Source organism: Nitrosospira sp. Nsp14 (genome assembly GCF_900113575.1).
GTDB lineage: Bacteria > Pseudomonadota > Gammaproteobacteria > Burkholderiales > Nitrosomonadaceae > Nitrosospira.
In genome coordinates this window covers 115,343-172,211 of the sequence record NZ_FOPV01000001.1, presented here as the reverse complement: position 1 = coordinate 172,211, position 56,869 = coordinate 115,343, and the positions used below count along the sequence as shown (strand labels likewise).

The 56,869-nt window shown below is 54.8% G+C and carries 57 protein-coding genes and 1 riboswitch (1 of these 58 only partly in view); of the genes, 31 read left to right on the top strand and 26 right to left on the bottom strand.

The genetic code is table 11. From position 1 onward, the window contains the following. Positions 1–67: 67 nt before the first annotated feature. A complete protein-coding gene (locus BM022_RS00745; protein WP_091135797.1) occupies positions 68–724 on the bottom strand; it encodes a hypothetical protein in 657 nt (218 codons plus the stop codon). 349 nt (positions 725–1,073) lie between these two features. Between BM022_RS00745 and BM022_RS00740 the strand changes: the two genes are divergently transcribed. The 9 genes from BM022_RS00740 to BM022_RS00700 all read left to right on the top strand — a co-directional run bounded on the left by BM022_RS00740 (position 1,074) and on the right by BM022_RS00700 (position 11,766). After that, on the top strand, positions 1,074–2,252 hold the full coding sequence (locus BM022_RS00740) for an NAD(P)/FAD-dependent oxidoreductase (RefSeq protein WP_091136099.1): 1,179 nt from the start codon (positions 1,074–1,076) through the stop codon (positions 2,250–2,252). A gap of 213 nt (positions 2,253–2,465) precedes the next feature. Next, positions 2,466–3,500: a dihydroorotase gene (pyrC, locus tag BM022_RS00735; RefSeq protein WP_091135794.1), complete on the top strand. Its 1,035-nt coding sequence runs from the start codon at positions 2,466–2,468 to the stop codon at positions 3,498–3,500. 713 nt (positions 3,501–4,213) lie between these two features. Continuing rightward, the gene (locus BM022_RS00730; protein ID WP_091135793.1) at positions 4,214–6,145 is read left to right on the top strand and encodes a glycosyltransferase; all 1,932 of its coding nucleotides are present in this window, start codon (positions 4,214–4,216) and stop codon (positions 6,143–6,145) included. A 1-nt stretch (position 6,146) separates the two neighbouring features. Beyond that, positions 6,147–6,878, top strand: a complete 732-nt coding sequence (locus BM022_RS00725; protein WP_091135790.1) for an SDR family oxidoreductase — start codon at positions 6,147–6,149, stop codon at positions 6,876–6,878. Then, positions 6,869–7,495 carry a D-glycero-alpha-D-manno-heptose-1,7-bisphosphate 7-phosphatase gene (locus tag BM022_RS00720; protein WP_091135788.1) on the top strand — a complete coding sequence of 209 codons (627 nt, stop codon included), beginning with the start codon at positions 6,869–6,871 and terminating at the stop codon, positions 7,493–7,495. The genes BM022_RS00725 and BM022_RS00720 overlap by 10 nt, the downstream gene beginning before the upstream one ends. Positions 7,496–7,647: 152 nt before the next feature. Then, the gene (rfaE2, locus tag BM022_RS00715) at positions 7,648–9,123 is read left to right on the top strand and encodes a D-glycero-beta-D-manno-heptose 1-phosphate adenylyltransferase (RefSeq protein ID WP_091135786.1); all 1,476 of its coding nucleotides are present in this window, start codon (positions 7,648–7,650) and stop codon (positions 9,121–9,123) included. Between the two features lie 14 nt (positions 9,124–9,137). Beyond that, a complete protein-coding gene (locus tag BM022_RS00710; protein ID WP_091135783.1) occupies positions 9,138–10,232 on the top strand; it encodes a glycosyltransferase family 9 protein in 1,095 nt (364 codons plus the stop codon). Next, positions 10,208–10,609, top strand: a complete 402-nt coding sequence (locus BM022_RS15660; RefSeq protein ID WP_218146805.1) for a glycosyltransferase family A protein — start codon at positions 10,208–10,210, stop codon at positions 10,607–10,609. Before BM022_RS00710 ends, BM022_RS15660 begins: the two co-directional genes overlap by 25 nt. A gap of 335 nt (positions 10,610–10,944) precedes the next feature. Then, a complete protein-coding gene (locus tag BM022_RS00700; RefSeq protein WP_091135782.1) occupies positions 10,945–11,766 on the top strand; it encodes an inositol monophosphatase family protein in 822 nt (273 codons plus the stop codon). Between the two features lie 9 nt (positions 11,767–11,775). Here the strand turns inward: BM022_RS00700 and BM022_RS00695 are convergent, their stop codons facing one another. Next, entirely contained in the window at positions 11,776–12,234 is a 459-nt protein-coding gene (locus BM022_RS00695) for a YbhB/YbcL family Raf kinase inhibitor-like protein (RefSeq protein WP_091136096.1), read from the bottom strand. On the opposite strand from BM022_RS00695, the gene BM022_RS00690 reads away from it, so the two are divergent. Both BM022_RS00690 and BM022_RS00685 read left to right on the top strand, forming a co-directional pair. Then, positions 12,233–13,378, top strand: coding sequence for a glycosyltransferase family 9 protein (locus BM022_RS00690; RefSeq protein ID WP_177191586.1), 1,146 nt, complete (start codon positions 12,233–12,235; stop codon positions 13,376–13,378). The two genes, BM022_RS00695 and BM022_RS00690, sit on opposite strands and share 2 nt — an antisense overlap. 188 nt (positions 13,379–13,566) lie before the next feature. Then, entirely contained in the window at positions 13,567–14,325 is a 759-nt protein-coding gene (locus BM022_RS00685; protein ID WP_256208778.1) for a glycosyltransferase family 4 protein, read from the top strand. Here BM022_RS00685 and BM022_RS00680 read toward each other — a convergent pair. The 9 genes from BM022_RS00680 to lgt form a co-directional block, all read right to left on the bottom strand. Next, complete coding sequence (locus BM022_RS00680; protein ID WP_091135775.1) at positions 14,297–15,481, bottom strand: glycosyltransferase family 9 protein; 1,185 nt, start codon at positions 15,479–15,481, stop codon at positions 14,297–14,299. The genes BM022_RS00685 and BM022_RS00680 overlap by 29 nt on opposite strands. Positions 15,482–15,534: 53 nt before the next feature. Next, positions 15,535–15,729, bottom strand: coding sequence for a DUF2795 domain-containing protein (locus BM022_RS00675; protein ID WP_091135773.1), 195 nt, complete (start codon positions 15,727–15,729; stop codon positions 15,535–15,537). 205 nt (positions 15,730–15,934) lie between these two features. Further along, positions 15,935–16,303 carry a thiol-disulfide oxidoreductase DCC family protein gene (locus tag BM022_RS00670; RefSeq protein ID WP_091135771.1) on the bottom strand — a complete coding sequence of 123 codons (369 nt, stop codon included), beginning with the start codon at positions 16,301–16,303 and terminating at the stop codon, positions 15,935–15,937. Positions 16,304–16,354: 51 nt separating this feature from the next. After that, positions 16,355–16,705 (bottom strand): DUF4156 domain-containing protein, encoded by a 351-nt coding sequence (locus BM022_RS00665; protein ID WP_091135769.1) that lies wholly within the window; start codon positions 16,703–16,705, stop codon positions 16,355–16,357. A gap of 121 nt (positions 16,706–16,826) precedes the next feature. Further along, positions 16,827–17,159: a YnfA family protein gene (locus BM022_RS00660; protein WP_091135767.1), complete on the bottom strand. Its 333-nt coding sequence runs from the start codon at positions 17,157–17,159 to the stop codon at positions 16,827–16,829. Between the two features lie 28 nt (positions 17,160–17,187). Next, positions 17,188–17,505: a putative quinol monooxygenase gene (locus BM022_RS00655; protein ID WP_256208803.1), complete on the bottom strand. Its 318-nt coding sequence runs from the start codon at positions 17,503–17,505 to the stop codon at positions 17,188–17,190. 107 nt (positions 17,506–17,612) lie between these two features. Further along, positions 17,613–18,281, bottom strand: coding sequence for an SRPBCC family protein (locus BM022_RS00650; protein WP_091135764.1), 669 nt, complete (start codon positions 18,279–18,281; stop codon positions 17,613–17,615). A 3-nt stretch (positions 18,282–18,284) separates the two neighbouring features. Then, on the bottom strand, positions 18,285–18,884 hold the full coding sequence (locus tag BM022_RS00645) for a class I SAM-dependent methyltransferase (protein WP_091135762.1): 600 nt from the start codon (positions 18,882–18,884) through the stop codon (positions 18,285–18,287). 18 nt (positions 18,885–18,902) lie between these two features. Further along, positions 18,903–19,757 (bottom strand): prolipoprotein diacylglyceryl transferase, encoded by an 855-nt coding sequence (gene lgt / locus BM022_RS00640; protein ID WP_091135759.1) that lies wholly within the window; start codon positions 19,755–19,757, stop codon positions 18,903–18,905. Between the two features lie 317 nt (positions 19,758–20,074). On the opposite strand from lgt, the gene ilvD reads away from it, so the two are divergent. The 5 genes from ilvD to BM022_RS00615 all read left to right on the top strand — a co-directional run bounded on the left by ilvD (position 20,075) and on the right by BM022_RS00615 (position 25,763). Next, the gene (gene ilvD, locus BM022_RS00635; protein WP_091135756.1) at positions 20,075–21,748 is read left to right on the top strand and encodes a dihydroxy-acid dehydratase; all 1,674 of its coding nucleotides are present in this window, start codon (positions 20,075–20,077) and stop codon (positions 21,746–21,748) included. 35 nt (positions 21,749–21,783) lie between these two features. Next, the gene (locus BM022_RS00630; protein WP_091135754.1) at positions 21,784–23,877 is read left to right on the top strand and encodes a thioredoxin domain-containing protein; all 2,094 of its coding nucleotides are present in this window, start codon (positions 21,784–21,786) and stop codon (positions 23,875–23,877) included. A gap of 17 nt (positions 23,878–23,894) precedes the next feature. Next, positions 23,895–24,206 (top strand): c-type cytochrome, encoded by a 312-nt coding sequence (locus BM022_RS00625; protein WP_091135751.1) that lies wholly within the window; start codon positions 23,895–23,897, stop codon positions 24,204–24,206. 136 nt (positions 24,207–24,342) lie between these two features. Then, positions 24,343–25,089, top strand: a complete 747-nt coding sequence (locus BM022_RS00620) for a YdcF family protein (RefSeq protein ID WP_091135749.1) — start codon at positions 24,343–24,345, stop codon at positions 25,087–25,089. A gap of 257 nt (positions 25,090–25,346) precedes the next feature. Further along, positions 25,347–25,763, top strand: coding sequence for an OsmC family protein (locus BM022_RS00615; protein WP_091136091.1), 417 nt, complete (start codon positions 25,347–25,349; stop codon positions 25,761–25,763). Positions 25,764–25,816: 53 nt separating this feature from the next. Here BM022_RS00615 and coq7 read toward each other — a convergent pair whose 3' ends face one another. Together coq7 and BM022_RS00605 are read right to left on the bottom strand one after the other, a co-directional pair. Beyond that, positions 25,817–26,443 carry a 2-polyprenyl-3-methyl-6-methoxy-1,4-benzoquinone monooxygenase gene (gene coq7, locus BM022_RS00610; protein ID WP_091135747.1) on the bottom strand — a complete coding sequence of 209 codons (627 nt, stop codon included), beginning with the start codon at positions 26,441–26,443 and terminating at the stop codon, positions 25,817–25,819. Between the two features lie 43 nt (positions 26,444–26,486). Continuing rightward, positions 26,487–27,905, bottom strand: coding sequence for a (Fe-S)-binding protein (locus tag BM022_RS00605; RefSeq protein WP_091136089.1), 1,419 nt, complete (start codon positions 27,903–27,905; stop codon positions 26,487–26,489). Positions 27,906–28,219: 314 nt separating this feature from the next. Here BM022_RS00605 and BM022_RS00600 point away from each other — a divergent pair, with 314 nt between their 5' ends. After that, a complete protein-coding gene (locus tag BM022_RS00600; protein ID WP_218146808.1) occupies positions 28,220–28,789 on the top strand; it encodes a TMEM165/GDT1 family protein in 570 nt (189 codons plus the stop codon). 61 nt (positions 28,790–28,850) lie between these two features. On the opposite strand, the gene BM022_RS00595 is transcribed toward BM022_RS00600, so the two are convergent. After that, the gene (locus tag BM022_RS00595) at positions 28,851–29,294 is read right to left on the bottom strand and encodes a CBS domain-containing protein (RefSeq protein WP_091135745.1); all 444 of its coding nucleotides are present in this window, start codon (positions 29,292–29,294) and stop codon (positions 28,851–28,853) included. A 159-nt stretch (positions 29,295–29,453) separates the two neighbouring features. Continuing rightward, positions 29,454–30,677, bottom strand: a complete 1,224-nt coding sequence (locus tag BM022_RS00590) for a class I SAM-dependent methyltransferase (RefSeq protein ID WP_091135742.1) — start codon at positions 30,675–30,677, stop codon at positions 29,454–29,456. Positions 30,678–30,784: 107 nt separating this feature from the next. On the opposite strand from BM022_RS00590, the gene BM022_RS00585 reads away from it, so the two are divergent. Next, positions 30,785–31,525, top strand: coding sequence for a pteridine reductase (locus tag BM022_RS00585; RefSeq protein ID WP_091135739.1), 741 nt, complete (start codon positions 30,785–30,787; stop codon positions 31,523–31,525). A gap of 56 nt (positions 31,526–31,581) precedes the next feature. Here the strand turns inward: BM022_RS00585 and gatB are convergent, their stop codons facing one another. The 3 genes from gatB to gatC form a co-directional block, all read right to left on the bottom strand. Next, the gene (gatB, locus tag BM022_RS00580; RefSeq protein WP_091135737.1) at positions 31,582–33,060 is read right to left on the bottom strand and encodes an Asp-tRNA(Asn)/Glu-tRNA(Gln) amidotransferase subunit GatB; all 1,479 of its coding nucleotides are present in this window, start codon (positions 33,058–33,060) and stop codon (positions 31,582–31,584) included. Positions 33,061–33,169: 109 nt separating this feature from the next. After that, a complete protein-coding gene (gene gatA / locus BM022_RS00575) occupies positions 33,170–34,618 on the bottom strand; it encodes an Asp-tRNA(Asn)/Glu-tRNA(Gln) amidotransferase subunit GatA (RefSeq protein WP_091135735.1) in 1,449 nt (482 codons plus the stop codon). An 83-nt stretch (positions 34,619–34,701) separates the two neighbouring features. Beyond that, complete coding sequence (gene gatC / locus BM022_RS00570; protein WP_091135733.1) at positions 34,702–34,989, bottom strand: Asp-tRNA(Asn)/Glu-tRNA(Gln) amidotransferase subunit GatC; 288 nt, start codon at positions 34,987–34,989, stop codon at positions 34,702–34,704. A 124-nt stretch (positions 34,990–35,113) separates the two neighbouring features. Here gatC and BM022_RS00565 point away from each other — a divergent pair, with 124 nt between their 5' ends. From BM022_RS00565 to BM022_RS00535, 7 genes are all read left to right on the top strand, one after another. Continuing rightward, positions 35,114–36,172 (top strand): rod shape-determining protein, encoded by a 1,059-nt coding sequence (locus tag BM022_RS00565; RefSeq protein WP_091135730.1) that lies wholly within the window; start codon positions 35,114–35,116, stop codon positions 36,170–36,172. Between the two features lie 66 nt (positions 36,173–36,238). Next, positions 36,239–37,141, top strand: a complete 903-nt coding sequence (gene mreC, locus BM022_RS00560; protein ID WP_091135727.1) for a rod shape-determining protein MreC — start codon at positions 36,239–36,241, stop codon at positions 37,139–37,141. Then, on the top strand, positions 37,128–37,649 hold the full coding sequence (gene mreD, locus BM022_RS00555) for a rod shape-determining protein MreD (RefSeq protein WP_091135726.1): 522 nt from the start codon (positions 37,128–37,130) through the stop codon (positions 37,647–37,649). The genes mreC and mreD overlap by 14 nt, the downstream gene beginning before the upstream one ends. Further along, positions 37,646–39,556, top strand: coding sequence for a penicillin-binding protein 2 (mrdA, locus tag BM022_RS00550; protein WP_091135723.1), 1,911 nt, complete (start codon positions 37,646–37,648; stop codon positions 39,554–39,556). The genes mreD and mrdA overlap by 4 nt, the downstream gene beginning before the upstream one ends. Beyond that, positions 39,549–40,649 carry a rod shape-determining protein RodA gene (rodA, locus tag BM022_RS00545; protein ID WP_091135721.1) on the top strand — a complete coding sequence of 367 codons (1,101 nt, stop codon included), beginning with the start codon at positions 39,549–39,551 and terminating at the stop codon, positions 40,647–40,649. Before mrdA ends, rodA begins: the two co-directional genes overlap by 8 nt. A 38-nt stretch (positions 40,650–40,687) precedes the next feature. Then, a complete protein-coding gene (locus BM022_RS00540; protein ID WP_091135718.1) occupies positions 40,688–41,782 on the top strand; it encodes a septal ring lytic transglycosylase RlpA family protein in 1,095 nt (364 codons plus the stop codon). A 156-nt stretch (positions 41,783–41,938) separates the two neighbouring features. Next, a complete protein-coding gene (locus tag BM022_RS00535; RefSeq protein ID WP_091135715.1) occupies positions 41,939–43,186 on the top strand; it encodes a pyridoxal-phosphate-dependent aminotransferase family protein in 1,248 nt (415 codons plus the stop codon). Positions 43,187–43,303: 117 nt separating this feature from the next. Here BM022_RS00535 and metF read toward each other — a convergent pair whose 3' ends face one another. The 3 genes from metF to metK form a co-directional block, all read right to left on the bottom strand. Next, on the bottom strand, positions 43,304–44,149 hold the full coding sequence (gene metF, locus BM022_RS00530) for a methylenetetrahydrofolate reductase [NAD(P)H] (protein ID WP_091135713.1): 846 nt from the start codon (positions 44,147–44,149) through the stop codon (positions 43,304–43,306). 76 nt (positions 44,150–44,225) lie between these two features. Then, complete coding sequence (gene ahcY / locus BM022_RS00525; protein ID WP_091135710.1) at positions 44,226–45,674, bottom strand: adenosylhomocysteinase; 1,449 nt, start codon at positions 45,672–45,674, stop codon at positions 44,226–44,228. Between the two features lie 16 nt (positions 45,675–45,690). Then, a riboswitch (S-adenosyl-L-homocysteine riboswitch) is annotated at positions 45,691–45,768 on the bottom strand. A gap of 24 nt (positions 45,769–45,792) precedes the next feature. Further along, complete coding sequence (gene metK, locus BM022_RS00520) at positions 45,793–46,998, bottom strand: methionine adenosyltransferase (protein WP_091135707.1); 1,206 nt, start codon at positions 46,996–46,998, stop codon at positions 45,793–45,795. 182 nt (positions 46,999–47,180) lie between these two features. On the opposite strand from metK, the gene dapF reads away from it, so the two are divergent. The 5 genes from dapF to hslU all read left to right on the top strand — a co-directional run bounded on the left by dapF (position 47,181) and on the right by hslU (position 51,896). Next, the gene (dapF, locus tag BM022_RS00515; RefSeq protein ID WP_091135704.1) at positions 47,181–48,008 is read left to right on the top strand and encodes a diaminopimelate epimerase; all 828 of its coding nucleotides are present in this window, start codon (positions 47,181–47,183) and stop codon (positions 48,006–48,008) included. A gap of 155 nt (positions 48,009–48,163) precedes the next feature. After that, positions 48,164–48,877 (top strand): DUF484 family protein, encoded by a 714-nt coding sequence (locus tag BM022_RS00510; protein ID WP_256208770.1) that lies wholly within the window; start codon positions 48,164–48,166, stop codon positions 48,875–48,877. Next, a complete protein-coding gene (xerC, locus tag BM022_RS00505) occupies positions 48,864–49,769 on the top strand; it encodes a tyrosine recombinase XerC (protein WP_091135702.1) in 906 nt (301 codons plus the stop codon). Before BM022_RS00510 ends, xerC begins: the two co-directional genes overlap by 14 nt. A gap of 126 nt (positions 49,770–49,895) precedes the next feature. Next, positions 49,896–50,417: an ATP-dependent protease subunit HslV gene (gene hslV, locus BM022_RS00500; RefSeq protein ID WP_091135700.1), complete on the top strand. Its 522-nt coding sequence runs from the start codon at positions 49,896–49,898 to the stop codon at positions 50,415–50,417. Between the two features lie 147 nt (positions 50,418–50,564). Next, positions 50,565–51,896, top strand: a complete 1,332-nt coding sequence (gene hslU, locus BM022_RS00495) for an ATP-dependent protease ATPase subunit HslU (protein ID WP_091135699.1) — start codon at positions 50,565–50,567, stop codon at positions 51,894–51,896. A 129-nt stretch (positions 51,897–52,025) separates the two neighbouring features. Here hslU and BM022_RS00490 read toward each other — a convergent pair whose 3' ends face one another. From BM022_RS00490 to BM022_RS00470, 5 genes are read right to left on the bottom strand one after another with little or no spacing between them, the layout of a single operon-like run. Next, positions 52,026–53,210 carry a BaiN/RdsA family NAD(P)/FAD-dependent oxidoreductase gene (locus BM022_RS00490; protein ID WP_218146807.1) on the bottom strand — a complete coding sequence of 395 codons (1,185 nt, stop codon included), beginning with the start codon at positions 53,208–53,210 and terminating at the stop codon, positions 52,026–52,028. A gap of 41 nt (positions 53,211–53,251) precedes the next feature. Continuing rightward, the gene (locus BM022_RS00485; RefSeq protein ID WP_256208768.1) at positions 53,252–53,944 is read right to left on the bottom strand and encodes a class I SAM-dependent methyltransferase; all 693 of its coding nucleotides are present in this window, start codon (positions 53,942–53,944) and stop codon (positions 53,252–53,254) included. After that, positions 53,934–54,734, bottom strand: coding sequence for an HvfC family RiPP maturation protein (locus BM022_RS00480; RefSeq protein WP_091135694.1), 801 nt, complete (start codon positions 54,732–54,734; stop codon positions 53,934–53,936). Before BM022_RS00480 ends, BM022_RS00485 begins: the two co-directional genes overlap by 11 nt. After that, positions 54,715–55,569, bottom strand: a complete 855-nt coding sequence (locus BM022_RS00475; protein WP_091135692.1) for an HvfB family MNIO-type RiPP peptide maturase — start codon at positions 55,567–55,569, stop codon at positions 54,715–54,717. The genes BM022_RS00480 and BM022_RS00475 overlap by 20 nt, the downstream gene beginning before the upstream one ends. A gap of 10 nt (positions 55,570–55,579) precedes the next feature. Next, positions 55,580–55,999, bottom strand: a complete 420-nt coding sequence (locus BM022_RS00470) for a hypothetical protein (RefSeq protein ID WP_091135690.1) — start codon at positions 55,997–55,999, stop codon at positions 55,580–55,582. A 467-nt stretch (positions 56,000–56,466) separates the two neighbouring features. On the opposite strand from BM022_RS00470, the gene dksA reads away from it, so the two are divergent. After that, positions 56,467–56,869, top strand: the 5' portion of a protein-coding gene (dksA, locus tag BM022_RS00465) for an RNA polymerase-binding protein DksA (protein ID WP_091135687.1). It continues 20 nt past the right edge of the window; the window shows 403 of its 423 coding nt (coding positions 1–403); its start codon is at positions 56,467–56,469; its stop codon lies beyond the right edge, outside the window.

Below are 56,869 nucleotides of genomic sequence, written 5' to 3'. Positions count from 1 at the left end.
CATTGCTAGAGGTGTGGGTACCCTCCTCGGGGTGGTGCGGTTAATGTGGCGCACGGTCGTTGCCTGGTTACAAGGGCGACGAGGCGGGCGGGTTCGTTTTTTTTATCTTCAAGCGATAAATCAGCAATCCAATTAGAAATGTCGGAATGACAACCAGAGCGGCCGCTATCAGTCCTGCTGCAAGGATGTCGATGCCCTCGGTTTTCGGAAGAAAGATCGTGACTGCCCAGATCGTGACGACGGCTGCCGCTGCCCCTCCAATAAACATGATCTTCTTGCCACGTTCAAAAAGGCGCCATAACGCGCCCGAAACCTTCGTCTCATGCCTGTACTCTTCGAATACGGATACCATACTGTTGTCATTCAAGGTCGCCTCGTAGCCCACCGCTACTGCGAGCGTATCTGCCCCGCCTTCGACTTTTGACATACTACTCAGAAATGCAATCCGCTTTCCCGCCTCCTTTTTGGACATGCCGTCGCTGATGAGCATTGACTGAAGCGCATGAAACGCGTGGTCGCGAGCATCAATTGGCAAATGGAGGTTCTCGCCGCATCTCCACATCACCCCCAATAGGTAGAGCTGGATGGTCATTTGCCTGAAGGGTGGGGCAAAATCATAGCCCTTATCCTTAAGTTGCGGAAGCTGGGACGCGAGTATGTCGCGCGCATGCTGCACGCATACATCTACTGGCAGTGTTCCGGTTTCGGTTTTCGCTTCGTCCATGTCTTACTTTCGGGCCATGCCCGTCTTAATTTTGAATTAGTAGAGGAACCCATTATATACTGGCATAAGCGTCATGAATAAGGATGAGCCGCCTGTTTTGCATTGTTCGAGCAGTCTTGCTTAATGCTTGCCACCCGTTATCCTCGTATACTGCCGAGTTAATCGAAATGAAACCTTCAGAGATTCGACCGAATTTACTAAAAGCTTCTGGCATTGGAGGGGGACATCCATTCAGAGTTCCGAGTTTGGTCAAACAGCCTTAATAGCAGAAGGGTTCGAGTTTTTTAATGTTGTCATTGCTATTTTCCATCACCGCCCTGCGGACGTCTAAAAAGGAAGAATAATGATAATGAAACATCACAAATACCTCATCGTCGGCGGCGGGATGGCCGCAGACTCCGCTATTCACGGCATTCGTCAAATTGACCAGGATGGGGCCATCGCCATGATCTGCGAGGAACGGCATCCGCCGTATGACCGGCCGCCGCTTTCCAAGGCCTTATGGAAAGGCACACCGTACGAATCCATCTGGCGCAACGAGCACGGCCTGAATGTCGCCCTGCATCTGGGTAAGAAAATAGTCGCCCTCGACGCGAAAAAAAAGACGGCAAGCGATGATGCCGGAAATGTCTATACGTATGAAAAGCTGTTGCTCGCCACGGGCGGGCGTCCCCGTCGCTTTCCGGAGTTCGACGGGAACATCATCTATTACAGGACGGTGGACGACTATCGGAAGCTGCGGGAACTAAGCGAACACGGCCAGGATTTTATCGTTATCGGCGGCGGCTTCATCGGCTCCGAGATTGCGGCTGCGCTTGCCATGAACAATAAACGGGTTGCGATGGTGTTCCCTGAAAATGGAATAGGAGCGCGTGTGTATCCCGCGCCGCTGGTCGAGTTCCTGAATTCCTATTACCGTGAAAAAGGTATCACCCTACATACATCAGAAACAGTGGCATCCACACGGACCGAAGGTGCCAAAACGATAGTCACCACAAGCAACGGGGCGGAGATATCCGCCGACGGGGTTGTGGCAGGCCTTGGAATCCAACCCGATACAGAATTGGCGGCACAAGCTGGACTTTCCGTTGATAATGGCGTGGTGGTGGATGAACTTCTGCGCACGAGTGATCCGGACATCTATGCCGCGGGCGATGTGGCGAATTTCTACAATTCCTTGGTGGATAAACGCACCCGCGTCGAACACGAGGACAATGCCAATGTGATGGGCGAGACGGCCGGCCGGAACATGGCGGGAGAATCAAACGCCTACCTCCATCTGCCGTTCTTTTATTCCGATCTGTTCGATCTCGGATATGAAGCGGTAGGAGAACTCGATCCCCGCCTGGAGGTCGTTGAGGACTGGCAAGAGCCGTTTCGCAAAGGCGTCATCTACTATTTGCGTGATGGCCGCGTGAGGGGTGTGCTCTTGTGGAATACCTGGGGGCAGGTGGCCGCCGCTACTGAGCTGATAGGCGAAAATGCGGTTCATACCAGCGAAACACTGGCGGGCCGTATCTCGGATTAGCAGATGAAGTGAAACGGGCTGAATTGGGAGGACGGCTTTAGGACACGCTTCATCTCCAAAGAATGCTTCCAGTCCCGATTCAGTTCCGTCAACTTTCGAATTTCTTTTTATACTCCATCCACCTCTCGCAAATATTCATACAGACAATACGTTTCAGGGGGCAGTGTCTAATTTGCTCGGATTTGGAATCTAGAACCTCGACCAGGATCTGTATTGGCTACGCTAACGATCACTCGCCCAGACGACTTTCATCTTCACTTGCGCGACGGTCCGCAACTGCGGGCAGTGCTGCCGGATTCCGCGCGGCGTTTCGCCCGCGCTATCGTCATGCCCAACCTCCAACCACCGGTGGTGACGACCGACATGGCGTTGGCATATCAATCCCGTATCCTCGCTGCGCTGCCTCAGGGCTTGCATTTCACGCCTTTGATGACGCTCTACCTTACCGATAACACGCCGCCAGCGGAAATCCTGCATGGCAGCAAAAGCTGCGCAATACACGCCGTGAAATACTACCCCGCTGGTGCAACGACCAACTCCGATGCGGGGGTAACAAACATTTCCAACTGCTATCGGACGCTTTCCACAATGGAAGAAATCGGCTTGCCGCTGCTGGTGCATGGGGAAGTGACGGACTCTGACGTGGACGTGTTCGATAAGGAAAAATTCTTCCTGGACAGGGTGTTGATCCCAATTACACAGCGGTTTCCAAAACTACGAGTTGTGTTCGAGCACATCACGACCCGCGAGGCGGTGGAATTCGTTAGAGATGCATCAGACAACGTCGCCGCCACCATTACCGCTCATCACTTGCTACTGAATCGCAACGCCTTGTTTGGGGGGGGGATTAATCCCCACCATTATTGCCTCCCAATACTGAAGCGCGAAAGCCACCGCGAAAAACTGGTTGAAGCAGCCACGAGCGGTAACCCTAAGTTTTTTCTTGGCACCGATAGCGCCCCCCATTCAAGGTCCGTCAAGGAAACCGCTTGCGGGTGTGCAGGCATCTATACCGCTCATGCGGCGATAGAACTTTACGCTGAGGTGTTCGAGCAAGCGGGCGCGCTGGATATGCTGGAAGGCTTCGCCAGCTTTAACGGCGCCGCTTTCTACGGTTTGCCGCGAAACGAGGACAGCATCACTTTAATGAAAGAAAAGTGGGACGTTCCCGCACAACTGGAATTTGCGGGAGATGTGCTGATCCCGCTCAAGGCCGGGAAAAGCGTAACGTGGAAACTGCTTGACTGATCCTATAGATACTTTTGTATAGCTACAAGCTTTCATCCTGGGGGTTCTTCACCAGAATCTCATCCATCCGCACCGCCCTCGGCGGCTGCCCCGTCCGCAAACCAGAACCCAAGTCTGATCCTTGCACAGTGGTTGCGGTAGCGTCAACCGACGGACACGCGACGGTTTGGTGAGAACATTCTCGCGACACTGTAGCACCCCTTCTTCAACCGCAACTCGCCCGCACCACGAGGATTGTCAGAGCTGAAGTCTTCCAGCTATCGGCAAGCATCCGATCACGTCTACTGAAACATCCATTTTTTTCCACCACGACCGGTTTCTCCCAACCAACGACTGTACACGACGCTTGATCTTCCCTTCACGGCACAAAATTCCACCTTCAATAACCCTTGCGGCACGGGAGGGGCAGCGCCGAGACCGAGGCTGGCTGTAAGCGGGACAATGAAGTATCGAGACTGCGACGTTCTCATCCAGCGCGACGATTTAGTGCGCCGCCGCACAGACTGGACAGGAACCTCTGGACTATTTTGATTTTTCTTAAGGATGACAACAATCATTTTGTCGTCCCCGGGGGAAAATCAACTGCGACCAAGACCTGCAGAGATGGCTACTCCATGCTCTTCTCTGTGCTAGCTGAAACACAATCGCGTGTCGGCCGCTTCTATCGCATCACAATTACGCAACCGGGCCGGCCTTACTATACCCGGAGGAATATGAATAAGAGAATCGCACTTGTAAGCGAGCACGCCTCGCCATTAGCAGCAATCGGCGGCGCTGACACCGGCGGACAAAATATCGCGGTAGCTGAATTAGCTCAACATCTGGCGGCTATAGGTTACCAGATCGATGTTTTTACTCGCTGGGACGACCAACGTGTGCCAAAGGTCATTAACTGGCGAAGCGGTATAAGGATTATCCACGTCGAAGCCGGTCCGCTGACTTTTATTCCCAAGGAGAAACTGCTTCCCCATATGCCGGCTTTTACCCGGGATATGCTGCACTTTATCAAAGCGGAAAATAATCCTTACAAGCTTATACATGCCCACTTCTATATGTCGGCCTTGGTGGCAGCCAATATAAAGCAACAAATAGGCATTCCTTTCATCGTTACCTTACATGCCCTGGCGAAGGTGCGCCGCACCCATCAAGGCAAGAATGACTGGTTTCCCGATGAAGGTTTTGCCGTCGAAGAACGGGTGCTGGCAGAGGCCGACCAAATCGTGGCGTTATGCCCCCAGGACCGTGACGATCTGGTCAGTCTCTATCAGGCTGATCCCAACAGAATCACGATTATTCCAAACGGTTTCCGGTCGGATGAGATTTATCCTGTTGACAAGCTGTTCGCGCGCATGGCGTTGAACCTTGAGCCAAAGGAAAAAATCATCCTGCAGCTTGGCCGATTGGTGCCGCGCAAGGGAGTCGATAACGTCATTAAGGCCGTTGCCCATATGCGACGGGAGCATAACTTCAAGGCGCGATTGCTGGTTGTAGGCGGTGAATCGGAAGAGCCCGATCCTGAAATAACCCCGGAAATCGGTCGCCTTCAAAAACTCGCTGAGACGGAAGGCATACGCGACCTCGTGACATTTGTGGGGCGCCGGTCGCGCAACATGCTGCATTACTACTACAGCGCCGTGGACGTGTTCACAACCACGCCATGGTATGAGCCCTTCGGAATCACCCCGCTTGAAGCCATGGCGTGCGGTACGCCTGTAATTGGCTCTAACGTGGGCGGAATCAAATCAACAATCGTCGATGGCAAGACTGGTTTCCTGGTGCCCCCCAACAACCCTGCCATACTCGCCCAGCGCATTCTCGAGTTACTGAGCAGCAGTACGCTGATGACCTACTTCAAGGAAAACGCGGTTCGTCACGTGAACGAAAACTTCACCTGGATGAAGGCCACGCACCTGACCGCCAACATGTATGAGCGGGTTGCCACGCGCAGTCCATTACGCGCCGACGGCGAGGATGATCCCCTCTCCTACATTGACGATTCTTTCGAGTCTTTGATTGAAACAATAAAAAAATCTAGGGGAAAAATTCGTCTGGCCATTCTCGACTCGGCCGAGGCTATTTACCGCTCGCTTGCGCGGGGAGGAAAGATGCTGGTCTGCGGCAATGGTGGCAGCGCCGCCGAAGCGCAACACTTTGCATCCGAATTGGTTGGCAGGTTTGAGGCTAGCGGCCGGCGTGGCTTGCCTGTCATGGCGCTAACGGCAGACACAACATTTGTGACGGCGTGGGCAAATGACTTCAGCTTTGATGAGGTGTTCGCCAGGCAGATCGAGGCACATGGCCAAACCGGGGATGTTCTAGTCGTAATCAGCTCAAGCGGCCGGTCGCCCAATCTCGTCAACGCAGTCCGGGCAGCTCGAAAGCGGGAAATGTTTTGTATCGGCCTGCTCGGCAAGGACGGTGGGCCTGCTGGGGAATTGACCGACGTGAACATCATCGTTCCGTCGAACGAGACCTCGCGTATTCAGGAGATACAGTTGCATGTTGTCCATGTGCTGAGCCATCTGATCGAGCAGGAAATCATGGCCGATGAACTGAATAATCTCAAAGTTCCAGAGGATTATTCGATGATGCAATTCCAGCTGACTCGCCCGTCGGTCAAGTCCGTCAGCAAGGGGAAAATGTAATATGAATGGACAGAGCGTAACGGATAAAGTGGTTGTTGTCACCGGCGCGGGCCAGGGGCTGGGCGAGGCGATTGCGCTCAGGCTCGGCGCAGCCGGCGCCGTTGTCTGTGGCTGTGATATTCAGGAGAAGCAGGTAAAAAATGTAGCGCGGGCGATCAAGGAAGCAGGCGGCAGTGCTTATGCTTATGTGCTGGATGTGAGTAACGAACATGACGTTCAGCAAACGGTCGATCGAATTCTGGCGGAACACGGCCAGATCGACATCCTGATAAATAATGCGGGGACCGATACGACACTCCCCATCGAAGATTTAACCATCGCCGATTGGGACCGGGTGCTTGATGTCAACTTAAGGGGTCCCTTCCTCCTGTCGAAAGCCGTCTATCCGTTCCTAAAGCGCCAGGGTAAGGGTCACATTGTCAATATTACCTCTACCGCAGCCAAGCGCGCCTGGACCGAAGCCACTGCCTACCATGCAAGCAAGTGGGGTCTGCTGGGCTTTGGCCACGCCCTGCATGCCGAAGCCCGGCGGAACAATATAAAAGTTACCTCGGTAGTCGCAGGAGGGATGCGCACGCCCTTCATCCTGGATAGATTTCCCCAGACTGATCCAAATGTTCTTCAGGATCCCAAGCATGTGGCCGAAACCGTGCACTTCGTCGTGACGCAGCCAGACGAGACTGTGATCCCGGAGGTCATGGTGTTGCCACTGAGGGAAACATCATGGCCCTAGCGCTGGGCAAGGCTGTCTTTATAGATAAAGACGGGACGCTCATTCGCGACGTTCCCTACAACGTTGATCCCCGCTGGTTGCGACTTACTCCGGGCGCTGGCGTAGCGGTTCGCCGCTTAAAAAATGCGGGATATAAGCTGATCGTCATCTCCAATCAACCGGGGGTAGCGAGAAAGTTATTTAAGGAAAGTGATCTGCTGGCTATTAACGGCGAGATTCAAACCTTGCTTGCGCCATATGGGGTAAAAATGGATGCGTTTTATTACTGCCCTCACGGACCGGGCGACGGTTGCGAATGCCGCAAGCCGTTGCCGGGACTGATTTTGCGAGCAGCTGAGGATCATGCGATCGATCTCCGTAACTCCTGGATGATAGGCGACATCCTGCATGACGTCGAAGCGGGTAATCGTGCTGGCTGCCGCAGCATCCATTTCGATAACGGCAACGAAACTCAGTGGGTAATGGGCGAATGCCGACAACCCGAGTACACCGTCAAGGGGTTAATCGAAGCGGCCAATTTGATTTTTCCAGCTGCGTCAGGCTCCGTTAACAGTAGTGGCGGCGACCGGACAGATGCAGGGGCATATAAAGAGGCAGGCCTTGCCACGACGAAATGAGTTCGAAAAAGAGCCCGCTTCCAGAGTCAATGGCGTTCCCTCTGCGCCTTCCAGGAACGTGATGCGGCATTGGCTATTTATCAGTCCCAGCGATGTTTTGAGCGTTCCCTGGTGTTAGCGTGTTGAAGAGGCCCCAAGTGAAAGGAGGTGGTATGGACAACGAGTATCTTGCCACTATCGGTCGCTTTAGCAGTTTAAATGTACTGGTAATTGGCGATGCAATGCTTGATGTTTATATGGAAGGCACCGCCCAGAGGATTTGCAGAGAGGCGCCAGTTCCGATAGTCGATGTCACAGATGTCAAAACAGTGCCGGGGGGAGCCGCCAACACCGCCGCTAACCTGACGCAGTTAGGAGCCAGCGTTAACTATCTGTCCGTCGTTGGGAGCGATCACGAGGCGAAACTGCTGAAAGATGCACTCGCTCGTCATGGCTTGGACACCTCCCTCATTTTGTGTGATCCGACCCGTCGGACAATTACGAAACAACGGGTAACCGCTGGTAATCAACTGCTGGTGCGTTTCGACTCTGGCACGACGGAAGTCATACAACGTGATTACGAGCGGCAGCTCATCGACAATTTGAAAGACAACTTTAACCGGGTTGATGCCGTCGTTGTCTCGGATTATGGCTATGGCATCCTAACCGATAGAATCATCAGCGTCCTTGGCGCCTTGCAACGCAATAGGGAGAACATTCTGGTAATTGATGCCAAGTCACTGGATAAATACAGCCGCGTTCGCGCCACGGTCGCCAAGCCTAACTATCAGGAACTCGTAAGGCTCCTTGCCATTACCGAGTCAACGTCAAGCAGCAACCGGTCTGAGCAAATTAAACGTCACGGGCAGAGGCTCCTCAAAAAAACAGGAACAAAGTATGTCGCAGCAACACTCGACATTGATGGCGCGCTGCTATTTCAGCGTGGCAAAGAACCCTACCGTACCTTCTCAAAACCGGTGGCGAACACTAAAGCCGCTGGAGCTGGCGACACATATGTCAGCGCCCTCACCCTTGCGTTAGCCAGCGGCGCACCGATCGAGGTGGCGGGCGAGATCGCCAAGTCAGCTGCTGTAGTGATCCTGCAAAAATCAGGCACTGCTACCTGCACAAAGAACGAGCTGAGTCATTACCTGGGGAACGGCAGCAAATATACCGACGACTGGCAAGAACTAAAAAACCGGATCGAGCATTTCAGAAAAGAGGCGCGACGTATTGTATTTACCAATGGCTGCTTCGATCTGCTTCATAGCGGGCATGTCACCTATCTCGACCAGGCTCGGGCTCGAGGCGATGCGCTGGTGTTAGGCCTGAACTCGGATGCAAGTATCAAACGCTTGAAGGGCAACGATCGACCCATCAACAGTCTGCAAGAACGTGTCCGCGTTCTATCTGGACTGGAGTCGGTGACGTTCATGACATCTTTCGAGGAAGATACGCCTATAAGCCTGCTCGACGTTATTCAACCTGATCTGTACGTGAAAGGCGGCGACTATACTGTCGACAACCTGCCCGAAGCGCCCGTCGTCCTTGGCTATGGCGGAAAAATCGAAATCATGCCTTTTGTCCAGAATCGGTCCACAACCAACCTCATTTCGAAAATTAAAAGCCTTGACGAGCAAACCGCATAACCAAGCGGCGAACCATGTTCTCTGACGCCTGGAGGAACTACAAGAACATACTCTGCATTCGTCTCGACAATATGGGCGATGTACTGATGAGCCAGCCTGCCATGCGAGCGCTTAAACACTCGGGGTTGGGCAGGCAAATCACCCTGCTGACATCAAGCACAGGGGCAACCATCGCTCCCTTTATACCGGAGGTGGACGCAATCATCCCGTTCGATGTTCCGTGGGTAAAGACGGATGAAATCAATGGAGAGCAGCAACTGCTGGCGCTTGCCGATGAGTTGAGAAGCAGGCGGTTTGATGCAGCCGTAATCTTTACATCATACAGCCAGAATCCGCTGCCTGCGGCCATGCTGTGCTACCAGGCGGGCATCAAAGCGGTTCTGGGTTATTGCCGCGAAAACCCCTACCGGCTTATTAGTCACTGGATACCTGATCGCGAACCTTTGGACTACATTGTCCATGAAGTTCAACGGCAGCTCCAGCTCGTCGAAACGGTGGGCGCAGCGACGTCTGATACAAACCTGACGCTCCGGGTTCCGGGTGAAAGCAGGCAAACGATCCGGACCAGGTTGGCCGCACTTCGGGTCGGTAAGGATAGGCCATGGCTCGTGCTCCACGCCGGGGTGAGCGAGGAAAAGCGCTGCTACCCAGCGGACGAGTATATAAGCGCCTGCCGCTCGCTCATCGGGCAAGGCTACGAAATTGTCCTTACGGGCAGCAGCAGTGAGCAAGGATATGTGAATAACATTGCCCGCCGGCTAGGTGATGGCGCCGCTAACCTGGCAGGCGAATTATCAATTTCAGAACTGATGGCACTGATCGCAGCCGCACCGGTTTTAATCTCGAATAATACCGGTCCCGTCCATATTGCTGCCGCCGTCGGAACCCCTGTCGTGGTGCTGTATGCGATGACTAACCCGCAGCATACGCCATGGAAGGTATCGAGCCGTGTGCTCTATTTTGCAGTGCGCGCGGACTTACGGACCAAGAACCGGTTGCTACAGGCTTTTCCGGACGTATCGGGGCCTCAGGCGTCGCCTCTTGCAATTACGGCGGCCGTTAATGAATTAGTAAGGCACGCGTCATGCGAAATCGAATTACGGTACTGATTCCTTCTTACAATCGACCTGCTACGCTGGCCGTCACTCTCACTGGACTTTGTTTTCAGCAGTTCTGCGATTTCACGGTCGCTATTTCCGACCAGAGCGATAGCGGGCCCGTTTACCAGGATTCATCAGTGCAAACGGCTATCGGACTACTGGAGAAAAAGGGTCATCCGGTATGTCAGTTATCCAACCTCCCGCGGCGGCGCCTGGCCCAGCAGCGTCAATTTTTACTGGATTCGGCGACGTCGCCGTACTGTCTGTATCTCGATGATGACGTTCTACTGGAGCCTTTTGTCGTCGGCAATATGCTGCAGGCTCTTAGAGAAGAACAGATTGGATTTGTGGGACAAGCGCTGATCCGGTATGTCGTTCAGGGATGATTATCGCCCACACGAACAGGCAATCGCGTTATGGGACGGTCCGGTTGAGCCGGAATTCATCACGCCAAATACAAAATAGCCTGGGTGGGCGGTTGCGTACTGTATGACGCAGCAAAGCTGCGAGAAATCGGTGGGTTTGAATTTTGGAGAGATGTACCGGAAGAGCACGCGGGCGAAGACGTGCTTGCGCAACTGCGAGTCATGAAACGCTACGGAGGAAGCGGTCTCATCCCATCGGGGGCCTATCACCAGGAGGCGGCGACAACCTTAACGAACCGCAACTTTGATATCCCAAGGGAGCTGGCTCTGTAAGCTCCCGAGAATGTCGTACTGATATGTTATTACGCAGCGACCCGCAATTACGGCAAGGTACATTCAACAACAACCCCCTGAAGACGACAAGATTGATCGAAGAAATAGAGAAAATAGCAAGGCGTGCGGGCGAGATCGTCAAGGCTCACTACTCACAGGGAGTCGCACATGAATTTAAGTCCGCGCGGCAGGTCACAACCAGTGCCGACAAGGAGTCTGAACAGCTGCTCAAAGAAGGGCTTCTGAAAATATATGCCTGTGGATTCTACGGAGAGGAAGAAGGCGGGGCTATTTCCCGCAACGGCGACCACTGGGTAGTCGACCCGCTTGACGGAACCGAGAATATGAACGGCTATCCTCCGCTTCTTGCCGTCTCCATTGGGCTCCTCCGCGATAGAAAACCTGTCCTCGGCGTCATCTATGATCCGATCCACGAAACTCTATACAGTGCGCAAGAAGGCACGCAAGTACGGGTGAACGGAGAAATTACATCGGTCTGCCCTCAAACCGACCCAGCGAAGGCTATCGTCGCGCTGGATTTTTCCTCGCGAATGGACACCCGCCCTCAGACACTTCAGCAACTGGCGCGAGTATTGGAACGAGCTCGCGCAGTAAAGATTTTTGGTGCGCCTGCCCTATCGCTAGCAGAAGTGGCCGCCGGGCGGCTTGATCTGTTCTTCCGTCCTTCCACCAAACTATCGGATATGGTGGCGGGTATCTGCATGGTTAGGGAATCAGGAGGGAAAGCAGTGGACTATGGAGGCAGGGATTGGACGATCAATTCGAACGGCGTGCTAGCAGGTTCTTCGGAAATGGTTGAGGCCTATCTTCCTTGTTTCAGGTAGACAGGGGGCCTATGCCTCCGCTTTTGTTCCCTCACACAAGCCAATGAGCGTCGCGGAACCGACAATATGATTTTGCATCGTTGCTGCTACCTGTTTTTTATCAGCCCCTGCACCCAGGTCAAGCACGGTATCGAGCGCATATAACTGAAAGGAGTAATGGTGGGTACCCCTGAAATACTTAGCGCAAGGGCCCTCATAACCGTGTGTCCCGCCATTCGCAATTCCCTCCGTGCCGCCTTCAGGAATATGCCCGGCCGGGATCGACATTGTGGTCGGGGGAATATTAAAAACAAGCCAGTGAACCCAGGGGCCCGGAACAGCGTCCCGATCCTCCACAACAAGAACGAGACTTTTGGTTTTTGCCGGCAAGTCTCCAAACTCGAGTGGCGGACTGATGTTTTCTCCATTACATGTGTGGGAAGTGGGAACGCGGGTGAGGTGCGAAAATTCCGGACATGTAATAAACATGAAAAGCTCCTTTCTTACCAAATCGCCCGACAGATTGAAGGACAGATGTTCTCTTCAGACCAAACCCCCGCGCTGGAATCACCTCTGGCTGCGAGAAGAAGAACGCCGTAAACCGTATATCACGAAGAACGACATGGCTCAAGTGACCGGATTCCCGATAAAAAAGATTGCGATCTTTCGCGCGCTGAAGCTGGGCGATTTCCTATTGTTTACCCCAGCCCTGAAAGCTATCCGGCGCTCTTTTCCACAAGGGGTTATTGATTATATAGGTCTCCCCTGGAATAGCGAACTGGTAAAGCGGTACGATTGTTACATCGACAATTTTGTTGAATTCCCAGGTTTTCCCGGACTGCCGGAAAATCCGTTCAACGCTGAGAAGGTCGCGTCCTTTCTGACCCTCGTGCAGAAGCAAAAATATGACCTCGTGTTGCAAATGCACGGCAACGGCAATGTGTCGAATCTGCTCGTCTCCCTTTTCGGCGGCAGGGTAGTAGCCGGCTTCGCCAGTGATGACGCATACTGGCCTAATCAGGATTTCTTTTTGTCATATCCCGGGCGTCAGCACGAGGTGCTAAAAAGTCTCGGTTTACTTCAATTTCTCGGCATAGATCATGAAGATAAAGCAATGGACTTTCCATTATTCGAAACGGATTTTCAAAAACTTGGGGCATTAAAAGAATTTCAATCAATCAGAAGCGGACCTTATGCCTGTTTACACCCAGGGGCTATCTCTGCGGCTCCGTGGCCTGCCGAGCATTTCGCGGCAGTTGCAGATAATTTTACAGAGCAAGGCTTGCAAGTCGCGTTGACCGGCACCATGCAAGAAAAGCATCTGACCCGGGCGGTAATGCAAAAAATGACGAGCCCGGCTATCGATTTTGCAGGTAAAACGGATATCGGAATGCTGGCTGCTCTTATAAAAAGCAGTCGAGCAGTTGTCGCCAATGACACCGGCGTTGCCCATTTAGCAGTAGCGGTTAACGCCCCCAGCGTGACCGTCTTTACCACCACCGATCCCTCGATTTGGGCTCCGCTCGATCAAGCTCAACACTGCATCGTGGCAGGGAATGCTGTAAAGACGCCTGAGGCTGCCATTTTGGCGACGAAAGCAATAATGGACAATGAGAGGACAAGCCCATCATAGAAGCTAAACTCCGGGTACTTACGTGGCATATCCACGGAAATTATCTTTATTACCTTACCCAGGCTCCATTCGAATTTTACTTACCGAAAGGAGAAGGCGAAGGCTACGGAGGGCGCACGCCTGGTTTCGTTTGGGGAAACAATGTACATGATGTCCCCGTCCGCGAGATAACAGATCACGATTTTGACGTGATACTGTTCCAGCACCGTAAGAATTATGAGGTTGATCAATACGATATATTGTCTGAGCGTCAGCGCCGGCTCCCGAAAATTTATCTCGAGCACGATCCACCGCAAGAACATCCGACCAACACCCGGCACTGTGTGGACGATCCTTCGATGCTGCTGGTTCACGTCACGGCTTTTAACCGCTTGATGTGGGACAGTAACCGGACCCCGACTACAGTCATCGATCACGGCGTGATGGTTCCGGCCAACGTCGAATATACCGGCGAGCATGCGAAAGGCATTGTGGTGGTAAATAATATCCAGAGACGCGGCCGCCGCCTCGGGTTGGACGTATTCGAGAGAATCCGCAGGGAGGTACCGCTGGACCTGGTGGGAATGGGAGCCGCGAAACTTGGGGGCTTGGGAGAGGTGCCCCATGATGCGCTACCCCAGTTTGTAGCAACATACCGTTTCTTCTTTAATCCGATTCGTTATACCAGCCTCGGTCTGTCAGTTTGCGAAGCGATGATGACAGGCGTTCCGATCATCGGACTCGCCACCACGGAGATGGCAACCACCGTCGAAAACGGCCAGAGCGGTTATGTTGAAACGGATGTGGACGCCCTTCTCGAGCGGATGCGCTATTTGCTGGATCACCCCCAGCATGCCCGGGAACTAGGCGAAAATGGCCGGGCATACGCTCGGCGCCGTTTCAACATAGAACGATTCGCAAGCGACTGGCAACGCGTTGTCAGCGGCTTTGTCGAGAGGGCGCGGTAGGTTGTTCGGGCAGCAATAATTCTGCTGCGAAATTACATACCTCCTCGACCGACACACTCTCAACAAACGAACAAGCGTGGTCGCAATGCTCCGTCATGGGCTGAAACGGCCACGGTGAAACTGGTGTAATTCCACAATAGGGACATTCAAGTCGCCAGCTTATTGCCAAGCGATGACGGTTGCGGGTAAGCGGGCCCCAGTTAAGCACATTAGGCGCCCAGAAAATCCCGATGGTCGGCGCGCCCACCGCCCGCGCCAAATGCAGGGGGCCGGTGTCGTTGCTGATGACGAGCGAGCTTTTCCCTAAAAGCGCCGCCAATCCACCAAGCCCAAGCGAAGTGCAGGGAATTGCCGCGCGATCCATTGCCCGCATCACGGTCGTCACGGTCTCTTGTTCTTTTGGCGTGCCCGTCAGGACAACTTGATATCCCTTATCAATAAGACCATCCGCTACTTTGGCAAACTTCGACGCCGGCCACACGCGCCGGACGTCATCAGCGCCGGCATGGACGATGACGTAAGGCTTTCCTTTTATAGTCTCCCGAATCGGAGCTGTTTCTTGTTCATCTATTTTTGTCACCTCGACATGAGGTTCGAGCCTCGTCGTACACGCCCCAACTAAAGCTACTACCTCCAGATTGCGGAGGATCTCACTCTGGTAATGCACATAAGGAATAAAACGGTCGATGGGTTCGGCGCCTTCGTTCCGAAGGCCCACTGTGAGGCCCGCCCCAAGCCTGTTAATAAATGGATTAACCGCTTTGCCATCGCCCTGCAGATGAATAATTACCGCAAACTTTTCAGTACGCATCGCTTTGTAAAACTGCTGTATTGCGGGTGAAACATCAGCCGCATCAATCCAGCCAACTCGGCCTTTTGTCGCCACGGCGTCGTCATCATTTACCCCCGGGAATACAGGAACGTCGATCACTCTATCCACGGCTGAGGGCCGTGCAGACAGAAATTCCTTAACCCAAGGCCTGGCGAGCAGGATTAACTCGGCGTCCGGGTACGTTTCTTTGATCGCCCCTAACGCCGGCAAGATGACAAGGAGATCGCCCAGGGCTTTGGCATGAAGAACGGCTATTTTGCCTGGGGGGGTGGGCAGGACTCCATGGCTGAAGTCATCGACGTAACCAACGTTCGCCTTCGTCATCCTTGTGGATACACTATCTCGCCCGGTGTAGGCCGGGCTCACATCCCGAAAAATTACTCAATTTGACCGATTGCTTTACTGACGTCCGCCGGCGTCTGAAAGCTTTCCTCCGGTAACTGCTCGAGCGTCTGCATTATCTTTTCATCGGCTCCCTTCGTTTTCGCGTGCTTTACGAGTTCGTCCTTCTTCGCCGGGTAATGCATGCCGGATAAAAACTTTTGAACTTGAATTGGATTGACTGTCGCCATAAGTCCTCCTTTTATTCCATAACAGTTGGTTATGGATCGGGATCGTTTGAAGCCCGGAGACCGCTGAAAATTTCCTCTTCAGGTCTCAGAATAGACCACATATCAGCCGGGTGCAAAACGAGTACCACCAGCTTCCGCGGAAGCATCGCATTCAAAACAACAGGGGAAATTCTCCTGCGTTCTCGGACAGGAGGGGCGGGGTAGTTTACCAATGACGCTGGGCGCGATTCCAACGATAAAGCAATCGGGCAAAGGCGTTATAGAGCAGGCGCGTGGCCTGCCTAAGGATGGGTAAGCGCAGCAGTTTTGCCAACCAGCGCTGCCGGGGCGTCCGTGACCAGAGCCGGGTGAAGGCGTCGGCACCGACATCGAGCCGACCATCCGCGGCTTTAACGTGCAAGCGCTCCCGCACTTGCTCCAGCGGAGACCCTACCTCTTCTGCCGCTTCCGGATGGGTATGTACATCAATCCACTCGATGTCCCGAATGCCGCATGCCTCCATCCGCTTTCGCTGATCCTTGATACCAGCATTGCAAACGGGACATGCACTGTTGTAGTAAACCTTGGTGGGCACGCTCCAGTCCTCGGCTCAACTGCGCCAGGTCTTCAGCGCAAGTGCTTCACGTTAATCACAGCGATAGACCACGCCTAGGACCGTGGTGTTCGAGGTGCCCCTGCTTCTCCACGCGTTGGTATTGCTTGAGTCCTGTACCCAGACGTAATTTCCACCCATTTTTACCGCCTTGTTGCGAAGGTCGTTTCTCGCGCCAACAAGGAGATTTTTGTTCGATGTATAGTCTCCCGTGAACCAGTTTCCCTGCGAGCCAACGGCATCGCCTATCGGCTTGCAATTACCAGCGGGCTTTTCCGTTACAAGCTCGACAGTTCTTCCCTCCGGTGTTGCCGGAGTTGCCGAGCAACCGAAAAGAAATGCTAGCAGAATAACTGACAACGCGGCATTCGTTTTTTTAATCATTTGCTTTCTCCTCAGACTCTATCTTTTTGATCACTTGTCGATGATTTTTTGGACTGAATTAAATGTCAGGCTATTCAACCCTGCCAGCCCTTCAAACCGCTAGTCCCCACGATTGCCATACTTAGGCCGGTCGCGGCGCAAACATAATGATGGCCATCCCCGCGAGAGCCACCAGAGACCCGGCCACATCCCATGCAGTAGGTCTGACGCCATCGACCGCCCAGAGCCACAGCACAGCCGTGAAAATATAAACGCCCCCATACGCGGCGTATGTTCGGCCCGCGGCTGTAGGGTGAAGGGTAAGCAGCCAGGCAAACAACGCAAGACTTGCGGCAGCGGGGACAAGAAGCCAGGCGCTATGGCCCTGCTTGATCCAGAGATAAGGCAGATAGCACCCGACGATTTCCGCAATGGCGGTGGCCAGGAAAAGAAAAAAAGTCTTCAGTTCGAGCACTATTTAGCCAGCCCTCCGCTGTTCGCAGTTATCCAATGGCCCGGTATCTTTTGATTTCCGGCGCCGCAGCGAGCAGTGGGCCCGCCTTCGCAAAAGCGTCCTGCACGTGCTCGGTTACCATATGGCTATCGATAGCCGCATCGCTTGCCCAACCTTCAACCACGGTAAAGTCGTTGGGCTCATCCAAATTCTGATAAAGCTGATAGCTGAGGCACTCCTTTTCCTTACGGGTTTCCTCAACAAGGCGCAGCAAAATGCGTGTCAGCTCGTCGATTCCGTCAGGCCGCGCAGTTATCCTGGCGACACCTTTACACCTTTTACACCTTGTTGTTTTTCCACTTCTCACTCTCGTATAGTTCAGGGAAATGCGAACGCTGGCTGAATCCCGACCGTGCAACCCTTCGGAATATTCTATAGCCAAGTCTGCACCAGGCGGTTGGGAAAAACGCTGTTTTATTCCCCCACGCCTGCTTTTTCGACCGAACGCTTCATCACCGCTTTGAAGAGTTTGGGTATTGCGACCGTATTCGACATGTTGGCGACAAAGTCGGGAATCATGCCGCCGGGATTGGTAAGGAGCGTATAGGTAAGCCGCGTACGTGAGCCCCCACTGATCGGTTCGGCCACCCATGACCCGTCATTCAGCCTGATCCTTACCACCCCCTCGACCTCAGGCTCAGCCTCAGGGCTCGCGGTCCATTCGCTTCGGAATACGCCGCCGTTCGCCAGGCTGCCGCGCGTCATCCTGAACTTGAGCGGATAATCTCGCTCGGCCACGAAAGGCGGCGCGATGCGGTTATACGCCACAACCTCGCTGTCGCCATTGCGGCTGAGTACACGGGATTCAATTACGTACGGCATAAACTCCGGGTAATGGTCGAAGTCGTTGACGACATTGAAAACCACCTCCGGCCGAGCATCCACCTCGGCGATCGCGACAATCCTGCGTCCTTTTTCCACGTCCTTGGTAAAGATGACAAGCTCCGCACTTCGATAGGCTTCGGTCCAGCCTGTCCCCGGCCTCTGCACGTCCAGGGACCATCCCAAAGGGATCACGCACCACAAGAGGACGATCAGCCCCGCCGTTGCGGAGCCCCGTATGCGCTTGAGCTTCCGACTCATCAGCTACCCAGCCTTTGTTAAACGAATGCTGCGAAACCAGCCACCCGCAAGCACCGGCATATCGCCGGCAACCTTCAATTCCGGCACAGCCGCCAGCACTTCCTCAAACACGACATCGAGCCGCGTCACGAGATGCCGGGACAATAGATTCAGCATGCGCCTCAACGGCGCGGTTTCGCCCGGCTTGAGAAATTTGTCCAGTACCAGCACGCTGCCGCCTGGCTTCAATACGCGCGCCGTTTCTCGCAGACAGGCGCGTCCATCGGGAACAATCGCCAGGATTAGATGCAGCACGACATGGTCGAAGCATTCGTTCGCGAAAGGCAGAGCCATGCTATTGCCCTGCACAAGGTTCATCTGAAGGTTTCCTATGCGGGGTTTTACCCTTTCCAACATGGCCGCGGTGAGATCAAGGCCGGTATAAGTATGTCCGGGAGGAAGATGAGGGAGATCGAGGCCGGTACCAATACCACTGATCAGGATGTCCTGAGTCCCTTGCTGTGGCAGCTGCGCGAGGCTTGCAGCGCGCAGCCTGCCGCCTGCGGTCTCGAGCAAGGCATCGTAAAGCGGGGCGATGATTGTATAGGAACGGCGCAAGGACATAAATTTTACGCCGTAGTTTTAACGCCCGTTTCGTTTCCGTGAGGGGGCCGGTCTGGCGGGCTTGTCCACCGTCTCCCGCACAGGTGGCACGGACGGTGTACGATAGGCCCAAGCGATCATGATCACCCCCGCCACGATCATTGGTAGTGACAGCCATTGCCCCATGCTGATCCCTAATGTCAGCACCCCCATGAACCCATCGTCAGGTTCACGAAAAAATTCCGCCGCTGAACGGAATACGCCATAGCCGACTAGAAACATGCCCGAAACCGCGCCCACCGGCCTCGGTTTGGCCGAATAAAGCCACAATAATACAAAAAATGCGATCCCTTCCAGGGCAAACTCATACAGTTGGGACGGGTGCCGCGGGATCGCATCCACATCTGGAAAGATCATGCCCCATGAAACATCGGTAGGGCGTCCCCATAACTCTGCATTGATAAAATTGCCGAGGCGCCCCGCGCCCAGCCCCAAGGGTACCAACGGCGCGATAAAATCCGTCACGGCCAGCCAGGGGAGCTTGTATTTCCGTGCCAACACGGCCATCGCGGTGATAACGCCCAGAAAACCGCCATGGAAGGACATTCCCCCCTGCCATACGGCAAAGATTTCCAGCGGGTGCTGCAGGTAATAGCCAAACTGATAAAATATTACAAAGCCCAGGCGCCCGCCTAAAATCACCCCCAGCACGCCATAGAACAGCATGTCGTCGAGCATGTTATTGGTAAATGCCCCTTTGGAATTTTGCTTGATGCGGTATCGACCCAGCAGTATGAAAAGAGCGAATCCCAACAGATACATGAGCCCATACCACCTGACCGCGAGGGGCCCAAGATGAACGGCAATGGGGTCGAACTGAGGATGGACGAGCATGGTCTTCCGCTTATTTGATGTAAAATGATTGTGGATCCTGCAAAGCGACAAATGTCATACCGCTTGCGCGGGCTGCGGCACATGCAAAGCCCACATCTGTTGATCTAGACGAATCCCGGCGAAGTCCGAGATGACGCCGCGGATGTGTCTCCAGCATCGCTGAGCAATTATACATACGGCGATCACGGTTCACCCAAGAGGACATGGAAAAAGGGCCGTTAACAGCCTTTCTTTCACCCAGGGCGAAAAATTCAGCCTTTGGTTCCCGTCCTCGGCAATTGAGGCACTTCAGGTTTTTCGATATTTAAGGAGCATACATGCCAGATAATCAACGCAGCCGGGCTATTACCCAGGGTGCGCAGCGTTCTCCCAACCGCGCCATGTTGCGGGCGGTCGGTTTCAGCGACAGGGATTTCGACAAACCCATTGTCGGCGTAGCCAACGGTTTCTCGACCATCACCCCCTGCAACAAGGGATTGAATGAGCTGGCGCTGAAGGCAGAGCACGCCCTGAAAAAAGCCGGTGCGATGCCGCAAATGTTCGGCACGATTACGGTTTCCGATGGGATTTCCATGGGAACGGAAGGCATGAGGTATTCCCTAGTGTCTCGGGAAGTGATTGCGGACTCGATTGAGACTGCCGTGCAGGCGGAAAGCATGGACGGCGTGATTGCGGTGGGTGGCTGTGATAAGAACATGCCGGGCGCAATGATCGCGATGGCGCGAATGAATGTCCCAGCGATTTTTGTCTATGGCGGGACCATCAAGCCCGGCCATTACAAAGGGCGAGACCTCACCATTGTGAGCGCCTTCGAGGCTGTCGGCCAATATACTGCGCACAAGATAGATGAAAAGGAACTGCTCGAAGTCGAGCGCCATGCGTGTCCGGGTGCAGGTTCCTGCGGGGGTATGTTCACAGCGAATAGCATGTCGTCCGCTTTCGAGGCGATGGGCATGAGTCTGCCGTACTCGTCTACCATGGCGGCGGAGGACGATGAGAAGGGCGAGAGCGCAGCCCGTTCCGCGGAAGTGCTGGTTGAAGCCCTCAAGAAGCAGCTGCGGCCGCGCGACATTATCACCCGCAAGTCCATTGAGAACGCTATTGCCGTAATCATGGCGGTGGGTGGCTCGACCAATGCGGTATTGCACTTTCTGGCCATCGCCCATGCGGCCGAAGTGCCATGGACGATCGACGATTTCGAACGCATACGCGGCAGCGTGCCGGTCCTGTGTGACCTTAAGCCCTCGGGACGGTATGTTGCCACCGATCTGCATAAGGCGGGCGGGGTTCCACAGGTAATGAAGATGCTGCTCGAACATGGTCTCTTGCACGGCGACTGCGTTACGATCAGCGGCCAGACGGTGGCGGAGGTGTTAAAAGATGTGCCGGCCGCACCGCGGACCGATCAGGATATCATCCGGCAATGGGACAATCCCATGTATGCCCAGGGCCACCTCGCCATACTCAAGGGCAATCTTTCCACCGAGGGTTGCGTGGCCAAGATTACCGGGGTTAAAAACCCGAAAATTACGGGACCGGCAAGGGTTTTCGAATCGGAAGAAACCTGCATGGCGGCTATCCTCGCGCGCCAGATCCAGCCCGGCGACGTGGTCGTCATCCGCTACGAAGGCCCCAAAGGCGGGCCTGGCATGCGCGAAATGCTCTCCCCCACTTCAGCCCTGATCGGCGAAGGTTTAGGCGATTCGGTCGGCCTGATTACGGACGGTCGTTTTTCCGGGGGGACGTACGGGATGGTAGTCGGGCATGTTGCGCCTGAAGCTTTCGTCGGTGGCACCATCGCACTCGTACATGAAGGGGATTCGATCACCATCGATGCCGAGGCAAGGCTGCTGCAGCTCAATGTGCCAGAGGATGAGCTTGCGCGCCGCCGCGCGGATTGGACTCCACCGCCGCCGCGTTATACGCGCGGCGTGCTCTCAAAGTATGCGAGGCTGGTTTCGACCGCAAGCCAGGGAGCCGTAACCGATTAACCCGAAGGTTCAACCTTCGGCGCTGGGATAAAATCGTGCCGAACCATCTTGGCAGCGAGACAAGCCCGTACCTTCTTCAGCACCTGGATAACCCCGTGGACTGGTACCCATGGGGGGACGAGGCACTGACCCTCGCCCGCGCGCATAACAAGCCGATATTGCTTTCCGTGGGCTACTCGGCCTGTCACTGGTGCCACGTCATGGCCCATGAATGCTTCGAAGACGCTCAGGTTGCGGCGGCGATGAACCACTACTTCGTCAACATCAAGGTGGATCGCGAGGAGCGGCCGGATCTTGATCAGATCTACCAGACCGCTCACTATATGCTGACGCAGCGTAGCGGTGGCTGGCCGCTCACGCTGTTTCTCACGCCCGACCAGAACCCTTTCTTCGGTGGGACGTACTTCCCTAAAACGTCACGGCATGGCCTCCCAGGCTTCCTCGACCTTTTGCCCCGCGTCGCCGAGGCCTATAACACGCGCAGTGCGGATATCGAGCGGCAGGGTGCCTCGCTGTTGAAGTCATTCGCGAACCTGCTGCCGTCCAAAAGTGTGTCTGCGCCAGCTTTTTCAGAGCAGCCGCTTGACCAGGCTCTGGTGGAATTGAAAAAGCGTTTCGATCCGGTCAACGGCGGTTTTGGCGAGACGCCGAAATTTCTCCATCCCGCGGAACTGGAATTCTGCCTGCGCCGCTATTTTGCCGCGGGTGATAAGGACGCGGGTCACATGTCGAGCCATACGCTGCAAAAGATGGCCGAAGGCGGTATCTATGACCAGTTGGGCGGTGGTTTCTGCCGTTACAGTACCGACTCATACTGGCGCATTCCCCACTTCGAAAAAATGCTTTATGACAACGCGCCGCTGCTGCGACTGTATGCCGATGCTTGGCTAGCCACACGTAATCCGCTGTTTGAGCGGGTTGTTGAGGAAACAGCCCGCTGGGTCATGCGCGAAATGCAGCCGCAGGCAACCGAATCAGACGTCACCGGAGCGGGCTATTACTCCACCTTGGACGCCGATTCCGAGAACGAGGAAGGCAAATTCTATGTTTGGGATCGCAATGAGGTGGCGCGGCTTCTGCGCCCGGAAGAATATGCCATCGTCGCTCCTTACTACGGACTTTCGGACGACCCGAACTTCGAGGGCAAGCATTGGAATCTCGAAATCACGCGGCCGATTGCTGACGTCGTAGCACATGCGGTCGGCGTCAGTGTGGAGGAAGCGCAACAGAAGCTCGCATCGGCGCGGGAAAAACTCTTAAACCAGAGGGAATCACGCGTCCGTCCAGGCCGAGACGAGAAAATCCTTACCAGCTGGAATGGGTTGATGATAAAAGGGATGGCGCACGCCGGGCGGGTATTCCGTCGCCAAGACTGGATCCGATCAGCTGCCCGTGCGGTGGATTTCATCCGTTCCACCCTATGGAAAAACAATCGCCTCCTTGCAACCTATAAGGATGGCAAAGCGCATCTCAATGCCTACCTCGATGATTATGCCTTTTTGCTGGATGGGCTGCTGGAATTGATGCAGGCTGAGTTTCGCCGGACTGACCTGGATTTTGCCGTCGCGCTGGCCGATGTGCTACTGGAGCAATTCGAAGATCAGGAGGCGGACGGATTTTTTTTCACCAGCCACGACCACGAAAAGCTCATTCATCGCCCCAAGCCCAGCCATGACGATGCCACACCGTCTGGCAACGGGGTTGCAGCATCCGCGTTGCAACGGTTAGGGCATTTGCTCGGCGAATTCCGTTACTTGCAGGCTGCGGAGCGTGCCCTGAGTTTGTTCTATCCCACGTTATTACGTTATCCCAGTTTATGTTGCAGCCTGTTGACGACACTCGAACAGTCTCTCTTTCCACCAACGCTCGTCATTCTGCGCGGTCAGGCGCAAGCGCTGAAAGAATGGGAGGACGCGTTACGGTTCGTTTCGCCCTACACGCTTGTGTTTGTGTTGCCCGTGGAACTTGTTGATCTACCGATGAGTCTGAGTAAACCGGCAGGAGTAGATAATACTGTCAACGCCTGGGTTTGCCACGGCGTTAAATGCTTACCGGCGATTACGGATGTGCATGAATTGCTGCGCGTCTGCGAAATTCACGGTAAGATAGGAGCCCCTTTCTATAATTAACGGATAAAGGAGTGAGTATGAGAGCTGTCTGGATGGGAATGGTTGCGGCATCAGCCCTGTTGATGGTGGGCACCGCGCAAGCAAACGCGGACTTGGCGAAAGCCAACGGGTGCACAAACTGTCACACTGTTGACAAGAAACTGGTCGGCCCCGCATTGAAGGATATCGCCGCCAAGTATAAGGATGACCCGAAAGCCGAAGCATATCTGGCAGATAAAATAAAGAAAGGAAGTAATGGTGTCTGGGGTCCGGTACCGATGCCCCCGAATGCGCACGTTAGCGATGCCAATGCTAAAACCCTGGCAGCATGGGTTCTGACGCTCAAGTAAACCTGACGTTGACTCACAAAAAAGCCGGCGCAGTGGTCGCCGGCTTTTTATTTGTGATTGCGGAAAAGACAGTTGGGCGCGGGTAGCGCTCGGCGATGCATCGTTTGCCTCGTTTCCTTGAAGTACGCACTTAATCATGAACTGGTTCGCGACCAACGTGGCCAGCGCGTTTCTGCTCCCTCCATTCAATCTCATTCTGTTGGGCATGCTAGGGGTCCTGCTGCTGAGATGCAAGCCGGGATTGGGTAAGGCTATGGTCGTCGCCGCGCTGGCTTTGCTCTACCTGCTGTCCATCCCGCTCGTGGCTGACGCACTGCTGCGGACATTGGAGCCCGCCCCACGCCGCAATTCCCTGGACAAAGACATCCAGGCCATCGTCGTGCTGGGGGGCGGCACCTACTATAATGCCCCGGAGTATCACGGCGATACTGTGGGACGCTTCAGCCTGGAGCGCGTCCGATATGCCGCTTGGCTGCATCAGCAAACTGGTAAACCAATATTGGCCACGGGTGGCGACCCCGCCGACCATGGTTCTGTTGAGGCGGCACAAATGAAGGCGGTGCTGGAACGGGAATTCACGGTTCCGGTGAAATGGATCGAAACTGTTGCGCGCAACACCCGTGAAAATGCCTATAACAGCTTTGCAATACTGCAGAAGGAGGGCATCGGCCGTATTGCCCTCGTCACTCACGCCTGGCATATGCCTCGAGCGGCAAGAGAGTTTGAACAGGCAGGGTTTAAAATCAGCCCTGCAGCCACGGGCTACACGACTCGTCATAGAACGGATATTTTCGTACTCATTCCTACCGCTGCGGCGCTGCAAAAAAGCAGTTTGTTCTTCCACGAGGTCATTGGTATAGGATGGTATTGGCTCACCTCCTGAATTTACCTCTGGACGCTCTATATAAACGCACCGGACGCCTCGGACGCCCGACACCTTCCAAGACAGTCCATAACCGCCCGCCGATCCATTCCTGTTGCTATTTTTGTACCTGGACCATCAGGGGGAATTCTCAGCAGCAGTCGTCAGGAACGCGTAGCTGATAGAATCGGACTATAGGTAAAATGCCGCGCAGCAGGGTGTTCGCCAGATTGCGCGCTCGCGCCCGTTTTGGGACAAATTTTTTTGAAAGGGATCACATGAAAGCACGCGTCAAATGGAAGGATGAGGCAAGCTTTCTGGCGGAATCGGGGAGCGGTCATACCGTGCTCATGGATGGCCCGCCGGAAGCAGGCGGCAAAAATTCGGGCCCGCGCCCGATGGAAATGCTGCTGATGGGAGCCGGCGGTTGCGCGGCTTTCGACGTCGTGATGATCCTTAAAAAGAGCCGTCAGGATATCAGCGATTGCGTGGTGGAAATCGAGGCCGAGCGCGCCGCTCAGGAACCCAAAGTGTTCACGCGCATTCATTTCCATTTTATTCTGACAGGAAAAAAACTGAATTCCGCCCAGGTGGAGCGGGCAATCAAGCTCTCTGCGGAAAAATACTGCTCGGCTTCAATAATGCTGGCAAAAACGGCGGAACTGACACACAACTTCGAGATCGTGGAGGAATGACAGTGGCCTGAAACGAGATAAAGTACAATAACGCTTCTCGGACGGATTGCTATTTATACCCAGTAAGCCGTTCTCGTCATAACAGACGAACCCACTTTCATCATCAGCTTTACCGGAGCCGGCAACTCGGCCCCGCCATGAGCCATCGCGGTCGTGGCGTGCCCGGCTTCGTCAATCTGCATCTGTGCGACTATGGCGCGGCTTTTTCCGTCGTTATGTGGCAGCCGCTTTAAATGCCCGGCGAGATGTGCCTCCACCTGACGCTCCGTTTCTGCAAGAAAGCCAAGATTCCATTTATCGCCCAGCATGCCGGCTAAAGCACCAATGGCGAACGACCCGCCGTACCATAACGGATTCAGGACACTCTTGCGTCCGCTCAATTCGGCAATACGCCGCTCAGTCCACGCGAGGTGTTCGGTTTCTTCACGCGCCGCCTGCGCCAGCGTATCCTGTACATCCGGATTGTGTGCGGTCATAGCCTGGCCTTGATAAAGCGCCTGCGCGCAAATCTCTCCGACGTGATTCACCCGCATCAGGGCGGTAGCTTCGCGCCTCTCCCAATCGTTCAGCTCGCTTTCCGGCAGTTCCGTCCCCGGCACCGGCCGCAGCGTTTGCGCCGGCGTCAGCAATGTGCGCAGCGCGTGATCAAAACCGATGATGAACTTGTCGATGTTGGGCATGGAAGTCCTCCCTAAGCAATTACTAACCAATTATTTGGGATATTTATAATTGTATACCCATTTGCCGCGCAATCAGCGTCACTGGATGCACGACCTCGATCTCCGAGCCTGCTTCGCGCAGCGCGGCGCCCATCTGCATGGCGCAGCCGATATTGGATGTCGCGAGGTAGCGCGCACCGCTGGCCTTGATCGCGGACATCTTGTCGTGCAGCAGCGCCGCTGCCATCTCCGGCTGGTCGATAAAATACGTGCCGGCTGCGCCGCAGCACTGATCGTTGCCAGCCATGGGCGCCACCACTGCGCCCGGGATGCGCGCGAGCAATGAATAGACATGGGACGAACCCCGCAACACATTCCGTAAGGTGCAGGGTTCGTGTACCGCAATTTTATGCGGCAGAGGGACGAGCGTTACCTCGTCCCAACCTTCAGCCGTTGCCAAGAAGGCGCTGATATCCATGACCCTGGCAGAAAGTTTTTTTAAGGCTGGCCTATCGGCTAGGAGGCTTCCAGCCGCATTGTCTCCCGCGTGAGAACGTAAACTGGACATTTGCGAGAACGGTGACAACCCGTATTCCGCCAACTGGACCCCGCATCCGGACGCCGTACTGAGGATCGCGTCCAGATTCAAGCTGTTGAACGCTGCGACGTTCTCAAGCGCCAACTTCTCTGCCGTGATACGGTCGCCGCTATGCTGATGCAAAGCGCCACAGCAGGTTTGGGTGTCTGGCACATGCACCGTGTAGCCTAGGCGATTGAGCACGAATATTGCCGCGTTAAGCGTGGCTGCATCCGTCAGCCGCGCTACGCAACCGAGGAAGAGGCCGATTTCGCCGCCAGGTTGCGCTGATCGCGTTGAAGCAGGATAAATTTCTCGCCATTTCCCCGCGTTGATCGTGCCGGATGAGGTCGCAGGCTTATCAATGAACGGCAGCTGCGTCTCCAGCGCGGCAAGCCTCGTTCCGTGTAATAGTCGGGACTTCCGAACCCATTTTTGCAACCCGCTGTTCTGATATAAACGCACAAGCGGACGCAGCGCGTCCAGACGCGCGGGTTTCGCGATGAATTCTCGTTCAATCCATTTTCGCAGGCCGGACCTTCGCCTCACCTGCTCTCCCCGAAAGCCATTTCGGGGAGACTCCAGCATTGTCCGGGCCGCATCCATCAACGGACCAAAACGCACCTGGTTGGGGCATACGGACTCGCAAGCGCGACACGTCAGACAGCGATCCATATGCAGCGCGAAACGCTCGTTGATCGGAATTCGTCCCGCCGTGACGCCACCTATGAGCGCAATGCGGCCGCGCGGCGAGTCCGCCTCGGACAAGGTTATTCGGTAAGTTGGGCAATGCGGCAGACAAAGACCGCACGCGACACAGCGGCTTGCTTCCGAACTGATATCGGCGCGTTCAACGCGATGTTCGGAAGAGGAGGAAAGGTCAGCTGGAAGGTCCGTTGGCTTCATGGTCTTAAACATAGACCGGCTTTTACCGGAGCCGTTCGCACCTGCGCGCGAGCCCGGGGCGAGCATTCATTTTTGTTCCGAAATAGCGCGGGCAAGAACTTTTAACCTTACCGGCCGTCGTCTTTTCAATGAGGTTGCCCGCGGGTAGTTAAAAGAGTCTACTCGCTAAGGTGCATAAAGAATAGGGATGGGGGATGGTTAGCATTCGTCAGTGCCAGCGAAAATTTGAGATTGCTACGCGCCTCGCAGCTCGATCCGGCTACAAAAATCACGCTACAATTTCGGACCCATCCTTGCAGGCGCCCCCTCAACCTATCGTGGAAACATTTTTCACGTCCACCGTTCTGGTCGCGATCGCTGAAATCGGTGACAAGACGCAGCTTCTTTCATTCGTACTCGCGGCGAAACTTCGGCGTCCTTATCCCATCATGATGGGTATATTTGCCGCGACGCTACTCAATCATGCGCTTGCCGCCTCGGCGGGCGCCTGGCTGGCGGGCCTGATTCCTTCTCATTTTATTAACTGGATAGTCGGGGCGTCATTCATCGGCTGCGGCTTGTGGGCACTCAAGCCGGATACGCTTGAGGAGCATCCACCCCTATTTGGGACGGGAGCGTTCGTCACCACGCTCATTGCTTTTTTCCTGGCGGAAATGGGGGACAAAACACAGCTAGCGACCGTTGCATTAGCAGCGCGTTACGATGAGTTGACGGCAGTTGTGCTCGGCACGACTCTCGGTATGATGTTGGCAAACGCGCCGGCGGTCTGGATTGGGGAAGCGCTTGCCGGTCGGATCAATATGAGAAAGACACGCTGGCTTGCGGCTATTCTGTTCCTGCTGATGGGAGTGTGGTCGCTCGCGGGGGGAATCGAATTTCATTGATACCCGCACGTCCGACCCCCTGGCCGCAAACGCAGCAATACCCGAGCGTCCGCTACGCTGCCTAATCCGGTCCGCGGATGCCGTGGATATAGCGTTCGAGCTCATGGATGATAAATTGCTGGCCTGAAATCGCGTCCTTGACCAGATCGCCGATGGACACAAGACCAACGACGTTATTGCTTTCAAGCACGGGCAAGTGGCGTACGCGCATCTCGGTAACCAGTGCCATGCAATCCTCGGCGGTATAGTCGGGACTGACATAGGCGACCTGCGGTGTCATGAGCTCGCTGACCCGAATATCCTTCGCTAGCCTATCCAGCAAGTACGCCTTGCGCGAATAATCCCTTTCGGTAAAGATACCGGCCATTTTTCCATCCTTTAGCACCAGCAATGCGCCAATGTTTCTTGTTGCCATCAGCTGCATGGCATCGTGCACCGACTTATCGGGCTCGATGCTCGCGACTTCATGTCCCTTGCCTTCCAGTAATTGCTTAACCGTTGTCATGGCATCATTCCTCCGCTTCGGATTGAAACTTGTTCGGGCATTTCTCTTAAAATCATAGCACGCCCTACACACGACCTGAGCAGGAAGTATTCAACCTCTAAAAGAGCTTCCGATTCGGATTTTTACTCACAAGCGAAAGGGCGTCGTTACTCGCGGCTCCTACAACATACGGCTTTTATCGCCGCTGGTAAATCCGGTCAGAGGTGTGGAGATATTTCTGCCTAAGGCAATCGCTTTGAATAATTCCCCCATTTCAGCCGGGCTCAGCAACTTCTGGACCTGGTTTGCGCGCGGCAGATACTCCTTCGCATTATCGACGGGAATCTTCGCCAGAAGGCTGGTTATGTCGCAGTTGATAAGAAAATGCGCCTGACTGGTATAGCCCAGCATATCCAGGCCCGCTTTGCCCGCAGCTTCTGCAATGGCACTGAAGTCCACATGGCTGGTGATGTCCTGCAGGCCGGGTAGATAAAACGGATCGTCGTGCGCATAATGGCGGTAATGGCACATCAGCGTCCCGCGATTACGTTGCGGGTGATAATACTCATCATGCCCAAAACCATAGTCGATCAGCAGAATCGCGCCGGTTTTCAAAATACCGGCCAGGCTGCTCATGAAATGGCGCCCGGCAAGGTTGATTTCGCTCACGTAGTCCTCTCGACCGGAGCTGTCAAGATATCCTCCAGTGTGGCCAATGGCAGGACCAGCCATCATGCCCAGGTTGCGCGCAGCATCGAAAAGCTCACCTTGCATCAGCGGACGATCGCTCCACCCGAATTCGTCCCCGTCTCCCGACACACCGCGCTCGAACAGGTCCGGACCGCTCCATCGGACCAGATGCACCGGCATGGCGTCGAGCACCTCATTGGCAAGTATCAGTCCGCTGAATTGCTCAGGAAGATGCTCCAGCCAGGCTACTCGGGGCGCGAGATGTGGTGCGAGCCGTTCGAACAAACGCTGTTGCCGCTGTCGCAGTTCGCCGCTGACTTCAAGAATGAAATACCGTTTTGGTAAACTGCCGAGCTCTCCCAGCTCGAGCAACATGTCGAGTGCGAGCTTGCCGCTCCCGGCCCCGAACTCCAGAATATTCCCGCCGTCCGTTAGTTCAAGCACCTGCGCAGCCTGCCGCGCCAAGGCTCTACCATACAGCGAGGAAATCTGGGGTGCGGTGACAAAATCGCCTTCCTGTCCAAACTTGGCTGCGCCTCCGCTGTAATAGCCCCAACCGGGCTTATATAGCGCCAGCCTCATGTAATGCTCAAACGAAATCCAGCCGCCAGCTGCGGCAATTTCCGCCCTGATAAGCTCCTTAACCGCACGGCTATGCTGGAGGGCCGCGTGGTTCGGCGCAGGTAACGACGGTTGAGGCGATAGTGGCTGCATGGGCTCTATGCTAATCTTTACGATCGGGCTTCTTTTTAAGGGCTGGCTCGAGGCGAAGTTGAAGGTCTTGCTTATTCCATCAGCGTGCAAGTGTAGAGGAGATAGCAATGCAAGGGAAAGTGATACTCGTCACCGGAGGGGCGAGGCGTGTCGGCGCGGCCACCTGCCGACGCCTGCACGCGCAAGGAGCCAATTTGGTCGTGCATTACCGAGCATCCGAAAGCGAAGCGCGGGCATTGCAGAGCGAACTTGATCAGGTCCGTCCCGGTTCGGTTGCGCTCGTGCAAGCAAACCTGCTGGAAACGGCGCGTCTACCGCGTTTGATTGATGAAACGGTGACCCATTTCGGCAGACTGGATGCACTCGTCAATAATGCTTCCAGCTTTTTTCCAACCCCTCTGGGAGAGATCACCGAGGACGGGTGGGCAGACCTCATCGGCAGCAACTTGAAGGCACCCCTGTTTCTTTCGCAAGCCGCTGCGCCACAGCTCAAAAGGCAGCAAGGCTGTATCGTGAACATTGTCGACATCCACTCGGAGCGGCCACTGAAACGATACGTGGTGTACAACGCGGCTAAAGGCGGCCTTGCTTCGCTGACCCGATCCCTCGCGGTCGAACTTGCACCGGAAGTTCGGGTGAACGGAATTTCTCCCGGCCCCATTCTTTGGCCGGAAGAGGGCGAATGGATGGATGAGGCTTCGCGCCAGCATATCATCGGGCGTACACTGCTCAAACGGACCGGCGAGCCGGATGACATCGCCAGGACGGTATCCTTCCTGATCGCGGATGCGCCTTATATCACCGGCCAGATCATCGCAGTGGATGGGGGACGCAGCGTGAACTTGTAGAATTGGGCAGAAAAAAATAACATGCCCCTAGGCGGAGCGCCAGTTGCCATCCCTCTTCATTTCAGCTTACTTCTCAAAATTTCGTTTACTTGCGCGGGATTGGCCTTTCCCCTGGCAGCCTTCATCACTTGCCCCACGAGGGCATTAAATGCTTTTTCCTTTCCCGCTTTGAACTCTTCCACCGATTTTGGATTCGTAGCGATAACTTCGTCGATCAGCTTTTCGACTGCGCCTGAGTCGGAGATTTGCTTCAATCCCTGCGATTCGATGATCTGATCGACCAGACTCTGATCCGTTTTTGCCTGCAGGCTCTTCCAGCCCGTTTCCTGCTCACTGCGCCTGCTCCACATCTGCCTGAATACTTCCTTCGCCATCTTGCCTGAGATCGTGCCGTCCTTGATGCGCGTCAAAAGCTGAGCCAGCTCCCCCGGAGACAATGGGCAATGTTCGAAGGACTTTCCCGCATCGTTGAGATAGGCGGAAGTTTCACCCATCACCCAGTTGGCGCACAGTTTAGGGTCGGAGGGAAGATTGCTGACAACCGCTACAAAATAATCGGCGATCTCGCGGTCCGCGGTCAGTGTCTCAGCATCATAGGACGAAAGTCCATAGTCGCGCTCCAGGCGGCTGCGCATTTGCGCGGGCAATTCGGGTAATACATCCCTCACTTCCGAAATCCAGCTTGACGGGATTTCGAGCGGCAACAAATCGGGATCGGGAAAATAACGGTAATCCTGCGCGTCTTCCTTACTACGCATGGCGCGAGTTTCATCTCTATCCGGATCGTAGAGCCGGGTTTGCTGCTGTATGGTTCCGCCGTCCTCAATGATTTCGATCTGGCGCCGGGCTTCGTGATCGATGGCCTTCTCGAGAAAACGGAATGAGTTGAGATTCTTTATTTCGCAGCGCGTGCCAAGCCTGCCCGAGCCACGAGGCCGCACTGAAACATTTGCGTCACAACGGAACGAGCCTTCCTGCATGTTCCCATCGCAAATGTTGATCCAGCGGACCAGCGAATGCAAGGTTTTGGCATAAGCGACTGCTTCTGCGCTGCTGCGCATATCAGGCTCGGAAACGATCTCGAGCAATGGGGTTCCGGCCCGGTTCAGATCGATACCGGTCATGCCGTGAAAATCCTCGTGCAAGGACTTTCCCGCATCTTCCTCCAGATGCGCCCGGACAAGGCGGACTGTTTTTTCTGTTTCGGCGACATGGAACATGACAGTGCCGCCCTCGACCACCGGCAATTCATATTGGCTGATCTGATAGCCTTTGGGCAGATCGGGATAGAAGTAATTTTTCCGTGCGAAAATTGACGGCGAGTTGATTTTTGCTCCTACCGCCAGCCCGAACCTGATTGCGCGTTCGACTGCGCCGCGGTTCAGGACGGGTAGAACCCCCGGTAGCGCAAGGTCCACGGCGCAGGCTTCCGCATTGGGAGCGGCGCCAAATGCGATGGATGCGCCTGAGAATATTTTCGACTGGGTCGAGAGCTGCGCATGCACCTCAAGACCGATTACAGTTTCCCATTGCATTACCAAGGATCCTCTTTTAACACCATCTCGTCTGTGCGTGCCACACAGGAAAGTCCAATCAGGCAACCCGCTTCCTATCGACGATCACACCTCAAGCCATGTTTTCGGGTCAGCCCGGCATACGGGTGTGCCAGTCTGTCACCGACTGGTACTGGTGCGCGACGTTCAACATCTGCGCTTCGGAAAAATAATTGCCGACGATGTGCAGGCCGACCGGCCGGTTTTTTTGACCGAAACCTACCGGAATCGACATGCCCGGCAACCCAGCCAGGTTGACGGCAATGGTGTAGGCATCGGACAGGTACATTTGCACCGGATCGTTGCTTTTCTCCCCCAGATCAAAGGCAACTGTGGGAGAAGTCGGCCCCATGATAATGTCGCACTGCTCAAACGCCTCCGCAAAATCCTGCGCAATGAGGCGACGCAGCTTTTGTGCCTGGATATAGTACGCGTCGTAATATCCGTGCGATAGGACGTAGGTACCGATCAGGATGCGTCGCTTTACCTCGGCGCCAAAACCCTGTGCACGGCTTTTGCAGTACATGTCATTCAGGTCGTCATATTTCGGCGCGCGATACCCGTAACGCACTCCGTCGAAGCGCGAAAGATTGCTAGATGCCTCTGCCGGAGCGAGTACGTAATAAACAGGCACGGACAGGCTCGTATTCGGCAGCGATACTTCTACGGTTTTAGCGCCAAGCTTGCGGTATTCGGCAATGCTCGCCTCTACCGCGCGCGCCACGTCATCGCTTATCTCATCGACAAAATATTCTTTCGGCAAGCCGATGCGCATCCCTTCTAAAGGCTTTCGCAGGTCTCGGGTGTAATCTTCCGGCTCGCGCTGCAGGCTGGTCGAATCACGAGGATCGAATCCTGTCATTACATTCAGCATCAAGGCCAGGTCTTCGGCGGACTTTGCCATCGGTCCCGCCTGGTCCAGACTGGAAGCAAAAGCAATCATTCCGTAGCGGGAGGCCAGCCCATAGGTAGGTTTGAGGCCGGAAATGCCGCACAAGGACGCGGGCTGCCGGATCGAGCCGCCGGTATCGGTGCCGGTAGCGGCCGGAGCCATGCGTGCGGCAACTGCGCAAGCGGACCCGCCCGAGCTGCCGCCCGGTACGGCGGCGACATCCCATGGGTTTCTTACTGGCCCGTAAAAAGAGGTTTCGTTGCTTGACCCCATGGCGAACTCATCCATGTTGGTCTTGCCGATATTAACGGCCCCGGCCGCATTGAAACGCTCGATCACCGCAGCGTCGTAAGGCGAAACAAAGTTTGACAGCATCCTCGATCCGCAGGTGGTGAGCCATCCTTTGGTACAGAAAATATCCTTTTGGGCAATCGGAACGCCCGTCAGCGGCTTTGCGTCACCGGATGCGATCATCAGGTCGGCGGCACGCGCCTGAGCAAGACTCGCTTCTTCGGAGAGCGTAATGAAAGCATTGTAGCGGGGGTTCAGTGCCCGGGCGCGCTTGAGAAACTCAGCGGTCAATTCAGCACTGGAAATTTTTTTTTCGGCGAGCAGCGCGGAAAGCTGGCTGAGGCTGGAGTTCAACATAGGTTTACGCCGAATGAAGCAAATCGTGGACGATTACGACTCAAAGGTGGAGACAGGGAGGCTGCATAGATCGCGCGAAAGCGTTATTCGATCACTTTCGGTACCAGGTAAAGGCCTGCTTCCACCTGAGGTGCGATCGATTGGAACAGGTCGCGCTGATCGGTTTCGGTCACGATATCGGCACGCAGCCGCTGCATGACATCCTGGGCGTGGGACATGGGGGCGATTGCTGCCGTATCCACTGCCTGCATCTGCCGGATAAGGCTGAAAATCCCCGATAGTTGCGCCAGCGCGGTAGTCGCCTCTTCCTCGCCAATTTCAATACGGGCCAGATTGGCGACCCGCTTCACATCATCCAGGGAAAGAGACATTGCCAGCTGAATTCCTTTATAACCCTTATATTCAAATAGCTAATAGAGTATCATAGCCGGCCTTAGTGACGCATTCTTTTCACGCGCTTTTTACCATCGTCGTCTGCAACGGATTCCGTAAACCATGCTTAATTTTATTAACAACAATGTATTGAGGGGCTATTTTTCGACTGACATGGCGATCGATCTGGGCACGGCCAATACCCTGATTTACGTTCGCGGTCAGGGCATCGTGCTGAACGAACCCTCGGTGGTGGCGATACGTCAGGATGGCGGACCCAATGGAAAAAAAATAATTCAGCAAGTCGGGCTGGCGGCGAAGCAGATGTTGGGACGCACCCCAGGCAACATCACCGCAATCCGCCCCATGAAGGACGGCGTCATAGCCGATTTCACGGTAACTGAACAGATGCTGAAGCACTTCATCAAGAAAGTGAATCCGCCGCGGCTTTTTTCCGCCAATCCTCGCATTGTCATTTGCGTTCCCTATGGATCTACTCAAGTCGAGCGGCGCGCCATTCGTGAGGCGGCGTATGGGGCCGGGGCGCGCAAGGTGGAATTGATCGAGGAGCCGATGGCGGCCGCCATCGGTGCAAATCTGCCGGTCGAGGAAGCCACTGGATCGATGGTGGTGGACATCGGCGGGGGCACGACCGAAGTAGGCGTAATCTCGCTGGGCGGCATCGTGTACTCCAATTCCGTCCGTGTAGGGGGCGACAAATTCGACGAGGCGATTATTAATTACATTCGCCGCAATTACGGCATGCTGATCGGCGAGGTGACGGCCGAACTGATCAAGAAAGAGATCGGCTCCGCGTTTCCGGGTTCCGAAGTGCGCGAAATGGAAGTCAAGGGCCGCAATCTTGCCGAAGGAATCCCGCGCAGCTTCACCATTTCGAGCAACGAAATCCTGGAGGCGCTGACTGATCCTTTGAATAGCATCGTCAGCGCGGTTAAATCCGCGCTGGAGCATACCCTGCCGGAGCTCGGCGCCGACATTGCCGAAAAAGGTATGGTGCTCACCGGTGGCGGGGCCTTGCTGCGGGATATTGACCGTTTGCTCATGGAAGAAACCGGATTGTCAGTCATTATTGCAGAAGATCCGCTCACCTGTGCGGTGCGAGGATCGGGCATGGCGCTCGAAAATATGGACCAGTTGGTAGGCATATTTGCCAGCGATTAGATGGGCACCCTGGTTTGCTCTTGACTGGACGAGTCTTGAATTGGAAATCGCGCAACCTGGAAAGTAATGGAAACAGCCCCGCGATTTTTCCGGCACGGTCCCAGTCTTCTGGCTCGGCTGGTCTTTTTCGTAATGCTGTCATTGACTCTGATGGCGGTTGACACCCGGTTTAAATATGTCGCTGAAGTTCGACACGTCTTGTCTGCGGTGATCTATCCACTTCAAAAGCTCGCCACTGTTCCTATCGCAATTTATGACAATGTAAGCGAATTCTTTAGCAGCCATCATCTGGCTGACGAGAACGCAGAGCTCCTGCAGCAGAAACTCTTCGATCAGGGGCAGTTGCAGCGATTACAAGCACTGGAAGCCGAAAATGTGCACTTGCGCAAGCTCCTGGATGCCTCGGAGCGAGTCGAGGGCAAAGCAGTCATGGCTGAAATCCTCCACATTCCGCGCGACCCTTTTAACCGCAAAGTCACACTTGATAAAGGCAGCCAGAGCGGAATTCAGCCGGGCCAAGCAGTCGTGGACGACGCCGGAGTAGTAGGGCAAATCACCCGCAACTATCCGTGGGTATCCGAAGTCACACTCATCACAGACAAGGACCACTCGGTGCCGGTCCAGGTTCTGCGCAACGGCTTGCGCTCGGTGGTATCTGGAACGGGTAAGGAAGCAACGCTCGAGCTGCGTTATATGGCCGGCAATACCGATATTCAGGAGGGCGATACGCTGGTAACGTCCGGAATCGACGGCGTCTACCCGCCCGGACTGCCTGTGGCCGTGGTGTCGAAGATAGAGCGTAACCCGGCTTATGTTTTTGCCCGGGTCACCTGCACACCGGTTGCCGGTGTAGCAAATAACCGCCAGCTGCTAATTTTGTCCATGCTACCGCCGGTTCCCGAGATCCCGGCGGAGGTGATCGAATTGAAGCCTAATAACAAGAAACGGGAAAAAGTTGGCATTCGTTGATCACCCCAAACAGGAAATCCTCCGGCCGGTAAAAAGTTCGTTCATCGTACTCAGCCTGACACTGGCGATCGTGCTGAATCTCTTGCCAGTAGAAGGCCTCGCAATGACTTTATGGCCTGATTTTGTCGCCCTGACAATACTCTACTGGTGCATCAACCAACCGCAGCGTGCCGGTATCAGTACCGCTTTTATCATGGGCCTGTTGATTGACATTGGCAACGCCAGCACGTTTGGGCAGCATGCGCTGGCCTATTGCATAATGGCGTTTGTCGCGCTGGTGTTCCACCGCCGCCTAAGCATTTTTGGCATATTGAAGCAGGCGCCCCAAATAGGATTGATTTTGTTTATTGGACAATTCATCATGCTTCTGACCGGACTTCTGGACGGATCACAATTCCCAGGCAGGGATTTCTTTCTTCCCAGTATCACCGGCACCCTGTTGTGGCCGTTCTTTTCTTCATTGTTGAGAATGCCGCAAAAGCCCAGGTCTGATAATGATGTACGATGAGTCCCAGGGTAGAGCTTCGTAATCATCCGCGCGAGCTGCAGCGTTTCCAGCTGCGGCTGGCCATCAGCGCCGGGTTCGTGCTGTTGCTGTTTCTTATATTGTTCGCGCGCTTCTTTTATCTGCAGGTATCCCAGCGCGAGCATTACCACACGCTTGCTGAAGCCAACCGTATTTCAATCGCGCCCATCGTTCCCAATCGGGGACTGATTTTCGACCGCAATGGCGAAGTGCTCGCGCACAACTATTCCGCTTACACCCTCGAGATTGTGCCGAGCAAAGTGAAGAACCTGGAGGATCTCATTAACGAGCTGTCCACGGTGGTCGAGATAGCAGCCCGCGATCGCAAGCGGTTCAAGAAACTGATGGAAGAGAGCAAGAGATTCGAAAGCCTTCCCATCCGTACCCGTCTCTCGGATGTGGAAGTGGCGCGTTTTGCCGCGAATCGCTATCGCTTTCCGGGCGTCGAAATCAAGGCGCGCCTATTCCGCCAGTACCCCAAGGGCGAAATGGCGTCACACGTGATTGGTTATATCGGCCGTATTAACGACAAGGACCTGGAGCAGTTGGAGGCCAACAACGCACTTGCCAATTATCGCGGTTCCCAATACATGGGCAAGATCGGTATTGAGCAGAGCTACGAACAGGACCTGCACGGTATCACCGGCTTCGAAGAAATGGAAACAGATGCAGCCGGGCGGGTCATCAGAGTGATTTCCCGCACTCCACCCGTCTCCGGTAATAACCTGACGCTGTCGCTCGACGCCAAATTGCAGGAAGTTGCGGAAAAAGCCTTCGGCGACCGAAGAGGGGCGTTGGTGGCGATCGAACCTTCATCCGGCGATGTTCTCGCCTTTGTCAGCAAACCAGGTTTCGACCCCAATCTGTTTGTCGACGGCATCGATTCAGAAAATTGGGATTTGCTGAATAATTCGATTGATCGGCCGCTTAATAATCGGGCACTGCGGGGGCTCTACCCGCCGGGCTCCACCTTCAAGCCGTTTATGGCGCTGGCTGGGTTGGAGCTGAGAAAACGTGCGCCTCAGAATGCCATTGTCGATCCTGGGTACTTCAGTCTCCCGGGTAGCACCCACCGCTTCCGGGACTGGAAGACCGGTGGTCACGGTGTCGTAGATCTGCACAAGTCGCTCGTAGTTTCGTGCGACACGTACTACTATGCGCTCGCCAATGATCTCGGCATCGATAATATCTACAACTTCATCGGTCAGTTCGGTCTGGGAAAAAAAACGGGAATCGATATCGATGGCGAAGTGGGTGGTCTGCTGCCATCCCAGGACTGGAAAATGAGACGGTACAAGCAGAAATGGTACGCTGGCGATACGATTTCCGTCGGCATAGGTCAGGGCTACAACCTGACTACGCCGCTACAGTTGGCTTTTGCGACGGCGGTCCTGGCCGGGAGGGGCACGGCATTCCGCCCGCATTTGGTGAAGAATATCCTGGGCAGCGATAATGAAGTGGTGCGGGAGATTGCCACACAGCCGTTATACACGTTAGACCTCAATCCCAATCACTTGCAGGTGGTTCAAAACGCGCTTGTGGATGTAACCCGGCCGGGAGGCACTGCCGCGCTTGCCGGCACTGGCGCCGCCTATACTTTTGCCGGCAAAACCGGTACTTCGCAGGTGGTCGGCATCAAACAGGGCGAAAAATATGTGGAGAGCAAGGTACAAGACCGTCATCGCGACCATGCGCTATTCATCACGTATGCGCCGGTAGAAAAGCCAAAAATTGCGCTATCGGTACTGGTCGAAAATGGTGGGCATGGGGGCGCTGCCGCGGCCCCCATCGCGCGGGTGGTAATGGACTATTACCTGCTGGGCAAGCTGCCTGAGGAAGAAGCGGCTAAACCTGTCGATCAGATCGATGAGGAGGGTGAGCATGACTAGGTCTTTGCGCCTCTGGCACTACCTCACGCGGTACATTGACGGGGTTCTGTTGAGCGGAATCCTGCTGCTCATGCTGACCGGGTTGTTCACTTTGTACAGCGCCACGGACGCAAACCCACATCGTGTCACTAATCAGGCTGTCAATATGCTGGTTGCGCTGAGCATCATGTGGCTGGTAGCCAACATTCCGCTTCAGCATATCATGCGTATCGCCTTGCCTATTTATATGACGGGTCTCTTGCTGCTGTTGGGCGTTGCGCTGTTCGGCGAGATAAACAATGGCGCGCGGCGCTGGCTGAACATTGGCGTAACGCGCATCCAGCCTTCGGAGCTGATGAAAATAGCGGTGCCGCTGATGATGGCGTGGTATTTCGATAAGCACGAAGCAACGCTGCGGCTGCGCGACTATGCGATTGCAACCTTGCTACTGTTGCTGCCGGTCGTAATGATCTTGCGTCAGCCCGATTTGGGCACCGCGTTGTTGATTGCGTCCAGCGGCTTTTTTGTCCTGTTTCTCACTGGGCTGTCCTGGCGCATCATCGCGGGGCTGGCAATTGCCGGACTGGGCAGCTTACCGGTGCTGTGGTCGATGATGCACGATTATCAGCGCCGCCGGGTCATGACCCTGCTTGATCCGACGCAGGATGCGCTTGGGGCTGGCTATCACACCATTCAGTCCACCATTGCCATCGGTTCGGGCGGCACCCTGGGCAAAGGCTGGCAGCAGGGAACCCAAACCCATCTCGACTTTCTCCCGGAGAAAAGCACCGATTTCATCTTTGCGGTATTTTCGGAGGAATTCGGGCTGGTCGGCAATTCATTGCTATTGCTCTTGTATATCGCGGTGATCGCACGCGGCATGGTGATTGCCGCCAATGCCTCGACTCAGTTCACGCGCTTGATCGCCGGATCGATTACGCTTACATTTGCCACGTATATTTTCGTGAACATAGGGATGGTCATCGGCATCCTGCCTGTGGTTGGTGTTCCGTTGCCGCTGATCAGCTACGGGGGCACCTCAATGGTGACAATGCTGTTGGGATTTGGTATTTTGATGAGCATACAGATGCATCCGAAATTGGTGAAGACGTGAGCCACATCAATCCGAGATCGAATTTGTGGTCCGCCAGCATGACCTCGTCCTCGCGAATTATCGCGGCCGCGCTCATTATTTTCGTGGCTGGCTGCGGCAGCGTCCTGAAGCGCGATTCACCAGGAAAAAATGCCTCCGCCAGTGGCGCCGTCTCGAGCGCAAAAAAACGTGGTGGCTATTATCTGGACGATGGCCCTGGCGAAAACCCCCCGGTTGACCTGGCTTCAATCCCTGACGCCACCCCGCGCGATGAGCCGTTGCGCCCAGCCAACATGCGTCCTTACTCGGCGCTAGGAAGGTGGTATACGCCTAAAACCACGCTTGAAGCATACCGGGAAAGAGGGATCGCTTCCTGGTATGGCAGACGTTATCACGGGCAGAAAACGGCCTCGGGCGAACTCTATGACATGTATGGCATGACGGCGGCGCATCCCACCCTGCCGATACCCAGCTACGTCCGCGTTACCAATATCAGCAATAGGCGTTCTGTAGTCGTGCGCGTCAATGATCGCGGACCCTTTCTCTCTGAACGCCTTATAGATCTCTCCTACACCGCCGCTTTCAAGCTCGATGTACTAGGCGGGGGAAGCGCCTGGGTGGAGGTGGAGACCATCCTTCCGGGCGGAGGGGCCACCCTCGCGGTGGCCGCGGCGCCCGCTCCGGTTTCGAATTCTGACTTTACCTCAAACTCGTCAAAAGCCTCAACGGCTACTCGCTCCCCTTCCCGTATCGCCCTTGCTGTCGTGGAAAAGGGAAGCCCACCACTTGCCCGTCCGGAAGAGCAACAGAGTGATGAGGCCAATCCGGATTTGTTTGAAATAATCCCGTCCCAGGCACAGTACGGCACATCCGACTCCAATAGCGATGCCAATACCAGTGGTGGCGCACCGAATACCGCAGACACGGGTGGAATTTACCTACAACTGGGCGCTTTCACTGCCTATGATAATGCGGATAATTTTCTTGTGCGCATGCGCGCCCAGCTTCCCTCCATAAGCTCCCTTGGAATCATGGCCAAAGATGGCTTATTCAAGGTTCATGCGGGACCTTATCTCGATCAAAACGTGGCTCGTCAGGACGCCGATAAAATCGCGCAAAGCTTATCCATCAGACCAATGTTGCTTATACGGTAAATGCCGATGCATGGTTGACCTTCCGCATGGTTCGCATCCTGCTCGAACGAAGTGAACGAATCCCGGCCAACTTCCGCGATAGCCAAATCGCAGCGCCCTTGATAAAATCAATGCCTTCGTCGATTAAAATTCAGCCCATCATAATCAGGATCCACCATGACCCAACATTTCGGCCCCGCAAAAAAAATCAGCACATTTTATCCTCCGCAGCGCACATTGATGGGCCCGGGGCCATCGGACACGCATTCGCGCGTCTTATCCGCCATGGCCCGTCCAACGCTGGGCCATCTCGACCCGGTATTTACCGACATGATGGAAGAACTGAAGAGCCTGCTGCGGTATGCCTTTCAAACTTCCAACCTGCTGACGTTCCCGGTTTCAGGCCCCGGCTCTGTTGGAATGGAAATGTGTTTCGTCAACATGGTCAACCCGGGCGACAAAGTGATTGTGTGCCGCAATGGGGTGTTTGGCGCTCGCATGATCGAGAACGTGCAGCGCTGCGGCGGCACGGCAGTAGTGGTGGAGGACAAATGGGGCGCGCCGGTCGACCCGCAGAAAGTGGAAGATGCGTTGAAGCAGAACCCTGATGCGAAGGTAGTCGCTTTTGTACACGCCGAGACATCCACCGGGGCGCTGTCGGATGCCAAGACCCTTTGTGAAATCGCCCATCGGCGCAACTGTCTCACGATTGTCGACACCGTGACGTCGTTGGGTGGTTCTCCCCTCAAAGTGGACGAATGGAAGATCGATGCGATTTACTCCGGCAGCCAGAAATGTCTATCGTGCCCGCCCGGCTTGTCGCCTATCAGTTTCTCGGAACGGGTGGTGGACATGGTAAAAAATCGCAAAGGAAAAGTACAAAGCTGGTTCATGGATCTGAACCTGCTGCTCGGATATTGGGGCACAACCCGCACTTATCATCACACTGCCCCCACGAATGCGCTTTATGGCTTGCACGAAGCGCTGGTGATGCTGTATGAGGAGGGGCTGGAACACTCATGGGCACGCCACCAACGCAACCACATTGCGCTGAAAGCAGGGTTGGAAACGCTCGGGATGCAGTATCTGGTGGAAGAAAAGGCACGTCTGCCGCAACTCAATTCGGTGCTTGTGCCGGAAGGCACAGACGAGAAGGAGGTACGTCGCAGACTGCTGGCCGACTACAGCCTCGAAATCGGGGCCGGACTGGGGGACCTGGCTGGAAAAATCTGGCGTTTCGGGCTGATGGGTTATTCCAGCAGAATCGAAAACGTGATGCTTTGCCTGGGTGCGCTGGAAACGGTGTTGTCAGATATGGGCAGAAAAGTCGAATTTGGAACAGCGGAGGCTGCGGCGCATAACGCCTATGCCGATAATCCATTACCCTTGCCGGTGGCGAGCGAAGCGTCTGCCAAGGCAGCTTGACCGTAAGCACATCGAGTCAGGTTAAGCGACGGAGTGCCTGCCCGGTGCCGATAACAACCGTGCGGGCATGAGGAAAAAGGCAATAAAGCGGAAGTCCGATCCCGCTGCGGACTTAAATTACAGCCCCAGCCGCTGCCAGATCGTGCTCGTCAAACCTGCTGAGTTCAACGTGTAGAAATGCAACCCGGGCGCTCCGCCGCTCAGCAGGCGGTCGCACACATCCGTTACGATATCAAGCCCGAATGCGCGTATTGATGCGCTGTCATCCGCGTAGCCTTCCAATCTTTTCCTGATCCAGCGCGGTATTTCAGCGCCGCAGGCATCGGAGAATCTCGCCAGTTGTGAGAATTTATTGATCGGCATGATACCGGGCACGATGGGAATACTGATGTCCATCGCCTCGCAGGCCTCAACGAAGCTAAAGTATGCATCGGCGTTATAAAAATATTGCGTGATAGCTGAATCCGCACCAGCCTCGACTTTCTGTTTGAAGTGGCGCAAGTCTTCCTGCGCTGAATTAGCTTGGGGATGGTACTCGGGATAGGCCGCCACATCGATATGAAAGGCGTCACCGAACTCGGCGCGGATAAATGCGACCAACTCGCTGGCGTATCTGAATTCTCCCCCTTGCGCCATGCCCGACGGGAGATCGCCACGCAGTGCCACAATATGACGTACGCCACGGTCGCGATATTGCTTCAATATATTGCGGATATTCTCCCCAGTTGCACCAATGCAGGAAAGGTGAGGCGCAACTGTATAACCCTCGGCCTGGATCTCGAGCACCGTATCAAGGGTGCGGGCACGCGTTGATCCGCCTGCACCAAAGGTAACCGAAAAGAATTTTGGGTCGAGTTGCGCCAACTGCCTGCGTGTTGCGCGCAGCTTTTCGATTCCCTCCGGCGTCTGCGGTGGAAAAAATTCGAAACTGAAAGTGGGGGCGAACTTTTTTTGGGATTCCATCTCTGCCAAGCCAAGCACAAAAAGGTGCGCGGTGGACGGCCGAACGGCAATCCACCGCGCACCGTGGCGCCCTAAATCAGTACCGGTACATTCCGGGCTTGTAGGGGCCCTTCTTATCCAAATTCAGGTAATGCGCCTGCTCATCGGTCAACTCGGTAAGTTTAGCGCCTAGCTTTCCAAGGTGAAGCCTGGCCACTTTTTCATCCAGCTGTTTGGGCAGCACATAGACGCTCTTCTCATAGCTTGAACCATTTTGCCAAAGCTCCATTTGTGCCAGCACCTGATTGGTAAATGAAGTTGACATGACAAATGATGGGTGCCCGGTACCGCAGCCAAGATTTACCAAGCGTCCCTTTGCCAGCACGATGATGCGCCGCCCGGTCGGAAAAATGACATGGTCCACCTGCGGCTTGATATTCTCCCACTGGTATTTCTGCACGGAGGCAATGTCTATCTCGGAATCAAAATGGCCGATGTTGCAAACAATGGCCTGATCTTTCATTCTCAGCATGTGGTCATGAGTAATGACGCGAAGGTTGCCGGTGGCGGTCACGAAAATGTCCGCCTGATCGCAAACTTCGTTCATGGTAACAACGCGATATCCCTCCATTGCCGCTTGCAGCGCGCAAATGGGGTCGATCTCGGTAATCCAGACCGTTGCGCCCAGCCCGCGCAGTGACTGGGCACAACCCTTGCCTACATCGCCATATCCGCATACGAGCGCGATTTTCCCGGCGATCATCACATCGGTTGCGCGTTTGATTCCATCGACCAGGGACTCGCGGCAACCGTAAAGATTGTCGAACTTGGACTTGGTAACGGAATCGTTGACGTTGAATGCGGGAAACGGCAACTCACCTTTTTTCTGCATCTCGTACAGGCGATGCACGCCGGTGGTGGTTTCCTCGGTCACGCCTCGGATGCTGGCCAGTTTGCTGGAATACCAGCCGGGACTGGTGCTTAGACGCTTCCGAATCGCTGCAAACAGGGCATGTTCTTCCTCGTTCGCGGGATTGGCGATCACCGACGGATCTGCTTCGGCTCGGCTGCCAAGAATAATCAGCAATGTCGCGTCGCCGCCATCATCCAGAATCATGTTGGGCGCATTGTCTTCATCGGGCCACTCGAAAATGCGGTGAGTAAATTCCCAATAATCATCCAGCGATTCACCCTTGTATGCAAAAACTGGAATGTTTGCCGCCGCGATAGCAGCCGCGGCATGGTCTTGCGTTGAGAAGATATTACATGATGCCCAGCGCACCTGCGCCCCCAGTTTGATCAGCGTTTCAATCAACACCGCAGTCTGGATGGTCATGTGCAGGGAACCGGCGATGCGCGCGCCGGATAAGGGCTTGCCCGCGCCGTATTCCTCCCTCAATGCCATCAAACCAGGCATTTCGGTTTCGGCAATGGCAATTTCTTTACGCCCCCATTCCGCGAGGGACATGTCGGCGACTCTATAATCGGTAAATTTGTTATCCGCGGGAATGGAAGTGGACACGGACGGACTGAGCACAGCGTTCATAAAATTTTCTCCAGAAAATTAACGAGCGCCGTTGTTGCGATCCTTCCCCGCCGAGCCTCGCGGGACTGTGCCCGTTGCAGCGCTCCTCGGCGCGGGAAGGGATTAAAGCTGACGTAAGCTAAACCTGCAGACTCGCGGTTGCGTCCGCTTCCTCCGCTGATTCTATTCCGGCGTCCGCGCGCAGCTGAGCAGCCTTGTCGGTAGCTTCCCAGGAAAATTCGGGCTCATCCCGACCAAAATGCCCATACGCGGCGGTTTTTTGATAAATCGGGCGCAGCAAGTCAAGGTCATGGATAATACCACGCGGTCGCAGGTCAAAATGCTGTTCGATCAACGCGACGATTTTCTCGTCCGATATTTTCCCGGTTCCATAGGTGTCCACCATTAAGGAAACAGGACGCGCTACTCCTATGGCATAGGCCATCTGTACTTCGCATTTACTCGCGATACCGGCAGCAACGATATTTTTTGCGACATACCGCCCCGCGTAAGCTGCGGAACGATCGACTTTGGATGGGTCCTTGCCTGAGAATGCGCCACCGCCGTGATGCGCGGTACCGCCATAACTGTCCACGATGATCTTACGACCCGTGAGGCCGCAGTCCCCCATAGGCCCTCCCACTACGAAACGCCCGGTCGGATTGACTAGATAACGGGTGTCCGCAGTCAATAAATTTTTTGGAAGCACTGGTTTGATAAGTTCCTCGATTACCGCCTCGCTTAATTGGCCGTGCGAAATGTCGGGATGATGCTGGGTCGAAATTACGACGGTTTCGATCCGTTGCGGTTTACCATTGCGGTAGCGCACCGATACCTGCGATTTCGCATCCGGGCGCAGCCACGGCAGGCGTCCATCCTTTCTCAGCTCGGCCTGCCGCTCCATCAAGCGATGGGCATAATAGATCGGCATCGGCATCAATTGCGGCGTTTCGTCGCAGGCGTAGCCGAACATGAGCCCCTGATCGCCCGCCCCCTGATCCATTTCCTCTTCCTTGGTACGGTTCACGCCCTGGGCAATGTCGGGGGATTGTTTGTTGAAAGCGGTCAGGACTGCGCAGGTCCGGTAGTCAAAGCCAACGTCGGAACTGTCGTATCCGATCCGCTTCACGGCTGCGCGTGCCACCTGTATATAGTCGACATTGGCCTCGGTTGTGATTTCGCCGGACATCACGATCAAGCCGGTACTGCATAAGGTCTCGCAGGCTACCCGTGCATTGGGATCCTGGGCCAGGATCGCGTCCAGAATAGCATCGGAGATCTGATCGGCCACTTTGTCAGGATGACCTTCGGATACGGATTCAGAAGTAAAAAGATAATCGCTCATGTCGTCCAGCCCGTTTATAGTCGTAAAAGGCCTGTAGAATACCAAATTACTCGGTTATTAAGAAGACGAATAACATTGCTGATACCCTCTCTCTTTTAACAAATTGATCCATAGCCCGAAGCGGGGAAGTTTTGCGGTCCTCCGGCGGCCGTTCATTTAGGTATTTTTTCACTGCTATACTCATGAAACTCAAGTTCACCAAAATGCATGGCCTGGGCAATGATTTCGTGGTTATTGACGCCGTGAACCGGCCGGTCGCTCTTAACCGTGAACAGCTATGTTTACTGGCTGACCGCCACTTCGGCATTGGCTGTGATCAGATCCTCTTGATCGAGACCGCAAAAGGCGGCGCAGACTTTCGTTATCGCATTTTCAATGCCGATGGGGGGGAAGTAGAGCAGTGCGGAAATGGCGCGCGCTGCTTCGTTCGCTATGTGCATGACAACCGCATGTCAGCCAAACGGGAGATCCACGTCGAGACGCTGGCTGGCATCATTATTCCCAAGCTGGAGAGTAATGGTGAAGTTACCGTCAACATGGGCGCGCCCAAGTTCGAGCCGGAAGAAATTCCCTTCGTTGCTGAAAAACGCGCATCAACTTACCGGCTCAATATCGATGGCAAACAGGTGGAGATCAGTGCTTTGTCCATGGGCAACCCCCACGCGGTTCAACTGGTGACGGATATTGATCAGGCGCCGGTGCCGACTGAGGGCGCACTGATCGAAGGTCACGCTCGCTTTCCCCAACGGGTGAATGCTGGATATTTTCAGGTGGTCGACAGACATCATATTCGCTTGCGGGTTTACGAGCGTGGTGCCGGAGAAACGCTTTCCTGCGGCACAGGCGCCTGTGCTGCGGTGGTGGCGGGTATCCAGCGAGGATTGCTGGAGTCATCGGTGACAGTCAGCTTTCGTAATGGTGATCTCGGCATACGCTGGGAAGGCGAACCTCACCCGGTCTGGATGACCGGCCCTGCCGTCGCGGTATTTGAAGGAGAGATTGAGTTATAGGACTCAGCCCTGCGCAAATCGTCCATAGGTACAGTTGCTGGTAAAATCAGTAGATTACCTGGCTCCACGGCTTGAGAGGGGGCTTCTTTAAAACGCGAAAACGTCCCGCGGTGGCTTGAATTGCTGCAGCGGGAACCTACCAAGGTTGATCAGCGATGTCTAATATCGACGATATGAATCTCGGTCCGGAGGAGGTAGTCCGCTACCTGCGGACTCATCCCGAGTTCTTCGAGGACCACGCGGACATGCTGACAGAGATTCAGGTGCCTCATCCTCATGGCGGCGGGGCCATACCAATAAGCCAAAGGCAGATTGCCGCACTCCGGGATAAAAATCGCGTGTTGCAGGAAAAATTAGCGGAGTTGATCAGATTCGGTGAAGAGAATGACGCCATTGCCGATAAAATGCACCGGCTGGCTGTTTTGCTACTCACGTTCAAGCGCTTAAGCGATCTGGTGCATGATTTAAACTTTGATCTGCGCGAGAATTTTTCCGTACCCCACACGGTGCTGCGGTTGTGGAACGTCACCAGCGAGGACTCGGCTCTGCCGGAATTCTCGCCCACCAGCGCCGATATTCACGCCGTGGCAGAAAGCTTGGTGCATCCATATTGCGGGACCCACATAATGGACGAGATCCATCACTGGTTTGGGGAGGACGCCACGCGGCTGCGCTCTTTTGCGATGGTGGCGCTGCGAACGCAGAAGACCATCGGTCTGCTGGTCATGGGAAGCGAGGATCAGCAGCGGTTTTATCCGGAAATGGGAACGGTTTACCTGACGCGGCTGAGTGAGCTTGTCAGCGCTGCGCTAGGGCGCCTTGCCGCACCCGCCCATACCGAAGAAACGAACCAGCATGATCAGCGGTAACAGCCAGGAACTTGCCTCTGCCTATCTGTCCCATGTGGCCACGGAGCGGCGTTTATCGCCGCTTACGTGTAAAAGCTATGCGCGCGATATTGCTGTGCTGGTAAAACTTGCGCAGAGCCTGCCGCTCGATCAACTGCAAATACATAATATCCGGCGCTTCTCAGCCCAGCTGCATGGGAATGGGTTTTCCGGCAGAAGCCTTTCCAGGATGCTCTCGGCATGGCGCGGATTTTACAAATACCTCACGCGGGATCACGGCTTCGACTCCAATCCCTGTGCCGGTGTCCGAGCGCCGAAGTCACCTAAACCTCTGCCGCATACCCTTTCGCCTGATGAGGCTGCAAAACTTCTGGAGTCGTCCATGGGCGACGACCCAATGGCGGTCCGAGACAAAGCCATGTTCGAGCTTTGCTATTCCTCGGGTCTGCGGCTGGCTGAGCTCACAGACATGAAACCGGAGGATTTGAGCTTATCTGACGGTACCGCGCGTGTCACCGGGAAAGGCGGAAAGACTCGGATAGTGCCGGTTGGCAGCAAGGCGATACAGGCGGTGGGCGAATGGATAAAACAGCGCGAGGGCTTGATGCGGCCGGGAGCATCGGCTTTGTTCCTGTCCCGATACGGAAAAAACATCAGCCGGCGGTCGATTGCCCAGCGCCTTAAAGATCACGCTGTGCGGCAAGGTATAAACGTCAACGTTCATCCTCATGTATTGAGGCACTCGTTCGCCTCGCACCTATTGCAATCGAGCGGCGACTTGCGGGCTGTGCAGGAGATGCTTGGACACGCCAACATCAGCACCACTCAGGTTTATACCCATCTCGATTTTCAGCACTTGTCAAAGGTCTATGACGCCGCCCATCCGCGTGCGAGGAAAAAGGAAAAGGGTTGAACCTTGCGCCAGCCTCACCTCTAGTTGAGCTTGCCGAGCGGTACAATTTGCATGTTTTCGAGGAATCAGCGTTATAATCCCGGCTCCGGACGATAACGCCCTAAATTTAATTAATGCCAGAACATCATGACAACCATTCTTTCCGCGCGACGCGGGGGCCAAGTCGCACTCGGGGGTGACGGGCAGGTAACCCTGGGCGCTGTTGTGGCCAAGGCAAGTGCTCGCAAGGTACGCAGGCTATACCACGAAAAAATCCTCGCCGGATTCGCTGGCGGTACCGCGGACGCGTTTACATTGTTTGAGCGTTTCGAAGGTAAGCTTGAGAAACATCAGGGACACCTCATGCGCTCGGCGGTAGAGTTGGCGAAGGACTGGCGAACGGACCGGATCCTGCGCCGCCTGGAAGCAATGCTGGTGGTGGCCGATCCGGGTGTTACGCTGATCATTACGGGGTCAGGTGACGTAATTGAGCCGGAGTTGGGCCTCGCTGCGATCGGCAGTGGGGGCTCCTACGCTCATTCGGCCGCGCGTGCCCTTCTCGAGAATACCAGCCTGACGGCACGGGATGTCGTCGAGAAGTCGCTGGCGATCGCGGGCGATTTGTGCATCTATACAAACCAGAATTTTGTCATCGAAGTTCTGGAGTGATACCAGTAAGCCGGGATGCGGAAGATATGGCGTGCAAAATACCATGTACGATGGGGATCACGTCGAGCTTACCCGTGTTACCCTTACTTTCCGCCGTTGCCTGCTTGCAAATTTTTCGCAGCTGAAATTTAACACGATCTCAAAGCCATGTCTCAGTTGACCCCGCGGGAAATCGTCCATGAGTTGGATAAGCATATCATTGGACAGGAGGCAGCCAAGCGCTCCGTCGCCATCGCGCTCCGAAATCGCTGGCGCCGACAGCAGGTTATGGACCCGCTAAGGCAGGAAATTACCCCCAAGAATATTTTAATGATCGGACCCACCGGAGTCGGCAAAACCGAAATTGCCCGGCGACTGGCTAAGCTTGCGGATGCCCCTTTCATCAAGATCGAAGCGACAAAATTTACTGAAGTAGGTTACGTTGGGCGGGATGTGGACTCCATCATACGTGACTTGGTGGAATCGGCAATCAAGCAATCGCGCGAGCGGGAAACCCAAAAAATGCGCGCTCGTGCTGAAGATCACGCCGAAGAACGCATTCTCGACGTGCTGCTGCCGGCGGCGAGAGAGATCGGCGCGCCGATAGAGGTGAGTGAAGGCGAAAGCGCTACCCGGCAGAAATTCCGCAAGAAATTACGCGAGGGGGAGCTGAACGATAAGGAAATCGAAATCGACGTGGCTTCCCCCCACACGCACATGGAAATTTTTGCGCCGCCTGGCATGGAAGAACTTACCACGCAAATCCAGGGCATGTTCCAGAATCTGGGAGGAGAGAGGAAGAGAACACGGAAGCTCAGGATTCGCGAGGCCATGAAGCTCATCACCGAAGAAGAAGCGTCCAAACTCGTTAACGATGAAGAATTGAAGCTTCAGGCGGTGCAAAATGTTGAGCAGAACGGCATTGTGTTTCTCGATGAGATCGACAAGATCACCAGTCGCTCGGAAACTTCCGGAGCGGATGTTTCGCGTCAGGGTGTTCAGCGCGACCTGCTCCCACTGGTAGAAGGTACCACCATTTCAACCAAATATGGGATGATCAAAACCGATCACATCCTGTTTATCGCCAGCGGCGCATTTCATCTCGCCAAACCCTCCGATCTGATACCCGAATTACAGGGGAGATTCCCCATTCGTGTCGAACTCACGAGCCTCAGCGCCGATGATTTCGTGCAAATCCTGACCAATACGGATGCGTGCCTTACACGCCAGTATGAAGCGCTCCTGGAGACGGAAGGGATCAAGTTGGAATTTACCCCCGGAGCGGTGCGGAGACTGGCGGAGATTGCTTTTTCGGTTAACGAAAAAACCGAGAATATCGGCGCGAGGCGTTTATATACTGCGATGGAGAAGCTTCTGGAAGAGGTGTCTTTCGATGCCGAAAAACACACCGGGGCCACGGTCGTTATCGATGCCGAATATGTCAATACGCGACTGGATAGTTTATCCCAAAGCGAGGATCTGGCGCGCTACGTGCTGTAACCACTCGATATACTGTTGTACGAATCCCGGTAGTACCGCACCGACGCCCGCCGTCTTCAGGAACTTGACCGGCACACCATTGCAAGCGAGCGCCCACTATGCGGTCACTAATCAGATAGGGGACTTGCGCTAGGCAAATTGTCCCGCCGCATGGCCCGATGCCCAGGCCCACTGGAAATTGAAACCACCCAGATGCCCGGTTACATCCACTACCTCGCCGATAAAGAATAGGCCCGGCACTTTTCTCACTTCCATGGTTCTGGAGGACAGCTCCCGGGTATCTACCCCGCCAAGCGTTACTTCCGCCTTTTTGTAACCGGCGGTACCCTCGGGCTTGATTTGCCAATCGTGCAATTGCGCGGCGATCTTGTTCAAGCTGTGATCATCATAGTGATGCATCGCCACGTCCTGCTCTCCTTTGATTGAATCGATCCAGGCTTTTGCAAACCGCCGCGGCAAATGTTGCGCTAGCACATTGGAGAGAAGCGCGCGGCTACGCCTCTGTTCGAGCAACCACGCCTTGGCATCCAGACCGGGTAACAGATTGATGTGGATAGGAGACCCTGGTTTCCAGTAGCTGGAAATTTGCAATGTCGCGGGACCGCTCAACCCGCGGTGTGTAACGAGTAGATTTTCTCGGAAACGCCCGGTGTTGCAAGATACCTCTGCGTCAAGCGCGACCCCGGGAAGTTCGGAAAGCTGTGCCAGCTGGTCGCGCGCAAAAATCAATGGAACCAAGCCCGCGCGCAACGGCGTCACGCTGATCCCAAACTGCTCTGCAATGCGATAGCCCAAAGAACTTGATCCGATTTGGGGGATTGAAAGGCCCCCAGTCGCGATCACCAGCGATTCCGTCTCGAACTCGGCAACGTCGGTTTCAAGCATGAAGCCCACGCCGCGTGCGCTGGGGCGATTTATATTGGTAACTCGGCATGGCATTTGCCATTGCACCTTCGCTTGGTTGCACTCCCGCCGAAGCATGTCGATGATTTGCTGCGAACTGCCGTCGCAAAATAATTGTCCGAGCTTCTTTTCGTGATAACGGATACCATGCCTTTCCACGAGCGCTGTAAAATGCTGCGGGGTGAAGCGCGCCAATGCCGAGCGGCAGAAATGAGGATTGTGCGAAAGGAAATTCGCTGGCGTTGTATGACGATTGGTAAAGTTGCACCGGCCCCCGCCTGAAATACGGATTTTTTCGGCGAGCTTGGTTGCGTGATCGAGCAACAGTACTGAACGTCCGCGCTTTCCGGCCTCCATTGCGCACATCATGCCTGCGGCACCTGCGCCTATTATGATCACGTCCTTTTTCAAGCGCATGTGAGCTGTAACTGAATGACGCCCCGGGCTTGACGCTACGAGCTCGCTTTACGCCATATGCTGGCAAGCCACGGCTGGCGTTCGCGCGGAAGTCCCGCGGGCCGGTAGTAATGATCTATCTCGATAAACGCCGCTCCGGCCATGAAGCCGCGCCAGCCCTGGATGTCGTGATACCGGCCATAACGCCCCTGATTCCAATATTCCTCATTATTCCCCCGCGGATTGGAGCTGAACAACACGCCGCGGGGTTTCAATGCCATCGATAGCTCCGCCAATACACGGGATAATTCGGAGCCGGGAACATGAAACAGGGAAGCATTGGCGAATATGCCATCGAAGTATCCGCACGGCAGGGAGAGCTGAAGAAAGTCCTGATGCCACACTTCGCAGCCGCTATAGGATCGCGCCATCTCGACAAAACGTATGGCCCCCTCCAGCCCAACGGCAATATGACCAAGCTCCGAAAAAACTTTCAGATCACGGCCCGGTCCACAGCCAAAATCGAGAATCGTGCAGGGCGGACCGCTCTCGATGTGCTGCAAAAATGCGGCGATATTTTGGCTGACGTCATGGTCTTTCGTACCCGTCCAGAACGCATCGGCACGTTCGTTGTACCGAGCCAGCGTTAGCTCGGAAGTTTTTCTCAGGTCGTGCGGGTCGGTATTCAACGGGGTTGTCTCGCCACTTCCTTCTCTGGAGGCGATTATTTCATCCAAATTAATCGTCAAGAGTCGCCGGTGGCGTTGCGGAGTGCAAGCACGGTGCTTGGACGACCCCGAGCAGGACGCCGCGTGTTTGTAAGTCGAGCATAGCTTCCAGTCCCGCCTTTATGACGACCTCCGGCATGGGGTGGCGGCTTTCCGCAGCAACTATTTCAAGCGCCGCCTGACCGCTATACTTGCCGGACTCCAGAAGGTTAACCAAGCGCGAAGTATAGGCATTGATCTCGGTAAATTGCACATCACCGGACCGGTCGCGGAATACCAGCAGGTGCGTTTCCGCCGGTTCGACGTCGACCTGCGGTCCAATACGGTGCACCGGCCAGCGATAACTCAGGTTGGCGAGCACCGGATTTAGAGCAGGGCGATTTAGCAATAAGCTGCCGTCGGGCGCGATTGATGCCCAGTCCGGAGCGCGATTCGAAACGGAAAGCACCAGCTCGACCCACTCGTAGTGTGCGAGCTCCAGCAGGAAGGGCGGGTAAGTTTGAGGTATTGCACCCTCGGTCTGAAGGAATTGGACAAACTCGTCCGGTATCTGTCGGAAAAAAGGCGAGGCGCTGCGATGGGTGGCCAGGAAATTCTTCACGAGCTCTGCCCACCGTTGCGCACCGAGCACATCTCTGACAACGGGAAAGCATGGCAGTAGAAAATTTTCTAGATTGCTGTAAACCAGCCTCGCGTAAACCTCCATACGGCGCGACTCGACTCCGCCTGGACAAGGGTGTCCCCGGGGGTCGCGAATGTGCGACGTGAATTCACGCTGGAAGCGCTGGAATTCAGGAAGCGGCGGCAACATTGGGCGGGCCTGCGTAGCGGGTCTGAATTACGTCGATGCGTTGAATTTCGCGCACGAGTTCTTCAAGAGGCGGAATATTAAAATCCCGCTCCAGCAGCGTTGGCCGTACGCCATGAATTTGATAGGTTTCATCCAACAACGCCCATACCGGATCGATAACCTCCGTTCCGTGGGTATCGATTATTAGATCCTGCGCTTCATTATGATGGCCTGCTATATGCAGATAGACAATGCGCTCGGTGGGCATGGCCCGGATGAATTCGACAGGATCGTAGCCGTGATTCACGCTGTTAACATAAACGTTATTGACGTCGAGATGCAGGTCGCAATCCGCTTCTATCAACACGGCCCGAATAAATTCAATTTCACTCATATCAGCAACAGGAGCTTGCACGTAGAACGAGGCATTTTCCAGGGCGATGCGCCGCTCCAGAATCTCCTGGACGCGCCGAACCCGTGAGGCAACATATCTTACTGCTTCTTCGGTGAACGGGACCGGGAGAAGATCATAGAGGTAGCCACGGTCGTCAGAACAATAGGAAAGATGTTCGGTATATAAGATAATCTGGTGCTGGTCGAGGAACCGGCGTATCGAATGTAATAGAGTCTCATTCAGGGGCGCGGGGCTTCCAATCGAGAGCGAGAGACCATGACAAACAAAGGGGTAGCGCTCGGTGAAGCTACGCAAGTCCCGTTCGTATCTTCCGCCAAGCTCGATCCAGTTTTCCGGGGCGATCTCGAAGAAATCGATCACGGCTGGGACACGGTTTTTCAGCGCAGGAATCAATTCCTGCCGAAATCCCAGCCCCACGCTTGCCGCGCGCAGGGACTCCACGAATCAGGTGTTACTTCTTCATGGGAGCGGGCGAACTGGGATTGGACTTACCTCCGCCGAAATTATCCGCTTCCGTTTTGTCGACAGAACCATCCTTATTGACATCAATCTGGTCGAAGATGGCTCCGTGGTGCTTTAAAAATTCCTCTTTGGTGACCTTACCGTCCTTGTTCGTGTCCGCCAGCGACATGCCGCATTTTCCCTCGCCGCCCTTTGTGGCGGCGCCATATTCCTTCGTGGCCGTACCGTATTTGCTGGGATCGACTCTATCAGCGTAGGCTACCATGTAGCCTTGGGGTAGAGATTGAATGGCGAAAGGATTATTGGCTGGTGGGGCGTCGTCAGCTGCACGAACGATCGACGCCGTGCTCAAGCTCGTAACAAGTACGGAGCCAACTGCAATCGAAATCATGGATTTGTGGTGGCGCACGATATGTTCTCCTCAGTGTAGAAAATATTATGTCACAATTTGGCAAAGGCGACCGACGATTCAAGGGCGAATAACGATCGGCGACACATCCTCGACACCGGCATCCCTGAATTGCAATTGCAATACTCAAATCTTTGGCAACAGCCCCGCATTTATTTTTGTTCAGGGGGTATTCAAGCGTTAAGAATTCTGCAAGAATTCGTGCTGCCCTGTCCAGATTACATGCGAATGAATTGACAGAAGTTTTCCAAGTTCTCATACATGAGTACATAGCATCAACTCATCCTTATTGAATCGAATAGCATCCAAGTTCAGTCTGTTTTTTGTTGAGGATTTCAGCGCTCGAAATGGCTCTGATGGCAATACTTTTTTTATCAATACGTCAAAAATAAGTGCGTCCTAGTCGCTATATATAGGTTTTTTGAAGCGTCGTCATAGTAACGAGAAATGAAAGAGGAATACTAAACATGCCGCAAGAACTATATAAACAAGCCACCCCGTATAAGCCGAAGAAAGGGGAAAACTACATGAGTCCCAAGCAGTTATTGCATTTTCGCAATATACTGGAAGGGATTAAAGTTGGGTTGGGGCAGGACATAGATCGCACGGTGCATACCATGCAAGACGAGGCCACCATTTTCGCGGATCCTAATGATCGCGCCAGCCAGGAATCGGATATGGCGCTGGAACTGCGCAATCGTGACCGTGAGCGCAAGCTAATCAAGAAAATAGACGAGACTATTGCAAAAATTGATACCGGTGATTACGGTTATTGTGAAAGTTGCGGGATTGAAATCGGCCTGAAACGTCTGGAGGCGCGCCCCACCGCTACCCTTTGCATAGATTGTAAGACGCTCGACGAGATCAGGG

What these genes read in the sequence shown, in the direction of transcription:
- BM022_RS00745 (WP_091135797.1), bottom strand. Translation starts at nt 724, where the DNA reads ATGGACGAAGCGAAAACCGAAACCGGAACACTGCCAGTAGATGTATGC.
- BM022_RS00740 (WP_091136099.1), top strand. Translation starts at nt 1,074, where the DNA reads ATGAAACATCACAAATACCTCATCGTCGGCGGCGGGATGGCCGCAGAC.
- BM022_RS00730 (WP_091135793.1), top strand. Translation starts at nt 4,214, where the DNA reads ATGAATAAGAGAATCGCACTTGTAAGCGAGCACGCCTCGCCATTAGCA.
- BM022_RS00725 (WP_091135790.1), top strand. Translation starts at nt 6,147, where the DNA reads ATGAATGGACAGAGCGTAACGGATAAAGTGGTTGTTGTCACCGGCGCG.
- BM022_RS00720 (WP_091135788.1), top strand. Translation starts at nt 6,869, where the DNA reads ATGGCCCTAGCGCTGGGCAAGGCTGTCTTTATAGATAAAGACGGGACG.
- rfaE2 (WP_091135786.1), top strand. Translation starts at nt 7,648, where the DNA reads ATGGACAACGAGTATCTTGCCACTATCGGTCGCTTTAGCAGTTTAAAT.
- BM022_RS00710 (WP_091135783.1), top strand. Translation starts at nt 9,138, where the DNA reads ATGTTCTCTGACGCCTGGAGGAACTACAAGAACATACTCTGCATTCGT.
- BM022_RS15660 (WP_218146805.1), top strand. Translation starts at nt 10,208, where the DNA reads ATGCGAAATCGAATTACGGTACTGATTCCTTCTTACAATCGACCTGCT.
- BM022_RS00700 (WP_091135782.1), top strand. Translation starts at nt 10,945, where the DNA reads ATGTTATTACGCAGCGACCCGCAATTACGGCAAGGTACATTCAACAAC.
- BM022_RS00690 (WP_177191586.1), top strand. Translation starts at nt 12,233, where the DNA reads ATGAAAAGCTCCTTTCTTACCAAATCGCCCGACAGATTGAAGGACAGA.
- BM022_RS00695 (WP_091136096.1), bottom strand. Translation starts at nt 12,234, where the DNA reads ATGTTTATTACATGTCCGGAATTTTCGCACCTCACCCGCGTTCCCACT.
- BM022_RS00680 (WP_091135775.1), bottom strand. Translation starts at nt 15,481, where the DNA reads ATGACGAAGGCGAACGTTGGTTACGTCGATGACTTCAGCCATGGAGTC.
- BM022_RS00675 (WP_091135773.1), bottom strand. Translation starts at nt 15,729, where the DNA reads ATGGCGACAGTCAATCCAATTCAAGTTCAAAAGTTTTTATCCGGCATG.
- BM022_RS00665 (WP_091135769.1), bottom strand. Translation starts at nt 16,705, where the DNA reads ATGATTAAAAAAACGAATGCCGCGTTGTCAGTTATTCTGCTAGCATTT.
- BM022_RS00650 (WP_091135764.1), bottom strand. Translation starts at nt 18,281, where the DNA reads ATGAGTCGGAAGCTCAAGCGCATACGGGGCTCCGCAACGGCGGGGCTG.
- BM022_RS00645 (WP_091135762.1), bottom strand. Translation starts at nt 18,884, where the DNA reads ATGTCCTTGCGCCGTTCCTATACAATCATCGCCCCGCTTTACGATGCC.
- lgt (WP_091135759.1), bottom strand. Translation starts at nt 19,757, where the DNA reads ATGCTCGTCCATCCTCAGTTCGACCCCATTGCCGTTCATCTTGGGCCC.
- ilvD (WP_091135756.1), top strand. Translation starts at nt 20,075, where the DNA reads ATGCCAGATAATCAACGCAGCCGGGCTATTACCCAGGGTGCGCAGCGT.
- BM022_RS00625 (WP_091135751.1), top strand. Translation starts at nt 23,895, where the DNA reads ATGAGAGCTGTCTGGATGGGAATGGTTGCGGCATCAGCCCTGTTGATG.
- BM022_RS00620 (WP_091135749.1), top strand. Translation starts at nt 24,343, where the DNA reads ATGAACTGGTTCGCGACCAACGTGGCCAGCGCGTTTCTGCTCCCTCCA.
- BM022_RS00615 (WP_091136091.1), top strand. Translation starts at nt 25,347, where the DNA reads ATGAAAGCACGCGTCAAATGGAAGGATGAGGCAAGCTTTCTGGCGGAA.
- coq7 (WP_091135747.1), bottom strand. Translation starts at nt 26,443, where the DNA reads ATGCCCAACATCGACAAGTTCATCATCGGTTTTGATCACGCGCTGCGC.
- BM022_RS00605 (WP_091136089.1), bottom strand. Translation starts at nt 27,905, where the DNA reads ATGAAGCCAACGGACCTTCCAGCTGACCTTTCCTCCTCTTCCGAACAT.
- BM022_RS00595 (WP_091135745.1), bottom strand. Translation starts at nt 29,294, where the DNA reads ATGACAACGGTTAAGCAATTACTGGAAGGCAAGGGACATGAAGTCGCG.
- BM022_RS00590 (WP_091135742.1), bottom strand. Translation starts at nt 30,677, where the DNA reads ATGCAGCCACTATCGCCTCAACCGTCGTTACCTGCGCCGAACCACGCG.
- BM022_RS00585 (WP_091135739.1), top strand. Translation starts at nt 30,785, where the DNA reads ATGCAAGGGAAAGTGATACTCGTCACCGGAGGGGCGAGGCGTGTCGGC.
- gatB (WP_091135737.1), bottom strand. Translation starts at nt 33,060, where the DNA reads ATGCAATGGGAAACTGTAATCGGTCTTGAGGTGCATGCGCAGCTCTCG.
- gatA (WP_091135735.1), bottom strand. Translation starts at nt 34,618, where the DNA reads ATGTTGAACTCCAGCCTCAGCCAGCTTTCCGCGCTGCTCGCCGAAAAA.
- gatC (WP_091135733.1), bottom strand. Translation starts at nt 34,989, where the DNA reads ATGTCTCTTTCCCTGGATGATGTGAAGCGGGTCGCCAATCTGGCCCGT.
- BM022_RS00565 (WP_091135730.1), top strand. Translation starts at nt 35,114, where the DNA reads ATGCTTAATTTTATTAACAACAATGTATTGAGGGGCTATTTTTCGACT.
- mreC (WP_091135727.1), top strand. Translation starts at nt 36,239, where the DNA reads ATGGAAACAGCCCCGCGATTTTTCCGGCACGGTCCCAGTCTTCTGGCT.
- mrdA (WP_091135723.1), top strand. Translation starts at nt 37,646, where the DNA reads ATGAGTCCCAGGGTAGAGCTTCGTAATCATCCGCGCGAGCTGCAGCGT.
- rodA (WP_091135721.1), top strand. Translation starts at nt 39,549, where the DNA reads ATGACTAGGTCTTTGCGCCTCTGGCACTACCTCACGCGGTACATTGAC.
- BM022_RS00540 (WP_091135718.1), top strand. Translation starts at nt 40,688, where the DNA reads ATGACCTCGTCCTCGCGAATTATCGCGGCCGCGCTCATTATTTTCGTG.
- BM022_RS00535 (WP_091135715.1), top strand. Translation starts at nt 41,939, where the DNA reads ATGACCCAACATTTCGGCCCCGCAAAAAAAATCAGCACATTTTATCCT.
- metF (WP_091135713.1), bottom strand. Translation starts at nt 44,149, where the DNA reads ATGGAATCCCAAAAAAAGTTCGCCCCCACTTTCAGTTTCGAATTTTTT.
- ahcY (WP_091135710.1), bottom strand. Translation starts at nt 45,674, where the DNA reads ATGAACGCTGTGCTCAGTCCGTCCGTGTCCACTTCCATTCCCGCGGAT.
- metK (WP_091135707.1), bottom strand. Translation starts at nt 46,998, where the DNA reads ATGAGCGATTATCTTTTTACTTCTGAATCCGTATCCGAAGGTCATCCT.
- dapF (WP_091135704.1), top strand. Translation starts at nt 47,181, where the DNA reads ATGAAACTCAAGTTCACCAAAATGCATGGCCTGGGCAATGATTTCGTG.
- BM022_RS00510 (WP_256208770.1), top strand. Translation starts at nt 48,164, where the DNA reads ATGTCTAATATCGACGATATGAATCTCGGTCCGGAGGAGGTAGTCCGC.
- xerC (WP_091135702.1), top strand. Translation starts at nt 48,864, where the DNA reads ATGATCAGCGGTAACAGCCAGGAACTTGCCTCTGCCTATCTGTCCCAT.
- hslV (WP_091135700.1), top strand. Translation starts at nt 49,896, where the DNA reads ATGACAACCATTCTTTCCGCGCGACGCGGGGGCCAAGTCGCACTCGGG.
- hslU (WP_091135699.1), top strand. Translation starts at nt 50,565, where the DNA reads ATGTCTCAGTTGACCCCGCGGGAAATCGTCCATGAGTTGGATAAGCAT.
- BM022_RS00480 (WP_091135694.1), bottom strand. Translation starts at nt 54,734, where the DNA reads ATGTTGCCGCCGCTTCCTGAATTCCAGCGCTTCCAGCGTGAATTCACG.